The sequence below is a fragment of the Plantactinospora mayteni genome (genome assembly GCF_016862935.1).
In the GTDB taxonomy this organism is placed as follows: domain Bacteria; phylum Actinomycetota; class Actinomycetes; order Mycobacteriales; family Micromonosporaceae; genus Plantactinospora; species Plantactinospora mayteni.
The window spans coordinates 1-56,380 of the sequence record NZ_BONX01000069.1; the positions used below are offsets into that span (position 1 = coordinate 1).

The window sequence follows — 56,380 nt, forward strand, 5'->3', positions numbered from 1 at the left end:
AAGTCCGGGCCATAGGCGGAACCGGGAGCTCGTTGAGCTGCCGTCGCGGTGAGTAGAGCTTTCGGTGGTTCGCTTGCCGGACGACATACGCGAACTCGGCGAGAGGATCGACCGACTCCGCCAGGAGAAGGCACGTGCCATCGACGCTCAGGACTTCGACGCAGCCACCGAGACTCGCAGCGCGGAGAAGGACCTCCTTCGTCGACGGCTCGACCGGATCCGTGAGTGGTCGAGCCAGGTCGACGCCGTGACCCTGGCCCAGGAGTTCGTCACGCTGCACGATCGGATCCGCCGGAGTCGTTGACGGCGATCACCGCCGAAACGCGGTGGGATAGAACGACCCCTCGGGAAGACCCACTGGGCGGCACTGGCCTGGCCAGGGTGTGCGGTGAGCACGCAGGGTGGCCTCTTCCTGGGAGTACTGGGACCAGGCTGTCGGCGGACGGGATACCTACCGTGGTCGACATGGCGAATTCGAGACCAGGGGCTCTGTTCAGCGCGGCGTGCGGCGTCCTGTTGCTCGCGGGTTGTTCCGCCGAGGCAGGCAGCGGTGGTGCCGCTTCCGACGACGCGGCGCCGCATGGCGGTCCGGCGTCCACGCCTTCGGCCACTGCCGCACAGACTGCGACGCCACCGGCGGGGGCCGGTGACGTGTCGCCGCACCCGTACGTCGGGATGTGGGTGACGGCCGACGGCCACATCCGGCAGATGCTGCTGGCGAACGGCCGGTACGACGAGGCCCGTGGCGAGCGGGAGAGCGCCTACACGGGTTCCTACCAGGTCGTCGGGACCCGGATCGAGTACGTCGACGACACCGGATTCAGCGCGGACGGCACCTTCGACGGGGACGTGCTGCACCACGCGGGATACGTCTTCTACCGCGAGAGCAGCGACGCGCATCGGCAAGCTAGGGAGGAACGATGATGAAGGACAGTGCCACGCAGCACAGCCGGCGGGTGCTCCTGACCGCAGGAGTCGCCGGTGGACTGACGGCCCTGGCCGGGGCTGGCGCGGCCTCGGCGGCCCCTGCCGAGCGGGCCGGCGGGCGCGGCCCCGGGAAGCCGGGCGAGGAGGGCCGCAACCGGGCGGCGGTGTTGCATGCCTTCGCGCGACAGAACGCGGGTGGCGACATCTACGAGATCCTCCACGACGACGTCCGATGGACGATCGTCAACGGTCGCACCTACACCTCCAAGGCCGAGTTCCTGGCGGAGGGGTCGGCACCGATCCTGGACCGGCTGGCGTCGATCCTCAGGATGACGATCAAGGACATGTGGACCGACGGTGACACCGTGATCACCCGGTTCGAGGGTGACGCGACGGCCACCGACGGCGTCGACTACCACAACGAGTACTGCTGGATCTGGCAGATGCGAGGCGGCAAGGTGGTGCGTTGCCACGCCTTCCTGGACATGATCGCGGTGCGGGAACTCATCGAGCGCGTCGAGCTGACCTGAATCGGCGGTACGAGCCCGGGGTCAGCGGAGCCAGCGACTGACGGCCAGGGTGCCCAGCAGCCGCAGTGCCTCGGCGCTGCGGCTGTGCGGCTCCGCCCGGTACACGATCAACTGCTGGCCGGGCACGTCCCGTACGTCGAACGCGTGGTATGACAGCGTCAGTTCGCCCACCGCGCCGTGCCGGAACGTCTTCGCTTCGTGCGTCTTGCCCTGCACGTCGTGCCGCCCCCACAGCCTGCGGAACTCCGCGCTCGCGGCGCCCATCTCCTCGACCAGTTCCCGCGCCCGCCGGTCGTGCGGGTCATGGCCGAGGGCCAGGCGCAGGTTCGCCACGCACGCCTCGGCGGCGCGACGCCAGTCGGCGAAGAACGTCGTACCGGCCGGGTCGAGGAAGGTCATCCGGACGAGGTTGTCCGCTTCGGTGAAGTCCGCGTAGAACGCGTCGGCCAGCGCGTTGCCGGCCAGCAGGTCGAGTCGCCGGTCGATGACCACGGCCGGGGTGTCCGGCCAGGCGTCGAGCAGTTCGCGCAGGCTCTGCCCGACCTGTGGTCGAGCGGGGGTCGGCGCGCTGCCGGGCGAGAGCCCGGCCAGCCGGAAGAGGTGGTCGTGGGCGTCCGGCCCGAGGTCGAGCGCCCGGGCCACGGCGGCCAGCACCGACGACGACGGGTTGCGCTCGCGGCCCTGTTCGAGCCGGGTGTAGTAGTCGACGCTCACCCCGGCCAGCACCGCGACCTCTTCGCGCCGCAGCCCGGCGACGCGCCGGGTGCCACTGGAGACGAGGCCGACGTCGCCCGGGGTCAACCGGGCGCGTCGGGCGGTGAGGAACGCCCCGAGCGCGGTCGTCGGCATGCCACCAACGGTAACCGCGCGGGTTCCGGCCAGGCAGGGTGCCTCACACCCTGGTTCGGTCCGGCCTGGCTGCCGACTCCGCCGCCGGTGACGGTGGGAGCACGAACCCCAACCCCAGGAGGTACGCCATGAGCAGCCCGATGCTCGACGAGGCGGTACTGGCGGAGATCGCCGGGAACACCGCCGACCGGCACCGGCCACTGATGTTCGTCAACGCCGCCATCCACACGCTCGACCCGGTGATCGGTGACTTCCCCGCCGCCGACCTGTTGATCGGCACGAACGAGATCGTCGCGGTCGGTACCGGCCTGCACACCGCGGCCGAGGACGACGGCGCGATCGTGGTCGACTGCACCGGTCTGGCCATCGTGCCTGCGGTCATCGACGGTGTCGCCGTCGCCGGCCTGCGTGTTCGTCCGGCCGACCGGGTCGGCGCGCTCACTCCCGGAAACCCGGCCACCTTCGCCCTGGTCGCCGGCCCGACCTCCGGCAGATCCGTGCTGGAGATGATCGTCTGGCGTCCGGAGCAGGCCGCCGCGATCGTCGTCGACGGCGAGATCGCGCTGGTCAACGGCCGCCGACTCACGCCCGCTCCGATCGAGCCCCAGCCGGGACCGAGGTCGATCGAGAGCCCCTATCTGGGCATGTGGATCGACGAGACCGGTTTCCTGCACCAGGAACTCACCGCCGACGGCCGGTACGACGAGACGCGGGGCGGTCGGCCGCACGCGTACCAGGGGGCGTTCTGGATCGACGGCGACCGGATCGTCTACCGCGACGACCTGGGTTTCTGGGCGTACGGCCGGTTCGTCGACGGGGTGCTTTACCACGCCGGTTACGTCCTGCGCCGTCGGTGAGCGCAGACAGCGAAGGGGGAGCCCGATGATGTTGTTCAGCGGCGGCACGGTCGTCACCATGGACCCGGCCATCGGCGACCTGGAACGGGGTGACGTGCTGGTCCGTGAGGACCGGATCGTCGCGGTTGGCCCGGACCTGCGGTCGCATCCGGAGGCGGCGGGCGCGACCGTGATCGACACGACCGGCCGGATCGTCAGCCCCGGATTCGTCGACACGCATCGGCACGCCTGGCAGGCGCAGATGCGCCGCAGCATCCCGGACGTGACCGACCTGGGGGCGTACGTGATGTCGACGCTGGCCGGGATCGCGCCCGCGTACACGCCGCACGACATGTACGTCGGCACCCGGCTCGCCGCGCTCACCGCCCTCGACGCCGGCATCACCACGATGCTCGACTTCTCGCACAACTCCCGTACGGCAGCGCACTCGGACGCGGCGATCCGGGCGCTGGTCGACACCGGCATCCGGGGCGTACACGCGTCGATGAGACCGCACTTCGGTGAGTGGGACCGCCAGTGGCCCGGCGACCTGGCCCGGTTGTGCGGGGCGTACCAGGGGACGAACGGCGGGCTGGTGACCCTGCGCCTGGCGGCGTTGGCCACCGACGAGATCGCCGGCCCGGCCCTGGCCTACGGGCCGGAGTTGGCGGCCGTCGCGCGCGATCTCGACCTCGGTGTCAGCGTGGACGCGGTGTTCGGTATGCCGTCGTCGGCGGCGATCCTGCGCTGGGCCGCCGACGGGCTGCTCGGCCCGGACCTGACCCTGATCCACGCCACGGGCCTCACCTCGCAGGCGTGGCAGGCGATGGGCGACGCGGGGGTCACCGTGTCGCTGGCACCGACCTCCGAGGCGCAGATCGGCCTGGAGACGGCGGTACCCGCGATCGACGAGGCGCTGGCCGTCGGTATCCGGCCCGGACTCAGCATCGACGTGGAGGTGGCGCTGGCCAGCGACATGTTCACGCAGATGCGTACCCTGCACGCGATCCAGCGGATGCGTGCGGTGAACGCCGCGTACGGCACGGACACCACGCCGGACCGGATCACCTCACGCGACGTGCTGGACTTCGCCACGGCGCAGGGCGCCCGGACCAATGGACTCGGTGACGTCACCGGTTCCCTCACCCCCCGCAAGCAGGCGGACCTGCTGGTCGTCGCCGCCGACGACATCAACACGATGCCGCTCAACGACGCGGTCGGCACGCTGGTGCTCGGGGCCGACGCCCGCAACATCGAGACCGTCGTGGTGGCCGGCCAGGTGCGCAAGCGGAACGGGCAGCTCGTCGGCGTGGACATGGACGAGCTGCGCCGGCAGGTGACCGAATCCCGCGACGCGATCCGCAAGGCCGTCGCCAAGGATTGATCTCGGCAGTACGACGGATTCGCGCCCTCGGCGGGCATGGCCTTGGCCGACGCGATCAGGACAGGCGTGACGCAGCCCCCTCGCGGGCAGCGTCACACCTGCCGTCGTGCAGTCGAGCTGCGTATCCCCGCTGAGCTGCGTCGCCGTTCCGACTGACGCACCGGTCACCCCGGGCGACCTCGACCGGCCCGTCCACATGCACACCCTCGGGTGCCAGAGCACCGGGGACGCCGAGTCGCTGCGTTACGACTTGTCGGCGACGTACGTGCCGCGCCCGGTGAACCGGCTCCGCGAGCAGGTCTGCGAGCTGAACGTAGAACGCCACCCGGGACATCTCGTCAACCATGAGAGGCAACGTCCAGCCGCCGTCTCAGCCTATCGAGCAGCCACACCGCTCCGATCGAGCGGGAGTCGACGACCTCCAGCGCAGCCGTCTCTATAGCCAGGCCCGCCCTCCACGCCTGCCTCGTCGCCGTCGTCGCCGAAGTGCTTGTTGATCGACGCGGCGAGCCGGCGCAACCCGTCGATGTCGACCTGGTCGACGCGGCCCAGGCTCATCAGCACATCGGGTTTGACCCTGCCGTCCACCCGACGGTTGTGCGCCAGGGCGACTTAGCGCTCGACGCTGCCATCGGCGTTGGTCCGCGACGTGGATCGCAAGTACATGACCACGAAGGAACCACATCACCACCACTGGCAGCACAAGACGTGAATCTCCAGTCGTGTTACTACACATTCCATCCCGCAGGCCCAACCACAGCCATCCGCGAGCTCTTGACCCGCACCGGGACAGAACCAATCAAGCTCGTGTCTCTACGAACTGCGGAACTCGGGTACCAGGCACTTTCCGTCGAACCACCAGCCCGGGTCACCACCTTCGACCCCCACCAGCCAGGATCACACTCCAGCAAGAGGGCGTAGACACACAACCCTCCCGCGACGCGCATCAATCTTCGCTGCTCGGCACCCAGATTCCGATGATCGTTTAACTACAAGCTGCGGAACCCGGGCTAGACATCGGTCTGACCCACCTGTTGGTCCGGCGGTTCGAGGAGGCGCTGCAGCAGCAACAAGCCGCCCTTGAGGTCGGCGCTCTGGTCGAGCAGCCACTGGGTGCTGAGGCCGTCGGCCGCCGCGAGGACGAGCGAGGCCGCCTCCTCCAGGGGGATGTCCGACCGGACGGTTCCCGCCGCCCGGCCTTCCTCCAGAAGGGTCACGATCTTTCCCCTCAGGTCGGCGTACCGCTCAGAGAAGTGCGCCCGGGAGCGGTCGTTGCCGGCCTCCAGCGCGTGGGCCACCATGCTGTTCAGCAGGGCCATCAGCCCCGGTACCCGCATGCTGTGCTCGGTCGATCGATGGATCAGGTCGACGAAGGTGCCATCGCCGTCGTACGGGGCGTCGAGGAAGCGGCGGTCGTACTCCCGCAGCACCTCGATGAAGAGCTGCTCGCGGGTACCGAAGTGGTGCTTGAGCACCGGATGCGTCACGCCGATCGCCTCACCGATGGCTCGCAGCGAGGTGCCCTCGAACCCCAGCCTGTCGTAGACCGCCAGCACCTCGTCGATGATCTGCTGCCGCCGGGCAAGCCCCTTGGCGTACGGTCCCCGCTTCGGTGACCTCCCCTGCCTACTGGGCGGGATGCCCCGTGGATCCCGGTCGGTCATGGCATACCTCCAAGGCGATCGGCCGGCCGGTGGAACGCGGCCAGCTCGATCCTATGACTACAGCCACAAAAATATCCATCCGGATATTTTCAGGCTACCGTCTCCTTCAAATGATCGACCGATCGCCGGGTGCTCCGCCGGCTCGCGCCGCGAGCACCCACAGCGAGACCTGGTCACAGGCACGCAGGAGGAGACGGCATGGCATGGCAGTTGTTCAGGCTCGGACGCTGGTCGTTCCGACGCCGATGGACCGTGACGGGAATCTGGGCTCTGCTGCTCCTCACCGTCGCTCTCGGGGCGGCGACCCTGTCGGGCAAGACCAACGACAGCTTCGAGTTGTCTGGCATCGAGTCGACGCAGGCGTTCGACCTGATCAGGGAGCGCGATCCCGGAGCCGCGCCGGACGGCGCGACGGCGCGGGTGGTATTCCAGGCCCCGAACGGCGAGTCACTGGCAGACCCGACCAACAAACAGGTCGTGTCCGACGCGCTCGCGGCGCTGAGGACGAGCCACGTCGTGTCGATCGTCGACCCGTTCACCGCAGGGACGATCTCCGAGGACGGACGTACCGGCTTCGCCTCGGTCAGCTACGCCCGAAGCGCGGTCGATCTGTCCCAGACGGACCGAGAGGCCCTCGAAGCTGCCCGTAATGTCGCCGAAGAGGCAGGGCTGACGGCCACCATCGGCGGCGACGTGCTCGGCGTGGAGATCGGCGGGGCCATCGCCGAACTGATCGGCATCGCCATCGCCTTCGTGGTGCTGGCCCTCACCCTCGGGTCGCTCGTCGCGGCCGGGATGCCGCTGCTGACCGCGCTGGTGGGCGTCGGCATCGGTATGACCGCCATCGCCGCCCTGACCGGGTTCCTCGAGCTCAGCACCACAACGCCCGCGCTCGGCACGATGCTCGGGCTGGCCGTCGGCATCGACTACGCGCTGTTCATCCTGTCCCGCTATCAGGCCGAGGTACGCCAAGGCCGCCCGCTGGAGGAAGCGGCGGGCCGCGCCGTGGGCACCGCAGGATCAGCGGTGGTGTTCGCCGGGCTCACCGTCGTCATCGCACTCGTCGGCCTCGCCGTGTGCGGCATCGGATTCCTCACCGAGATGGGCCTGGGCGCAGCGTTCACCGTCGCCCTCGCCGTACTCATCGCGCTCACCCTGCTGCCCGCACTACTCGGTTTCGCCGGCACCCGTGTCACGAGGCGACGTCCTCGCTTCTTGCAGAAGCACACCGCCACCAACGCCACGGACGCCGACGCCGACCGGAACCCCGGGGAGCCACGCACTCTCGGGCGCCGTTGGGTCGAGAGCCTTGCCCGCTTTCGCTGGCCCGCACTCGTTGTTGGGATCGCGGCCGCCGCCCTGGCTTCCATCCCCGTAGCCTCTCTGCAACTCGCGCTGCCCGACGACAGCACCAAGCCCGCAGGCAGCGACGTACGCATTGCCTACGACCTCATCGACGAGCACTTCGGCGCCGGAGCCAACGGGCCGCTGCTCGTCGTCATCGACACCAAACAAGCCCCCGACCCGATCGCCGCGGTCACGACCGCGACCGAGCGGCTTCAGACGCTCGCGGCCCAGGACGACTCCAACATCGCCGCCGTCGTCCCGGCCATCACCAGCGACAGCCCGCAGGCGCAGCAGGACTACCTGCGGCAGCTCGACACGGCGCAGTACGCGACGCTCACGGTGATCCCTCGCTCCGGACCGTCAGACCAGTCCACCAAGGGCCTCGTCGCGGACATCCGAGACACGCTGTCGGACCTGCCGGAGCAGAGCGGGGCCCGGGCACTGGTCACCGGCGTCACTGCGGTCGGCGTCGACATCTCCAACGAGCTGACCGAGGTGTTCCCGCTCTACCTCGCCGTCGTCGTGGGACTGGCTCTGATCCTTCTCGTCGCGGTGTTCCGCTCGATCTGGGTGCCCGTCAAGGCCGCGCTCGGTTTCCTGTTGTCCGTCGGCGTCTCCCTGGGGGCAACGGTCGCGGTCTTCCAATGGGGCTGGCTCAACGAACTCGTCGGTCTCGACGCCACCGGCCCGGTGCTGTTCCTGCTCCCGATCCTGCTCACCGGAATCCTGTTCGGCCTGGCGATGGACTACGAGGTCTTCCTCGTCACCCGCATGCGAGAGGCCTACGTCCACGGCACACCGGCGCGCCAGGCGGTCATCGACGGGTTCACCCACAGCGCCCGCGTCGTGGCCGCCGCGGCCCTCATCATGGTCGGCGTCTTCGCAGGCTTCACCATCACCGACGACATCATCCTCAAGACCATCGGCTTCGCCCTCGCCATCGGCGTCCTCGTCGACGCGTTCCTGGTCCGCATGCTCATCGTTCCCGCGACCATGTTCATCTTCGGCCAGCGAATCTGGTGGATGCCCCGCTGGATGAACAAGCTCGTGCCGACCCTGGACGTCGAAGGCGAGGCACTCACACAACACCTGGCAGCACGCTAGCCACCCGACCGCTGATTGCCTTGACGAAGACACCTCATCGCCCTGGCCGAGTCGTTCGACACCTCGGCCAGGGCGTGGGCTCGATGTCGGTGAGGTGGTGGCCGAGGTCTTCCTGGCGGCGCGGCGACGGCACCACGGCGACGAGGATCGCATCGACGTAAGGGTCCTTGACGTGACTGACGGGGGATCCGTGCACAGCGAACGCCCGTCGTTCACCGGGTAACGGGTGTCCCTATGGGTTTCGTCAAGGGGCCAGGGGCCAGGGGCATCGTTCGACGTGACCGACGGGAACCCACCGGCGACCCCCCGCGTACCGACGACGAGACCGGTCAGGGCCTGGTCACCGACGCGGCGATCAAGCGGAAGATCCGCGACACCATGTCCCTCCGACAAGATCGTCGGCCGCGCTACCCCTCGCACCGATGATCCTCAACCAACGCGCAGGCCGGCGCCCATGGCCGTCCGCTCCCCACCCAGCATCCACAGGTACTTGTTGACGTCCCGGATGGAGAATTCCTCCAGTCCGTAGAACATGCGAAACCCGCTGATCGACGGGTACCAGATCGCATAGTCGGTCTTCCACTGCTCGCCGGGTCTGAAGCTGTCAAATGCTTCGCCCTGTTTGAGTAGTTCATTGAGGACGCCGGCCACACGGGAGTCTATATGGGGTAGACGTCGGGTGCGTGGAAGCTGCAGTACTTCGTGGCAAAAGAGTAACTGCGCCGCCTCTTGCCGCCGTGGCGTGCACCTGTCCGCCACCGGGCTGAGGTAGGGGGTTGGGCGCGTACATCCATCGGGTGGTTGATTCTCGGCAGTGGACCGGTCGATGAGCGTGCCGCCGGGTGCGGGTGATGCTCGGCTCATGGCGGTCATCGAAGTAACCGATCTGGGAATGCGGTACGGCTCGACGGTTGCCCTCGACGGTGTCTCGCTGCGGGTGGAGCCGGGTGAGATCTTCGGGGTGGTCGGGTCCAATGGTGCTGGCAAGACGACGCTGGTCGAGTGCGTGGCCGGCTTGCGTACGCCGGATGCCGGAGTCGTGCGCGTGTTGGGGCTCGATCCGTGTCGTGGTGGCCGGGCGGTCAAGGAGCGGATCGGGGTGCAGTTGCAGGAGAGTCGGCTCCCCGATGCGCTGCGGGTCGGTGAGGCGCTGCAGTTGTACGCGTCCTTCTATGATCAGCCGGCCGACTGGCGGGTCCTGCTCGACCAGTGGGGTCTTACGGCCAAGCGCGGGACCGGCTTCGGCAACCTCTCTGGCGGGCAGAAGCAACGGCTGCTCATCGCACTCGCCCTCGTCGGCAACCCGGAGCTGGCATTGCTCGACGAGGTGAGCACCGGCCTGGACCTCCAGGCGCGCCGGTCGACCTGGGACCTGGTCCGGTCGATGCGTGACCGGGGCGTCACGGTGGTGTTGGTGACCCACCACATGGATGAGGTGGAGCGGCTGTGTGACCGGGTCGCCGTCATGCGGGCGGGGCGCGTCGTCGGCGTCGCCGAACCGCACGAGTTCGTGGCTCGGACCGGGGCGTCGACGTTGGACGAGGCCGTGCTCACGCTGGGCGGTGACCGATGAGGCTTACTCTGGTCGAGCTGAAGCTGTTACTCCGTGACCCCGGGGCGGCGTTCTTCACGCTGGCGTTCCCGCTCATCCTGTTGGTCATGAACGGTGCGGGCGAGGCACGGAAACCGATTCCGGAACTGGGTGGGCAGCGGACCATCGACGTGGCCGCGCCGATGTTGACCACGATGGTGGTGGCGATCCTCGGGCTGACCAGCCTGCCGGTGCTGCTGGCGCACTACCGCGAGATCGGCGTGTTGAAGCGGATGGCGACCACCCCGGTGTCCCCGCAGCGGGTGCTTGTCGCCCAGTTCGCCGCGCATCTGCTCATCGCCGTGGCATCGCTGGCGCTCGTACTCGGGGTCGGCGTGGCGCTGTTCGACATGGCGCCGCCGAAGGCGCCGGTGTCGTTCGCCGTGGGGTTCGCGCTGGGCGCGACAGCGCTGTTCGCGCTGGGGTTCGTGCTTGCCGCGCTGGCACCGACGGCTCGCTCCGCGTCGGCCGTCGGCCTGGGGATCTTCTTCCCGATGCTGTACCTGTCCGGCACCATGATGCCCGCCGAGATCATGCCGGACGCGCTGCGGCGGATCGGGTACTGGACCCCATTGTCGCCGGTGGTGCGGACGCTGCGCGAGACGTGGGCCGGTGAGCCGCTGGATCTTGTACGGGCTGCGGTCCTCGTCGCCGTCATCGTGGTGGCGGGAGGGACGGCGGCGCGTATCTTCAGGTGGTGACGACAGGCTCACGGACCGGGGCGTAACGCGGACTGAAGCATGGTGACGATCGAGGCGCGTGTCGAGGCACGCTGGGACGCGTTCTGGCGCGTGGTGCCGTACGCGTTCCTCGTCCTCGCCGCTGTTCTCGTCCTGGCCGACCCCGCCGAGCCGTGGTCGGGCCGGCTCCTGGTGCTCGGGGGTGCCGTGTTCGCCGCCGGGTGGATGTGGTTCATGGTGTCGGCGCATCCGCACTGGACGGAGCGGCTGGGTCCGATGCTGCTCCACGTCGCGGTGCTGCTCGGGTTGAGTTCGCTGCTGATCACGGTGAACAGCCGATTCGCCGTGTTCGTGTTCGCGGTGTTCGTACAGGTGCTCGCGTACCTGCCCGGCGCCTGGGCGTACGCCGGGGTGGCGGTCACCGCGGTGCTGCTCACCGGGCCGCCCGCCTGGGAGGACACGGTCACCGCCCGGCTGCCCGACCTGATCATCAACGTGGTCCTCGTCAGCGCCATCGGCCTGTTCATCCGCTCCACCGCGATCCAGAGCGAGCGGCGCCGGCAGGCTCTCGCGGAGTTGGCGGAAGCGCACGCCCGGCTGTCCGAGTACGCCGAGGAGAACGCGAGCCTCCAGGCGAGGCTCGTCGCGCAGGCCCGGGAAGCGGGGGTACACGACGAGCGGGCGCGGCTGGCCGGGGAGATCCACGACACCCTCGCGCAGGGCCTGGCCGGCATCGTCACCCAACTGGAGGCGGCCGCGTACAAGGCGGACGACGTCGGCGAGGTGCGCCGCCGGCTGAGTACCGCGCACGTGCTGGCCCGGGACAGCCTGGCCGAGGCGCGGCGGTCGGTGCACGCGTTGCGCCCCGAGCCGCTGGAGAACGCCCGGCTACCCGACGCCCTGTCCGAGGTGGCGGGACGATGGTCATCGGTACACCGGATTCCGGTGACGTTCGGGGTGACCGGGGAAACGATCACACTGCACCCGGAGGTCGAGGTGACCCTACTGCGGGCGGCTCAGGAGGCACTCGCCAACATAGCCCGGCACGCCCACGCCACCAAGGTCGGCCTCACACTGTCCTATATGGAGGACGTCGTGGCGTTGGACGTCCGCGACGACGGGGTGGGTATGAGCCAAGATGCCAGCGAGACGGGCGGCTTCGGCCTAGGCGCGATGCGCGCTCGGGTCACCCGGCTAGGCGGCACGTTGGCCATCGAGAGCACCCCCGGCCACGGTACGGCGATCAGTGCAAGCGTGCCAGCGATCCTGCTGGAGGGCAGATGAGCCATGACGACGCCGCCACGATCCGGCTGCTGATCGTCGACGACCACCCCGTGGTGCGGGACGGCCTGCGCGGCCTCTTCGCCGACGAGCCCGGGCTGGAAGTGGTCGGCGAGGCGGCCGACGGCACCGAAGCGCTCGCCGTCGCCGCGGCAACCCACCCGGACGTGGTGCTGATGGACCTACGCATGCCCCGCCGTGACGGCGCGGACACCATCCGCTGCCTGCGCGCCACCCACCCGGCGGTCCGGGTGCTGGTGCTCACCACGTTCGACACCGACCGGGACGTGCTGCCAGCCATCGAGGCCGGCGCCACCGGCTATCTACTCAAGGACGTGGCCCGCGCCGACCTTCTGCGTGCGGTACGGGCCGCGGCACGCGGTGAGTCCGTACTCTCGCCCACGGTCGCCACCCGCCTGGTGAAGCAGGTTCGCACCCCGGCCGCCGCAGCACTGAGCCAACGCGAGGTGGAGGTGCTGACACTCGTCGCCCGCGGACTCACCAACCGGGAGGTGGCCACCCAGCTGTTCCTCAGCGAGGCGACCGTCAAGACCCACCTGCTGCACATCTACACGAAACTCGGCGTCGGCGACCGCACGGCCGCCACCACCGCCGCCCTCGAACGCGGTCTGCTACACCTACGACCAGAACAATGAAATAGTGTGCGCTGCCCAACCAGCCACGAAACGCGGGACTCGGCCCACGACAGGGCGGCCGACCTCCTCGTCGCCTACATCGAACGCTGCGACCTGGTCCTCGCCAGCAGGGGCGCGGCCGTCCGTGACGACGGTGCCGTGCAGGAGATGCAGTCCGACCCGGTCCGCCCGGACGCCTGGACCGTCAAAACGGCCGATCTTCGCCGCACCCAATGACAACCTGAAACCCCTATGCCAACGCCCCCCGCTTACCCGTCGCCGTCCGAATTCCCAGCGAGGCGATGGCCGACGGCACGGCACGAGAAGTCGCCATACGGCTCGCACCCCAACTCGGCGTCACCGAACACGCAGGACGGCGGCTCGTCGTCGCTGCCCGGCGCATCCGGGCCGCAGGCGACTCAGGCAAGATCCGAGCCACCGGTATCCGCTACGTCGCCACCAAGCCGCGACAGGCAATGACTCCAATCGGAGCGGTTCACAATAGGCGGTCGCACCAAGAGACTTCGACCGCTGGGAAGCATGGACCAAACACGGCAAAATCGCCGCGAAATTGATCTTGGATTAGTTCTGGTCGCGTCGAGTCCGCCAAACCAAACCTGGACACCTCAGCCGTCGAGCGTCCGGAACTACATGGCGGAGGCCAGCCCAACGAATACCCCACTCGTCACCATCGCCTGGACGAGACAGGTCGGACTCGATCGTTTGGCAGTGAGTCTGAGCACCGCGCCGGGTGAGCGTCGTGGCCGCCGTCAACGACCCCGGCCAGATCAGCACCCACATCACGCACAAGCGGTCCATGCCTCTGTCCGGGGATCTATATTCATCGACTTCCATCTATAAGATCTGTTGCGATAGGGATCGCGGCGAAGAGCACGGTCGCCGACACCGTGGTGCCCTCCGTTGCGTCGGCGGAGACGCATGCGCCGAAGACGATCGCGGGCGGGACCAGTACCCCGTTTTCGCCCTGCGAGGGCGTTAGCGTCGGTGCGGATAACCTCGGGTGGGCGAAGCTGCTCAAACCCGCCGACCGGCGCGGGCTGACCCCGCTGTTCTGGCAGCATGTCCAGCCCTACCAGGGGCCAGCATCTGGACGGGAGAAGACCGTCCAGCGCAACCTCCTTGCCCATGGCAGGTGGACGAAAGCCTCATGAAAGGGCGTGTTGGCAAACTACGGGAGTAACCTGGAAACGACGCTCGAATTTCAGGAGGAAATTACAGTGTTTGCTCCCAAATCCGTCGCGAAGCAGGTAGGGATCGCACTAAGCCATAGCGGTCTGGCGCTCGTCACAATGTTCGCCGCAGTCGCCGGCGTATCGCTGACAGCGGTCCCGGCCTCCGCCTCCTCCGCTCCCGCCGCCTCGAACGCTGCGGCCTTCTGGTGTCCGGTCTACATCACTGACGATGGCAACGGAGCCTGGGCGGCATGCAGCGGGGCGGTCGCCGGCAACACCAGGTACCGCGTCATCGTGTTTTGCACCGACCTTAGGACATATACTGGCCCCTGGGTCCGGGCTCCTTGGCCCAGCGTAGCGGGATGTGGTTCCGCTCGGGCCACCGGCGGGAATTTCGAGCATGAGTGCCAAGGGGTTTGCTTTTCCAATCCTGACGCTGCGATCGCAGCTAGGTACCCAGAAGTCAAATAGCGAATGCACATCCTGGTCCGCGCCCTGCGAATCAAGATGCAGCAGCATCGTGTATCGGGTGGCGCGCTCGACCAGCGTGCTGATCGCGGACCTGCCCAGGCCAAGGTATTCTTGAGCTGGCTGACTGAAGTTGACGGATCCCGTCTGATCATCGTGATTGGGCGGGATCTTGTCGCTGCAGGGAGCTTCCGCATCGGGTTCTCCCCGCACAGGCCACGGAGCGTGGAGCGCCGCGACGAGGATGCGGCAATGAAGTGATAGGGCCGGCAGGGTGCTGGGTGTGGTGGTCCGGCGCGCCGCGAACCGGCACGCCGGACCGCGCCGTCCTACCGGTTAAGCAGGTCTGCATCTGGCTGATCTCCGCTGTCTGGTCTGCCTTGATCTTCTCCGCGAGGCTCTTCGCCGTCGGGTTCTGAGCCTGCTCCATCTCGGTGCGGGCCATCTGCACCGCGCCCTGGGACGGCACCACCTTGGACGTGCCGGACAGCGACGCCAACACCGCCGCGTTCATCCAGTCGAGCAACACTGGCGGTGTCGGGGCGTTCCCAAAGGTCCGACTGGTCACGCTGATCGAGTGCGGCGCCCACGCGGTCATCGGCGCGGTCTCGGCCACGAGGGCCGGGGTGGCGATACCGCCGGTGTCCGTTCACCCGGTGGTGATCACGGAGCCCGCTCGGCAGAATGGTGACCCGGCGATGGATGTGGGGGCGTGCCGTGGAGTTCGGTGTCCTGGGCCCGCTGGAGATCCGCGATCAGGGACAGGCACTGGTGTTGGGTGTGCCGCGGGTCCGGGCGATCGGCGGCATCCTGCTGGTCCGTCCCGGCAGCCTGGTCGGGATCGAGCAGTTCGTCGACGAACTGTGGCCCGATAGTCCGCCGGCCGATGCGCGGGCGCTGGTCCGCGGCTATGTATACCGGCTCCGTCGCGCATTGCGGGCCGGGCCCTCCGGACCGGTTGCCGCCGCCCGGCTGGTCGCCCGTAAGCCGGGCTACCTGCTTGACGCCGGTGAGTCCGAAGTAGACCTGTGCAGGTTCGCGCAACTGGTCGCCGAGGCCCGTGCCGCCGCACGCGACGGCCACCACCGGCGGGGTGTCGACCTGCTCCGGCATGCCCACGGTCTCTGGCGGGGTGACCCGTTCGCCGACGTGCCGCGCACTCCGGCGATTGCTGCCGCCGTGACGTGGCTGACCGAGCAACGGCTCTCCGCTCTGGAGGATTTGTTCGACGCCGCGCTGGCCGCCGCGGACCACACCGGTGTCGTCACCGAGCTGACCGCACACGTGACCACACATCCGCTGCGGGAGCGGCCGGTCGCCCAGCTCATGCTCGCCCTCTACCGTGCCGGCCGGCGGGCCGACGCCCTGACGCGCTACCAGGACACCCGCCGGATCCTGGCCGACGAACTCGGCACCGATCCCGGCCCCGACCTGCAAGCCCTGCACCGGCAGGTCCTCGCCGCGGACCCGGCGCTGGCCACTCCCGCACCGGATCGGCCGGCCGCGCACCTCGCACCGGCACGGAGCGCACCGGTCCCGCGCCAGTTGCCGGCCCGGCCGGCTCTGTTCAGCGGGCGGGAGCGCGAACTCGCCCGCCTCACCGAGGCCCTGGACCTGCCCGGCGCGGTGGTGATCTCGGCCATCGCGGGTACCGGCGGGGTCGGCAAGACCTGGCTGGCGTTGCGGTGGGCGCACGACAACCTCGACCGGTTCCCGGATGGGCAACTGCACATCAACCTGCGCGGGTTCGACCCGTCCGGGCGGCCGGTGGCCCCGGAGGAGGCGATCCGCACCTTCCTGGACGCGCTCGGCCTGCCGCCCGCCGCGATACCCGCCGGCCTGGACGCCCAGATCGGGCTCTACCGCAGCCTCCTTCACGGCAAGCGTGTCCTGGTGGTGTTGGACAACGCCAGCGACGCCGCCCAGGTCCGTCCTCTGCTCCCGGGGGCGGACACCTGCGCGACCATCGTCACCAGCCGGCACCAGCTCACCGGTCTCGCGGCCACTGATAGCGCGTATCCGCTCACCCTCGGCCTGCTGAGCGATTCCGACGCCCGTCGGCTCCTCGCCGCTCGTCTCGGCGAGCAGCGCCTGGCCCTGGAATCCGACGCCGTCTCCGGAATCGTCGCCCGGTGCGCGCGGTTGCCGTTGGCCCTGGCGCTGGTCGGGGCGTACGCCGCCGCCCGCCCTGACCTGCCGCTGGCTGCGCTCGTCGCCCAGCTCGACGACCACCACGCCGTCCTTGACGCGCTTGCCGGCGACGATCCGGCCACCGACCTGCGTGCGGTGTTCTCCTGGTCGTTCCGTGCCCTCACCCCCGGCGCGGCCAGGCTGTTCCGGCTGCTCGGCCTGCATCCGGGACCAGACATCAGCCGGGCCGCCGCGGCCAGCCTAGGCGGTGTTCCGGGCAGCGGTGCGCGACGGCTACTGGCCGAGCTCGTCGAGCGCCATCTCGTCGTCGAGCACCCTCCCGGCCGGTACACGCTGCACGATCTGTTGCGTGCCTACGCCACCGAGCAGGCGCACACCCACGAACCCGACGAGCAGCGGCGCGCCGCGCTACACCGCGTCCTGGACCACTATCTGTACACCGCGCACGCGGCCATCGTCCTGCTCGCCCCCCGACGGAATCCCGTCGCCGCCAGCCCGCTGCCACCGCCGGCCGCGCCGGAACACATCACCGACCACAAGCAGGCGCTGGACTGGCTCAGCCGCGAGCACCGGGTGCTGGTCGCCACCGTCCAGGCAGCCGCAGCCGGCTTCGAAACCCATGCGTGGCGCCTGGCATACGCCCTCGTTGGATTCTTCAACCTTCGGGGGCACTGGCACGACTGGCACATCACTGCCCACGCCGCCCTGGACGCGGCCCGGCAGCTGCACGATCCGCGCCTGCAGGCCCTGGCCCACTCCTGGCTCGCCGAACTCTACGCCTGGATCGGCCGCCACCAGGATACCCACATCCACCTGGAGCACGCCGATCGGCTCTACGACCAAGTCGCCGACACCGCCGGAGTGGCCTACGTCCATCTCTGCCGTGGCTGGGTCTACGAACCGCAACGCCGCTACCAGGAAGCCTTACACCACTCCGAACAGGCGTTGCGGATCTACCGGGCCATCGCCAATCCGCGTGGAGAGGCTGACGCCCTCAACAATGTCGGTTGGTACCACGCAAAGCTCGGCAACTTCGAACAAGCGGTCCTCTACTGTGGACAGGCACTCGCCCGACAGCAGCGACTGGGCAACCGGGCCTGGGAAGCGCGCTCCTGGGACAGTCTCGGCTACGCCCACCACCACCTCGATGACTACCAGCGGGCGGCCAACTGCTACCAGCACGCCCTCGATCTGTTCCGGGACACCGGCAACCTCTACTACCAGGCCAAAGTCCTCACCCGGCTCGGCGAGGCTCAGGACGCCGTCGGCCAATCCGACATCGCCCGGCGCACCTGGCAACAAGCTCTGGACATCCTCCAAGAACTCGGCCATCCGAGCGCGCAGGATCTCCGCACCAGGCTCGACCAGCGTAGCCGGGAGGTGAGTCCCTCCCGGCTGCCGCGAGCCGTTGACGCTAGGTGAGCGAGGCGGTCGCCCGCCCGCTCGTCGTGTAGGCACCGTTGCGGCATTCGGCCTTCTGGTACCCCCACCGCCGCCCTCCGTTGATCGGCGACCCGGATGAGCAGGTGACACTCACCGTCACCCAGTAGCCCGGGCAACTGACGTGCCACCGCTCCGCACCGCCGCTTCCGGCGTTGTCGAACCACGTCGTACATGGTGACGGCGCTGTCCAAGCCGCCATCGCCGGGCTACCCGTGACGGCGACCACACCGCCAGCGAGCACAAGCCCCGCAACGATCGTCGTTGCTCTTCGTGCCATTGTGGACATGACAAGCTCCCTCTCATCGAACTGCCATGATCTTGCTCGGGTCACGACCATCCTCGGCCGGCGGCGTCGACGGAACGTGGAAACCACATGGATGGCCGGGCGCGGTCGACCGTCGAGCGACCGCAACAGCCCCGACCGCTCAGCCGGTGCGGGTTTGGCGGGGCCGAGGAGCCGGTTGATCAAACACGGCTCGCCCGCGACGACGAGCCCGACTTCGCCGACGTTCGTCCAGGCAACAGACAGTCAGGTGGCCACGCACGGCCGATCAACCGGTACACGTCGGCCAGCGATCCCGGAACACTGCGCCAGTGCGCTGGCCGCCCGCAGCATCGAGACCCAGAGCCCCAACATCCCCGCCGTCTCGCCATCGCGATAACGGCAGACGCACCGTCGCCGCGCTCGCCGTCGATGCCGGTGTCTCACGGCAGCGGCTCTACGAACACCACGCCGATCTCGTCGCCGGGTTCAAGACCACCGTGGGCCGTGGGTCACCTCGCCCAACGTCCAAGCCCTACAGAAGCAGCTGGCCGACAGCCACGAACGGGTCCGCCAGCTCGAAGGCCATGTGATCTTGCTCCAGAATCGTATCCGCACCCTCGGCGCCGTGATCACCGAACTGACTCTCGAAGCCCAGGCCAGCGACGTTGTTGTCCTGCCACCGAGACGTCGGCGCGCGACATGAGCCGCCTAAGGACCGCACCTCGGCGATGCGTTCGCTCCATACCGCGCAAAGTCAATCTTGTCCCCGTAACTCGGATGAGCATCACTGAGAGCGATTAGCAACTCGGGTTGACTAGTGATCGATTAGTCAACTAGAGTTGCTTACATGTCGGATGTTGTCGTGCCTCAAGACCCCGGTGACGCGCTGGCCGCAGTGGCCGCTCTGCGGCGGCTGGCCGACCAGTTGGAGGATGCCGCGGTTGAGCAGGCGATGCGGGCTGGGTGGGGCTGGCCGAAGGTGGCCGAGGCGCTGGGCGTGACGCGTCAGGCGGTCCACAAGAAGCACTTCAAGCGGCTGGTCGCCGCTGGTGTCACGTTGAGGAGGCGGTAACCGTGCCTGGATTCGACAGGTATCTCAAGGACGTTCTCGATCGGGCGGGCCAGGAGGCGCGACTGGACGGCTCGACGACCGTGGAGGCGCATCACCTGTTGCTGGCGATCGCCGCCGACCCGGCATCATCGGCTGGGGGCGCGCTGGCGTCGGCGGGTCTGGGTCGTGCCGCGATCCGGGAGGCACTGGACCGCGAGTACGCGCACAGCCTCAGCATGGTCGGGGTTTCGGCGTCGGCGTTCGATGCCGCCGCGGCCACGCCTGATCCGGACCGTCGGCCGCACCCTGGCGCTTCGGTTCGTCTGACTTTGGAACGTGCGCTCCAGGCCACGGCCGGCACGCAACCACAACCACTGCATCTCCTCGTGGCGATCCTGCAGGCCGATGTCGGGACCGTGCCGCGGGCGCTGGCCTTGGCGGGTGTCGACCGCACCGATCTGGTGGCCCGCATCCAGACCATGACCGGACCAGCGAAACACTGACAAGGAAGCCGAGATGAATAGTGAGCTTGTGACCGGCGGGGACGTCGTGTTGGACGTCGATGGTTTGCGCATGCGGTACGGCACCAGAGACGTCCTGCACGATGTCACTTTCCAGGCGCGCCGAGGCGAGGTGTTGGCGTTGCTCGGCCCGAACGGCGCTGGCAAGACCACAACGATCGAGATACTGGAGGGCTTCCGGAGCCGTTCGGCCGGAAGGGTCTCGGTGCTGGGCACCGATCCAGCCCGCAGTGACGAACGGTGGCGGGCACGGGTGGGTATCGTGCTGCAATCATGGCGGGACCACGGCAAGTGGCGAGTCCGTGAGCTGCTGGCCCACTTCGGCGGCTACTTCACCCGATACTCCACAGCGACGATCCGCCGTCCTATGGACCCGGATCAGCTCGTCGCCGCGGTCGGGCTTACCGGACAAGCCGACCAACAGATTCGAACGCTGTCGGGCGGCCAGCGACGCCGGTTGGACGTGGCCGTCGGTATCGTCGGCCGGCCTGAGCTGTTGTTCCTCGACGAGCCCACCGTCGGCTTCGACCCAGCCGCCCGCTACGAGTTCCACGATCTCGTCCGCCGGCTGGCCACCGACTACCAGACCACGATCCTGCTGACCACCCACGACCTCGAGGAAGCCGACCGGCTCGCCCATCGCATCGTCATCCTCAACGGTGGACGCATCGTCGCCGACGGCACCGCCGGTGAACTCGCCCACCGAATCGCGGGACGGGACGAGGTGCGCTGGACCTTCGACGGCCAACGGTTCACCCAGTCGACCGAACAGTCACAGTCCACGGGGTTCGTCTTTGAACTGTTCCGCAAACACGGCCATGCCATCACCGACTTGGAAGTCCGCCGCCCCTCCCTGGAAGACGCCTACCTGGCGCTGGTGCGCCAGACCGAACTGACTAGAGCCACCCAGTGATCCCCGCAACCGCTGCCCTTCGCCAAGGCGCCACGCAAGGCCTGATCGAACTACGGCAGTCTTGGACTGGCGGCGACTTGATCGCCAACCTGTTCTGGCCGACCACGACACTCGTGGCCATCTTCTTCCTGCGCCACCGCCAGATCGACGGCACCCAACTGCCACTGGGCGCCCTGGTCCTACCCGGGGTATTGGGGATGTTCGTCGCCCTGGGCATCCTCCTGATCGTCCAACAACTCACCGCCGACCGAGAGGACGGCACCCTTCTTCGCGCCAAGGCAATCCCCGACGGCATCCGCGGATACTTGATCGGCAAGCTTGTCACGGTGTCCGCTACAGTGCTGGCCTACCTCGCGATCCTGCTCGCCGGCGGCGCGCCGATCATCAGCAGCTTCCATCTCGGCGACATCAGCTGGCCTACCCTGACCTGGGTCCTGCTCCTCGGCTTGGTGGCCACCCAATCGGTCGGCGCGATGCTCGGCTCACTCATCACCAGTTCCCGAGGCGCGGGCATACTCTCCGTGCCGATCCTGGCACTGATCGCAATCTCCGGAATCTTCTACCCGATCACGGCCCTGCCCACCTGGCTCCAATGGCTCGGCCAGACGTTCCCCATCTACTGGCTCGGCCTAGGCATGCGCTCAGCACTGCTGCCCGACGCCGTTTCCGCGGTCGAGATCGACGGGTCATGGCGACACCTCGAGACCGTCGCGATGCTTGGCGCCTGGGCCACAATCGGTCTGATCGTGGCCCCGCTACTGCTGCGCCGGATGAGCCGCCGCGAATCAGGCTCCCGTGTCGCCGAACGACGCGACCGGACCCTGCAGCGTGTCGGCTAACGAGCCAGCCACGGATCCACCCCGCCGCGATCAGTAGATACCGCCGCGGCGACGCTTGGCCTCCATGATGCGCTCGACCTCCTGGAGATCCTCGCCGCGCAGGTCGAACGTGGACCGGTCGGTCCGGCCCATCCGCCGCATTCGGATGCGGCGGATGGGCCGGTGCACGCTCATGCCGCGAAGCGCTCGTCACGGACGGTAGCCCGGATGGCGCGGGGGCCTGCATCCGGACTGTCGAAAGTAGTGCGTTCGATCATGGCGCTTGAAACGACTACGTGAGCTTCTAGAGGGTGCCGTCCGCCCTGTGCAACCGGTCGGGATGCGTCAGCTCCAGCGTCGCGCGAATTGCCCGCAGTGCCCCCACCGCCTCGGCGTAGCTGCCGGCGTCTTCCCACAGGTCTCGCCACTCCGAGTCGTCACCGACGACTCGGACCAACGCACGCAATGCCAGAGGAGGGATGTCGCCGGGAATGTCGAGCGTGCCGCCCTCCAGCAGGAAGTCCGGCGCGTATGGCGTGACCAGCGGTTCCCCGCCCGGCAGTTGGGAGGCAACCACGGCGACCGCAGCGATCGCTCGGTCCGCAAGCCCGTTGGAGAGGTATTTATCCGTGTTGTCCACAACGGCGCTCAACGTGGCCCGTACGAGCGGCAGCCGCTGATGCTCGGCGGCATCGTGTAGATCGCCGCACCAGTCGGCTGCGGTGTCGTTGTCGAACGGCCCGACGTCCCACGTGCCCATACATACCCTCCGGCATCTCGCGGTGATGACCTGACGATGATCGCATCAGCGCCGGACACCGCGACCCCTCAGCCAGTCGCGCCGGACACGGCTACCCTGGCCGAACCGGCGCCGGCTTGATCGCGGGTATCAACGGCATCGCAGGCCCGCGCCAATCAAGATCAGGTGCGCTGTCATGCCGTAGAGCGGGCGTAACGGTGTGTAAATCTGGACAGGGTTCGGGGCGGTCGGGGTCGCGCCGATTGAGGAACGCGTGGACCGTTCGCGAGCGCGTCTACCATCACGTGGTTGCGCCTGTGCGCACACTCGTCTGCTGTGGGCGGTTCCTGGGAGGAGTGCGGTGGGCGACAACGGTTCGCGACCGAACGTGCTGCGTGATGCGGGCGAGGATGACGGTGAGGTCTACGTGGTCGGCGTCCGCGAGACCACGGATCCCGAGTCCTGGTCGTTGTTCTTCATGGAGTGCTACGGCGCCGACGACGATCAAGAGATCGAGCTCGGCATGGATACGTACTGCTTGGTGGTCGACCCAGGCCAGGCCACGCACTACGGCGGAGTGCGCGAATGCGAAATCAGAGACCGCGAGCTGCGGCTCGTGCTCGACCAGGACGCAGCCGCCATATTGGGCCTGCCGGTCGAACAGCGTTTCGTCCTCGACATGCCCGCGCATCAATTGGATCTTCTTGGTCGGGGCCTACGCAGGGTACTGACCTCCGGCCGACGTGACGCCGTCCCGGGCCGGCTCGACGTTTGATGCCGGACCAGGCTCCGGCCGGTAGTGGACTGGCTGTCGCCACGAGCGGAACTACCGACAGCGTCCGGATCTGCGGCGATGCGCCCAGCGCCCGACGGCGCGGCTGTCAGCGCCTGTACGACGAGTCGGGCAGGCACAGCTCGAAGGCCGGCCCCGGGCGGGAGGGCTGCCAACCGGCAACCAGTGCCTGGCGGACGCCTACAGCCACCGTGCCGGGCAACACCGGCTGGCTCGGTATTCCAAGCCAGTTGCCGGGATGAGCGCAAGGCAGCGATGCCACCATTACAGCGCCTGGCCGCTCCGCACGCTCGACAACGAAGGTCAGCGGTGACCAGCCGAGGGCTTGACAGTAGGTCGGTCTGCGCCGAATTGACCAGCGGTAGGTCACGCCGTCCACCGTGATCCTCCGAGAACCCTTGATTACCAGCGTCATTCGCACCCCCGTCTCGGCCATCCCGTGGCGAGCAACGTAGCGAGAACCCTGGCGCCGCTATCGACATGGCGTAGCTCGGTGCTCAAAGTATCCGGATCTGCCGCTGACCGGGCGCGGAAAGCGGCGCAAGCGTCCTGTGGCTGGTCCGCCGCTCGGTCACGCGCTGGCGACAGGGTCGGTAGGCTGTTGGCCCTTTGCCGGTCAGCGGTGGCCGACGACGTTGACCACCTTGCCGTCTGGGTCGCGGACGAAGAAGCGCCGGACGCCCCACTGCTCGTCGGTAATCGGGTGCACGATCTCTGCGCCCGTCGCGCGTACCGCCTCGTAGGCGGCGTCGACGTCATCGACCTCCACGCTGAGGTCCGGGTTTACGGAGGCCGCCGCATCTTTGGTGATGAGGATGACCTGGGCGGTGGGGTTGGCCGGTGAGACCAGGTTGACCGCCCAGCCCAGGTTCATCTCCTCCCGGAAGCCCAAAAGCTGGTAGAAGCCGCTGCTCGCGACCGGGTCGACGGTGGTGATATCGGGTACCGCACGGCGAATCTTCATACCGGATTTTGGCATGCGAGGTGTCGCTCGTACGGGTAGTGGACACCACTCACCAGGCGCCTGGACGGAGGCTGCGGAGCGGTCAAACCATGATGTGTCGCGTTATCGGGGCTGCCGCCGACCGGGCCCGCCCTCCCGGTCGGAGCCGTCACGCTTCGTGGGTGGCCTCCTGCGCGGCCAACGCTCCAATCTGCCGATGAGAGGGCGTCGCGCTCGCTGTCGTACCGATGTGGGTTCGCCGAGAAGTGGCCGTTGGGCGCCGGCCTGGTCGCGCAAGTCTTGCATGGCGACCGTACTTCTCGGCGATGTGCGGGCCTGCTGGCAGACGCTGATTGTAGGCGGGCTACAGGTTGTTGATTCGGGCCAGCAGCTCTGCCTCGGTCAGGTTTTCCAGGACCGCGTCCTGCTTGCGGCCCAGGACTGCCAGCAGCTTTTCCTTCTCCAGTTTCTTGGCTGCCGCTGCCTTCGCCGCCTGGTCCTCCGCGAGGCGGATGGCGATGACGTGCTTGACGACCTCCAACTTGGTCTCCAAGGTCGCCTTGGCCGGATTGGTCTCGGTGGCCACGAACGACTCGGTGTCGATGGCCTTGAGTTCGGCGTTGACCGCCTTGGCCACGTCATCGAGACTGAAGCCGGACTTGGCGGTCAGCGGAAGCTCCCACAACTGTTCCGTGGTCAGCAGTCCCTTGGCCGACGGGTAGCGGAATTTCTCCCGCGTGGCCTTTTCAAAAATGGTCACGATGGCCTCTCTCCGATTTTCTGGGTAGGAAATCAGAACTGGATACTGATGAGGTGGCGCCGGCCGCCGGTCATGGTCACCTTGGCGACCACAGAGCCGCGGACCGTGGAGCTGAAGCCGAGGCCGGACAGCTGATCCGGGGACGGCTCGCACTTGGTGCGATCGCCGAGAACCTCGAACACCTTGCGGTGCGGTTGCAGGTCGCCGCGGAGGAACTCGTTGTAGATTCCCCGGGTCGGCTGGTCGTTCACGCACCCTTTCAGGATGAAGAAGTAGTGGCGGTTGCCGACCTCGCCGTCGTCGAAGTAGTTCGGCGAGTACATGATGGTGGACACCGGCACGAACTGTTCGGTGGTGATTCCCCACAGGTCCTTGCCTGCGCTGCCCGGCTGCATGCCCTTACCCGGCCGCAAAGCGGTGATCACCTCGTCGGCGACCGTCATCCGGCCCACCTCGACAGTCTCCTTGTGGCCGACCGCCCCCTCGTGGCTGTAATGCTCGATCTTCCCGTTGCTCTCGGTCTCGATCACAAAGCCGACCCCGGCGCTTTCCCGCTTGTTGAACTGGTTCACCTCGATCCGGTACTCGCCGTCGGGGACGTTGTCGGTCCAGGTGACGTTCTCCACCGGCTCGCGCGAGAACGTCCCGCCCGCGTTCATGTCGACGTCCAGCTTGTTGCGCTTGTCCTTGTACCAGATGTGGTCGCCGTTGGGTTCGAACACGTGCAGGTCAAGGTCGTCGTGGTTGAACCAGGACAGGCTCACCCGCAGCTTGCCGGTGACGTTTCCGCCGGCCCGCTTGACCTTCTCCTTGATCGAGTCGGTGACGTTGCCGTTGTAGGACCAGCCGAAATCGTTGTCCCAGGTGAACAGCCGCGGGGCGGCCGGGTGCCGGCCGGTGGTGAGACTGACGAAGTGCGGTTCGTGGCTGTTGGCCACCCACAGGTCGATGGTCGCGGCGCCGGGCAGGATGTCTTTCATGAAGGTGACCACGGGAATCTCCTCCGGCTTCGCGTCACGAACGCGCGCACCCGCCGACCTCATGGTGGCCGCCTGCATGAGCAGCCCTTCGATGCCGTCCTTCATCCGCGACTGTGTGTCGTTGTCGACCCATAGCACGTTGGTGACCGACACATCGGACAGCCGGGCGAACCGTCGCTGCAACGACTCCTCGATGCCCAACTCGTCGATGGTCTTCATGGCAGCCTTGACCATGGCCGGGGTGATCAACGCCGTGGGGCGCTGGTAATTCTGCGGTGCCACCTTCGTCTCGAACGACCGGACCGCCTGCTCCAGGTCAACGCCCGCGGAGAGATCCTGGACGAGGGTGCCGATCACCGTGTTGCGGAACCGGGCCGCCGGGTTCATGGCGTTGGCGAAAACGAAGGCCTGTCCGTCGGTCGCCTTCGTCCACCGGTTCTGCAGTGACTGGAACTCGGTCACCGTCCGACGATGCTCCGTGCCGCGGTAGAGGGCGTTGTCATCGATGAGGTCGACGACGGTGTCCAGAGCGTGCTGGGTCAGCTCGGCCAGGCCACGCTGGAACACCTGCACCGCGGCGTCGAAGGCGCCCCGTGCCGCGCCGACGTCTTTGATGCGATGCCGCTTCTCCACCCGGCCGTGCAGGTGGTGCCACACCTCGACCTGGCCGTCGCGCAGCGTCCGAGTCGTCCTCGTCCCGTACTGCTCCTCGGTGGACCGGAAAATGGTGGACAACGGCAGCGTGCCGACGAATTCGTCCATTGCGGCGGCGACGACGGAGAAGACCGGGTCGGATGCAGACACCCCGGACCAGACGGAGCGGACCTGTCCGTTGTGGATCTCGACGATGTTACCGAAGTTCCTGATGAACCCACGGCAGGTCGAGCAGTCGTACTCGGACCGCTCGCGGAACCGGAGATTGGTGCCGGCGGGAAAGGAATCGAGAAAGGTGAGCCAGAGTGAGTCCCGGTCGAGACCGTCGCCGACGACGTACAACTCGCCCTTGGACATCGCGGACAGACGTATAGTCACATCCGTCACGAACTGCCGGAAATCGCCCACTGCGTCATCCCCCTTGATCACCGGAGATCCTACGAAACGCCTGCAATCGGAGAAACGCATTTCCGGCTGTCCGCACGGTCACGGACGGGCGCCGGTGGCCGGCGGTCAGTCGACCGGATTCGCGTACAGCGGTGGGGTGCCGAGCCGGCGGTCAGCAGTTCCGCCAGTTGCCGGTGGCGCCGTGAGCAGATCCCGGCTCACGCCGTGGTTGCCTTCCCGGGCACCGGCAGGCCTGGGTGGTCGGGGCATGCTCCGCATGATGATCTCCTCGTCACCAACAACTCCGCCGACTCTGCGAGGAGACCGGTGTCCTCGCGCTCGAACTACGTGCCGAGATCGAGAGGGTCGCCTGAGACCCAGGGTCATTGCGTTCTGCGGTAACTGCTGGTCACGGCGGTGATGCGGTCGTGTGAGCGGCGGTTGGCCTGGCGGGTGGCACGGGCGATGTTGATCGCGCCGGTGGTGCGGTGGTAGCCGATAGCGGTATTGCGCAGCGCGGCGATGACGGCGGGTCCGTTGCCGGTACTGGCTTGGTGGAGATCTTCACGGAACGTCACATCGCGGACGTGGTGGATCATGTTCTCGATGTGCCAGTGTCGGCGGATCCATCTCTGTAGGTCGTGGGGCAGTGCCTGGCTGGCGGGCAGTGACAGGGTCAGGTAGGCGGTTTCACGGCTGGTCTTACCACCGACTATGCGGGTGCGGGTGATCCGGACGGCCTGGGCGGCGTGCGGGAATCCGATGCCGCCGGGTGCGCCGACGGTGACGGCTTTGACGGTGCGGGTCTCGCGGCGGCCGTGACCGCAGTCGCGGGTCCGGTCACCGACGGGGATCTGTGCCCAGGGTAGGCGTTTGAGCTGCGTGAACAGGGTCGGCTGGTTGGCTTTGACCTGGACCATCAGGTGCGCGCCCCGGCGGGTGACCTCGTCGGCGTGCTTGGTCTGGGTGTGCAGGGCATCGGCGATGAACAGCACCCCGGCGAGGGTGCCGAGCACCGTCTCGACGGCGTCGAGCAGTGGTGCGAACGCCGGGATCTCATTGCTCTTGGCGTCCACGGTGACCTGGGCCAGCACGACGCCGGTGTCGGTGTCCAGCGCGGACAGCAGATGAACGTGACGGCCGTGGTCCAGGCGGGCAGCGCGTAGGGTGTCCCGTCGATGGCGATCACGGTGCGATACCGGCTCGGTCGCGGTGCCACGGCGGGTGTACGCATGCGTAGCCAGCCGGCGAGGACGATGCTGAGCAGGCCGTCGTCGAGGCGGGTCAGCAGCCGCCAGACGGTGCTGCCGACCGGCACGCCTTGGGTGAACCCGAGCCGCTGCTGGGCGTCTTCGTCCAGGTCATGCAGCCAATCCGTGATCGCGGCGAAGGACGACGCCCCGGCCAGAACGACGCAGACCGCCACGGCCAGCAACGCGGTCAGCGGGTACCGCACGCCACGCGGATCGCGGGGATCAGGAACACCAGCGAGGGCGCGCAACAGCCCACCGTGTTCACCGTCGGTGACTGGTGTGGCCTGGGTGATGGAGGCGGGCGCTACTACGGCCAGTGCAGGGATGAGAGATGATGCCATCGGCGGAAGATCCGCTCAGCCATGGCCGATACGGTCGCCGCCTCGGTGTCCGTGAAGAACCGCAGCGGCGGCAGCGGAGCGTCCGATCGACCACGGCGGGGGCTGTCGCCCCCCGCTGCCGCCGGTGTGGCTGCGGCAACCCCGGCGACCAATCCGCCGGCTCCGGCCAGCAGGTTTCGGCGAGTCGGCCCGGGCCGCCTGTCGGTGAGCCCTTCCTCATCCATGTTGACCTCCGATCCACGCTCGTTGTCCTGAGTACGTCTCTCGGTCCCGGATCGCCGGGCGGGCTGCTACACGGGTACCGCAACCGGTGCGCGGTCCTGCTGGCCTGGTTGGTCGAGCTTGGCGCCTTCGATGTCAAGGTTGGGCAGGATCCGATCGAGTGGCCGAGGGATCCACCAGGCGTGGTGGCCGACCAGCGCGAGTACCGCCGGAACCAGGGTCATCCGGATCAGGAAGGCGTCGACGAGGATGCCGACGGCGAGGCCGAGCGCGATGGGTTTGAGGGTGAGGTCCTCCGCGGTGGTGAAGCTCGCGAACACGGAGAACATGATCAGGGCGGCCGCGGTGACGACTCTGGAGGCGTGCCGCGATCCGGCGACCACGGCCTCGACCGGCATGCCGGTCCGTACGTAGTCCTCGCGCATCCGCGATACGAGGAAGACCTCGTAGTCCATGGCCAGTCCGAACAGGACGGCGATGAGGACGATCGGCGTGAAGCTGAACACCGGTCCGGTGGTGGCCACACCGAGCAGGTTGGCCAGCCAACCCCATTGGAATACGGCGACGACCGCGCCGAACGCCGCTCCGACGGACAGCAGGAACCCCACCGCAGCCTTGAGCGGTACGACGATCGAGCGGAAGACCAGCAGCAGAAGAATCAGCGCGAGTCCGACCACGATGGCGGCGAACGGCAGTAGCGATGCGCGAAGCCGTTCGGACAGGTCCATCGCTGCGGCGGTCGAACCGGTGACCAGGATCTCGGCGTTCACCGCCGCCCCGAGGGCGGGGATGGCGGCACGGATGTCGCGGACCAGTTGCTCGGTCTGCTTGTCCCGTGGCCCGGCCTGCGGCACGACTGTCAGGACCGCAGTCTGCCCGTCCGTGCCGAGCTGTGGCGTGCTGACCGACACGACGCCGGGCAGTTTGAGCCCGGCCGCGACGGTGGCGGCGGCTTGGGCAGGGTCGCCGGTGCGGGGTTGCACCAGAACGATCAGCCGGCCGTTTCGGCCGGGGCCGAACGCGTCGGAGATCAGGTCGTATGCCTTGCGCTGGGTCGATTCGGGTGCTGCGGTGCCGTTGTCGGGCATCGCCAGCCGCAGGCCGAGCGCTGGGATCGCGACCACGGTCACCAGGAGGACGACGGCTACGACTGTGGCCAGTGGCCGGCGGGTGACCAGGCGGGCCCACCGGTGGCCGCCGTTGCCGGGGCCGTCCGCCAGGGCCTGCTCTCGCCGGTCGGCCCGGGAGCCGGGCTTGGGTCGGATGCGCTGCCCGGCGAAGCCGAGCAGGGCCGGCAGCAAGGTGATCGCCGCCGCGACGGCCATCAGCACGGTGAACGCGGCCGCCAGTCCCATGACGGACAGGAAAGGGATACCGACGACGGTCAGCCCGGCCAGCGCGATGATCACGGTCAGGCCGGCAAAGACCACGGCGCTGCCGGCGGTGGCCGTCGCCCTGGCCACGGACTGTTCGACATCCATCCCCCCGGCCAGTTGCGTGCGATGCCGAGACAGAATGAACAGCACGTAGTCGATGCCAACCGCGAGGCCGATCATGAGGGCCAAGCTCGGTGCGGTGGACGACACGGTCGCCACGTTCGAGGCCAGCATGATGCCGAGGAGCCCGACGATCAACCCGATCAGAGCGGTCAGCAACGTGAGCCCGGCCGCGAGCATCGAGCCGAAGGTGAGCACGAGGACGACAACGGCGACACCGACACCGATCACTTCCCCGATGCCGACGGGTACGCCGGCGGTGCTGTAGATCGTGCCGCCGACCTCAGCCTGCAGACCACTGGCGCGGGCCGTGTCGGCGATGTCCTCCAGCACGGAGACGCTGTCGTCGCGCAGCGCCTCGCGTTTGATCGGGTAGAGCACCTGGGCCATCGCCGTGCGCTCGTCAGCGGAGATGGCCCGGGCCTGGAACGGGTCAACCGCGTTGGCGACCTGCGGCGCCTTCGCGGCCTGCCGGACCGTCTGCTCGATGACGGCGCGGTAGGGCGCATCGTTGACCGTGGCGCCCGGTGGGGCGACGAAGACGAGCTGCGCGGTAACCCCGGTCGCGGACGGCAGGGACTTCTCCAGCAGATCGATTCCCTTCTGCGACTCAGTGCCGGGAATGGTGGCCTCGCTGTCCAGGTGCGAGCCGTACGTCGCGAAGCCGGCGCCCACGAGGGCGATCAACACCAGCCAGCCGGCGAGGAAACGACCGCGGTGCCGAAACGCCGCCCGGCCGAGCGAGTAGAGCAGGGTAGCCATAAGGATCCTTCAGTCGTTGGGCGTCAGGGCCATCAGCGCGGCTAGGACGGCGGACAGAGCCTGCTGGACGATCTCGGCGCTGACCTCTTCCGGATCGACGAGGTGCTCCATCGACAGGCCGTTGGTCAGGCAATGCACGATCAACCCGGCCAGGTCGGAGTCGACGGTCAACCGCGTACCGGTCTGTTCGGCAACCGCCGCGATCGACTGGGCCGCCACCGCTCGCTGTCCGCGGCGCAACGGCGCGAGGACCGCCCTGGTCTGCTCGTCACGGGCGGCCAGAGCCGCGAACTCAAGCCCGAGTTGCCCCCGCTCGGTGTCCTCGACGATTCGCCGTGCCACCAGGGAGGCGGCCCGCCCCGCCGCCACGCCGGGATCGACGGCGTCGCGCACGTCGGCCATCACGGTGTCGTGCTCGGCATCGGCACGCGCACCGAGCACGGCCGCGAACAGACCCTGCTTGCTGCCGAAGTTGGAGTAAACGGCGCCCTTGGTGAACCCGGCGGCGAAGGCGATGTCCTCCACCCGGCTGTCGGCGTAGCCGCGCTCGGTGAACACCCGCGCGGCCGCCGCCAGCAGCCGACGCCGCACCTCTTCCCGCGGTGTGCGCGGGACCGGCCCGCTCGAATCGTTCTCGATCACCCGGCCAACGTAGCATACTTTTGGTATCGGATACCGTGGGTATCGAGCTGTCCGAGGCTCGACACCCACAGACCCCGGAGGCATCCCATGACCACGGCCCACCACCGGACCCGCAACCTTCTCTCGGTTGTGGGTGCGCTGCTGGCACTCGCCGCCCTCGCCGGATGCGGTAGGTCGACTGACGACGCCGAGCCAGATAGGCATGCCTTTGCGCTGACCGGGGACCGACTCACGATCAGCAAGAACAACGGCGATCTCGACGTCCGGCCCGCTGACATCGACCAGGTCGAGGTGACCCGCTGGTTCTCCGGACGGTCCGGGATCGGCGGCACCCCCAAGGCGACGTGGAATCTCGCGGGCGAAGAACTCATCCTGACCACCAGGTGCGGAGCCATCGGCGGAGCGTGCGACGTCCGTTACCAGGTGCGCGTACCGAAGGACGTGGCGCTGACCATCGACGGGGACAATGGGAAGATCTCCGCCTCCGGATTCGACACCGCACTGCGGATCCGCTCCGACAACGGTGCGGTCTCCGTCGGTGACGTCTCCGGCGACCTCACTCTGCACACCGACGGTGGACAGCTGCGCGCCACCGGCATCACCTCTGGTCGGGTCGACGCAGGATCCCAGAACGGAGAGATCCACCTCTCCTTCACCGCAGTCCCCGACCAGGTGGAAGTGAGGACGGAGAACGGCGCGGTGACGGTCGACGTGCCGCATGCCACGTACAAGGTCACGACCACGACGGAAAGCGGCGATGTACGCGTCGACGTGCCCAAGGACGCGGACAGCTCCCACGCGCTCACGGCCCGGACCGACAACGGACCGATCACGCTTCGCACCACCGACCGATAGCCCCTCAGGGCGCGCAGGGCCGCCAGAGCTCGGCCGGCGGGTAGCGCGGTCCGCTCACTGCGCCATTGGTGCGCGCCGGGCAAGGCCGTTTGTCATGCCCGCCGGGGATTCGAACCCACACCGGGGAGTGGATCGGGTGAGCGGTGACCGAGACGCCCGGTCACGCGGATTAGTGCAGATCCATCGCAACGAGGCCGCACTGCTCGAACGCGGACGGTAGCCCGTTACGCACAGGCAGACGCCTGCCCGAGTCAAGGAGTCCAACAGCGGCGCGCTAGACCAGGCATTCATGCCGAGCTATGAAAAGAGGGCTCCCGCAATTCTCTGACCTGCGGAAACCCTCTCGCTGTCGGGACGGCCGGATTCGAACCGACGACCCCTTGTTACAAACAGTGACCGTCTGATGCTCATCATCAGTTGTCGATAACGTGCACCGACCTGCAAAGACGTCCCCTTGAGGTGATCGCTGGTTGCCACTGATTGTCGCTTGGAAGCAGGGGTGTTCGGGGGTAAACGAGGGGCGGGTTGATCATGTGAGCCGACGGGACGACCGTAACGTTGTTCGCATCGTGTCAGGTTGACCTGGTAGCAGCAGCCGACTTCGGCTGCCCCGTCCAGTATGCGGGGATGGACGATTCGATCGCTCGGCGTGGTGCGGATCAAGCCAGAGTCTCCGACGGAGAGAAGGGTTCGGCAGAACCCCGATTGAAGGGCGCCAGCCAGACTTCTGGCGACTACTTTCCGTTACGAACATGCTCATCGGTCGCCGTCGTCAACTGCCGGAGCTGCCGAGATGAGCATGCGCGGAGTTGCCACCGGATATTGAACCGAACGGTTCAGCATCGTAAGGTGAACCGCATGGTTCACCAAGACACTCTGGATCGGGTGTTCGCCTCGCTGGCCGACTCGACCCGCCGGAGCATTCTCGTTCGGCTCGGCGGGGGTCCTGCCACCATCGGCGAACTCGCCGAGCCCACCGGCATGAGCCTGACCGGCATGAAAAAGCATGTTCAGGTACTCGAAGACGCAGGACTCGTCGTCACGCAAAAGGTCGGCCGCGCACGGCAGTGCCGCCTCGGTGACGCGCCGCTGGACGAGGCCATGGCGTGGATCAGCTTCTACCAACGGCTGTGGGCACGCCGCCTCGACGGCCTCGACGCCTACCTCACCCTCCAGCGTGGCGCGAAAGGACAGGATTCATGACGTTTGACCTGCGAATGACGCGGCAACTGCCGGCACCGCCGGAGGAGGTCTTCGACGCGTACACGGACGCGGAGAAGCAGAAGATCTGGTTCACCATCCTCGACGAGCAACCCGGCATCGTCGAGATCGAGGTCGACCTACGCGTCGGCGGACAGCAGACAGCCGTCTGGGGACCCAGCCCCGACATGCTGTTCCGGGAGGCGCAGACGTTCGTCGAGATCGACCGCCCACATCGACTCGTCACCGAGTCCATCGGTTCCGGTCCGGACGGCGTGACGATGACGACCCGCATCGAGATCACCTTCGAGGAGAACGACGGCGGCACAATGATGACAGTCGCGCAGAGCGGCTTCCCGGCTCCCGAGATCCGCGACTTCTTTGTCGGCGAGGTGTGGGCTGGAGCGTTCGCCCGTATCGAGGCGTTCCTGGCCCGTGAGTCCGGACCGGAGCCCGCACATGCCTGAACGTTCCCGTACGGCGGTGGTCGCGCTCAGCGGCGCCACCGCCGTGGCCGTCAACCTCGTCATCTACGGCATCGGCCGGGCAGCCGGTGGCAGCTTCCGATTCACCTCCGCAACCGGACCGGCCGAGGTTTACGCGATCACCGTCGCCGGGTTCAGCCTGATACCGCTGCTGGTTGGCCTCACCGCTGTAGCCCTGCTGGCACCGTTTGCAGCCTGGGTGGTCCGGGCCGCATTCATCATCGGCCCTACGCTCGCGCTCGGCACCATCCTCGTGATGACCGCGCCTGCCAACCTCGACACCACGAGCAAGGTGGCGCTGGCCCTCTGCCACCTGACGCTCGTCCCCATCAGCATCGTCGCTGTGCGCGCAATCGCCCGCCGCGCACAAACCATCCGCACCACAAGAGCCACAACGCCTTGAAGACATCCCGGAAGGAATGGAGAAAGTAATGAAGGTGCTCAGAAGGGCCGTGTTGGCGAGCATGGCTGTGGTCGCACTGGTGCTAGCCGCTCCGGGGGGTGTTGCCCTGGCCGCTCCCGACTCGGCCCCTCGCGCGGTCCACACCAGGGGCTGCACGAGCAGCGGACTCGTCATCTCAAAGGCCGCCAACCTGCCGATCCGTTACGCACCGAACATCGGCTCGACCGTCTTCTTCGTCGTTCAGAAGAACGACGTGCTGCCATGCTGGGACAGTCCGCCCGTCACCGTCGACGGCCGGTACACCGCCTGCGGAGTCAGCCAGGCCAACGGCTGGATCGAGGTCTACACGGGCAACGACTGGGGGTTCACCTACCAGACCTGTCTCCTCGACTACTTCGGGTAACAGACGCAACGGCCCGAACAGCGGTCCGTCGACAATGCTGGCATCGCCCTGGTGCTCATCACCGAGCAGCAGGGCGACTGCCCCCGATTCCACAAGGCTCACCCGTTCGGGGAGCGAGTCGTTCCGGTCGCCCCCCGACCAGAACGGCACGGATCAGAACGGCGGGTCGTCGACCGGGCCGCGATCCGCCCGGTGGTCCCCGCCCCACAGATCGTCGTCGGGGACCGTGGTGGCCACCTCGCCCCGCCACACCGCGAGGGTCCTCGCCGCCAGCGTCCGCTGCCACTCCTCCGGCCCGCCGCCGAGCTCCGCCTCCACCGCCGGCGCCAGCATCTCCCTGTGGGCGGCCAAGGCGGGATCGTCGAGCAGGTGCAGCGCCGCGAGCAGCGCCGCCCGGCGTACCGCAGGGTCGGTGTCGTTTCGCTGGGCCTCGGCGGCGCGGTACAGCTCCGGGCGGATCTCCCGGACCTCGCGGAAGTGCGGGACGCGCTCCGGCGCCGAATATCCGAACCAGACCTGGATCTTCTCCTCGGCCGCGCCGCCGACCGCCTCGGCCACCCCGGCCGGCCAGCCCAGCAGCCGTATCCGGACCCGTGGCGGCAGCGCCGCAGCGCTCGGCGGGTCGGCCAGCAGCGCGGCCACGTAGCGGGCCGCCGGGACCGTCGCGGGGTACAGCGATCCCTGGTGGAGCACGTCGTCGGCGAGGTGGGCGAGGGCCGCGTCCACGGCGGCGCGGTCGCCAGATGTCAGGGCGGTCAGGCTCGCCTGCGTCACCGGGTCCGCCGCTCCGCCGCCGTGCGTCAGGGCGGACCAGTCGATGTCCTCGATGATCCGGGGCGGTTTGATCACGCATCGATGATGTCACGCGCCGGGGCAGGCGCGGCCTCCTGCCCGCCCCGGTCTCCGCGAACGGCCGCAAACGGTTCATCATCACCAACACCCTCGGCCTCTACCCCACCAGTACGGTTCGTCCTCGCCGACGCCGTCTTCGCCGGCCGCCTCGTCGACTTGACCACCCGAATATCGTGGCCACGGCCACCGCCTTGGTCTTCGTATCCTGCCAGGGATCAGAAGATCATCAGGCGGTGGCCGTCTTCCGTCGCGACGACGCACCGATTCCACACAGGATCATCGACGCCTGCACGGCCGCCGAGGTTAAAGATCAAATTAAGAGGAGGTCATGGCGCTTGGATCCCCCGCTTCGGCGACCGTCCTCTTCGTCCGCGATTGGCGCACCGGACTGGTACCTTGCAAACTCACCGGCTGCTCGCGTGTGGCTCTGGGGAGACGGTCGCGCCCGCAGCAGTAAACCGCTCAGCGGGCGGACGGCAACCGGTTCGACTCGCAGTCGGACCAAGCCAGCACGTCTGCGCCCCGCACGCAGCGCAGGGCTCGATCAGCTCGCACTCCGATCAACGTCGCCTCGACCATCCCGATGAAGCCCGGGAGCAGCTCCCCGACGGCCTCGGCGCTGATGGCTATTCCACTCGCCCTCCTGCCCTGGGAATCCTCTGCGTTGACGGCCGTGATGCCAGTGGTCGTAACGGTCCACGAGACCGGGGATGCAGCGCTGGCGGCAACCGTTGTGGCCTGGTCGGCGACCAGGCCACAACGGCTTTACCGGAACCGTCAGCTGTTGTATCCGGTGCGGAGCCGCTGGTCGCCGTCCGGGATGCTGCATGGCGCTCCACCCGCGTTGGTCAGGCCGGCGGGGTTCAACGACCAGGTCGGAAGCGTGCCGGTGCCCGCGTAGTTGCTGCCGAGCGTGTTGTTGAAAAACCGGTTGTGGTACGACGCACACTGTCGACTGATGTCGTTGGCCCGGGCGCATGCCAGGTCGCAGTACTCGCCGCGATAGTGCGACGTGCGACCGGTACGAGTGAAGGTGTTGTACTCAACCGTGTTGTAGTTGCTCATGTTCCGGACCTTCACCGGATCGCCACTGATGTAGCTGAACGCGTTCCGGTTCATCTGGTTCGACGAGCTGAAATGCGTCACGTACAGTCCGTGGATGTAGCCGCCGTACGGGCTGACGTTCTCGACGTTGATGAAGTGGTTGTTCTCGATACGGTTGCCGGACGAGTTGGTCAACACGATCGCGCCGTAGCCGTACGAGCCACCGGTCCATCTGTTGCCCAGGTGCGTGAACACCATGCCGAACACGGTGTTGCCGTTCAGGCCGTTGCTGCCCCGTACCCGCAGCGGCGGGTCGTACGTCTCATCGCTGGTGTCCCGCCCCGAATCGCCATAGATCGACAACCCACCCGCCGAGTAGTACTCGATCTGGAGGTAGGAGAAGCGCAGCCCCGACGTACCACCGCCGTAGAGCGGGTCCGCGGGATCGCTCGGCAGGCGGGGCTGCATCCAGTAGCCGCCCGGGTAGCTGCCGTCGGCGTTTCGTTTGTTCTTGAACACCGGGCGACCCGCGATCCCGCTCAGCCCGTCGCCGTCCTGGTAGTCGACGGGCATGAACCAGATCGTGTGCCCTGGGACGTAGAACCGCCAGTCGTGCATCGGCGGGGCGGAGTAGGTGCCCTGCTTGATCCGTACCTCGACGTCGGTGGTCGGCTTCGCGGCGACCAGAACCTGCTGTACTCGTACCAGGGACACCACCGGGGTGGTCGGGCTGAGTCCGTTGTTGGCGTCGGAGCCGGTGGGCGACATGTAGACGGTGAAGACCTCGGCTGCCTCGGCTCGGGTGGTGGGCAGCAGGGACGCCGCCGGGATAGTGAGGGCAGTGGCGACGGCCGTCAGGATGCGAAGAGTGGTCCGCACGATCTCTTGTCCCCCTTTTGATGTCGGTCAGCGGAATGGTGGGATGACTGTCGTCCTCAGCGGCCGGCGGTCGACGCGGGCGCCGGCCAGGTTGACCGCCGCTGTGGCGGGTCCGGCGCACCGGGTTGCTGGCCGGCGTCACCATCCGGTGGGGGACCCAGGCGCCGTCGTCCGGCCCGGGGTCCCCACCGACCGGGTCAGGTCACGTTGGGCAGTGCGACGGGTGGCACGACGCCACCGGCGATCGGCGCGCCGGGTCCGTAGGCGGAAATGTTCCCCAGAACCGCCCGAGTCAGCTTGGTGCTCCCGGTCAGCGCGACACTGCTGCTGGTCCTGGCGAGTCCGAGCACGAACATGGTGCCGTTCTCGTACGCCCAGTCTTCGTGCGGTGCGGTGACCAGCAGTTCCGGCTTGCCGTCGTTGCTGACGTCCAGGAACCGTACGGCGGCGCCGAACTGCTCGTCGAACTGGCCATTGGCGGCGATCAGCGCGTGGTTCTCGGTGAAGAAGAGATCCAGCGCCGAGTCCAGGCCGGAGGGACCGCCCAGGAAGACGTGTACCGCACCCTGCCCGATGCCGCCGCCGGCATCCTCTCCCGGTACGCCGACCGCCAGGTCGTCGGCGCCATCGCCGTCGACGTCGCCGACGCTGAGCGCCGCGCCGAACTTGTCCCCGGCCTCCGCCCCGTCCGAAACGTTCGGCGAGTTCTGGTTGATCAGCGTGACATTCGTCGCGCTGATGCCGCCGCTACCGCCGCGCAGTACAACCAGCGCACCGGCGTCGGTGGCGCCGTTCTTGACCCGGTCCGCGTAGACGACGACATCGGCGTTGCTGCCGCCGTGGAACCGGCCGACGGCGACCGTGTTGAGGTGCCCGCTGACGTTGATCGTGTCGACGCCGACGACCGTGCTCCCGGTCGCGGTTACCCCGGTCGCCGAACCCTTGAGTACGTAGACCGAGCCCTCCGCGCCGGTGGTACCGGTGATGTTCTCGCCCTCGACGTTGATGACGAGGTCGTCACGACCGTCGCCGGTGATGTCGCCGGCCGCCAGGGACGAGCCGAAGTGGTCGTTCTTCTCCGGGTTGCCGGAGATGTCGGTGCTGGCCTGGCTGAAGAGCACCGAGTTGTCAATGCGGACGCCGGCCGCTCCGCCATAGAGCACCCACACCGCGCCGGCCGCCCCGAAGGTGCTACCGGAGACGGTCACCCCCTCGCCGGGGGCACCGGCCGCGACGTCGGCGTAGCCATCGCCGTTGAAGTCGCCGGTGGTCAGGCTCGCGCCGAAGAAGTCGCCGGCCTCCACGGTCCCGGGGATGGTGCCGCTGTTCTGCGTGATGAAGTTGGCCCCGTTCGGGATCAGGCCCAGATACGGCGCCGTCGATTGACCATAGAGGACGGTAAGCGCGCCGGCCTTGGCCACACCATCGACCGACTCGGTCGGGTTGCCGATGACGACATCGGCCCGCCGGTCGCCGTTGAAATCACCGGTCACGACCTGCGCGGCGAACTCGTCCTCCACCTCCGGCTGGTCGAGCACGTTCGGGCTGTTCTGGTGTAGGAGCCCCGGGGGCTTCGACGGCAACGTAGCGCCGCCGGGGATAACGTAGACCGAGCCGCGGTACTCGTCGGGGGCGGCCGGATTCTGGCCGAAGAAGTTGCGGGCTGTGGTTGCCACGATGATGTCCGGAATCCCGTCCCCGGTCACATCGGTTCGCTCAGCCGGCCCCGCCGCGGCGATCCCGATGTCCGGCCCGCCCGCAAGCGTCGATTCTGCCCCCTGCGCCGGGGCTGACGGGAATATCGCAGCGATCAAGAAACCGGCCACTAACAGCCGTCCACGTCGATTCACGAAACTCTCCTTCGAGTAATGTTTATTGTCTTCCCGCTGGCGTTTTGCGTCAATTCAGTAAACCTCACCAGTGCACCCATCGCCGGCGCCCGGAGGGCATGGGCAATCGACGTCAGTCGGCGCAGAAAAGACCGTTATTGGTTGAGTAGTAGACCGAGGGGACTTGTTTGCCCCACGTGATCTTGAAGCATTTATTTTGCGCCTTGGCCCTGTTTATGTTTGCGCTCATGACGGCCCAATTCAGGCCGACCACAAAGGCACATCCCCCCTTAATAGCCTGATGAGGTACTGGTAGCATTGAGCACCCATAGGCCGCCCCGAGGCTTGCGCCGTTGAGCCACTCCGGGTGATCAGCCAGCCAGCGTGTGTTGTTGCGAGAGATGTACGCGCTGCAGGTGAATATTCCGCAGTTTGTAGTGAAGCCGACGCGCTTCAATTCCTCTTTCGGTAAAACAATGAGTGGTTTTCTATCCCGCTTTGGCAACCGGCCACAGCCCTTGCGGGTGCTCCAGCAGACCGTCATGCGGTCGGACCTCTGGTAGTTCCTCCGGTAGATCCGCGCCTCACGGCGTTCGTACTTCCTGGCGAGACCGAGATAGAAGTTTCTCTTCTTCTTGTTCTTGGTGCTGTACGCCTGCCGGGCGAGCCCGGCGTCGCGGGTGGGGCAGTCTCCCGGTCGGCAACTGGCCAGACCGCTGGGGTCGGTCAGGGTCGCAGGATTGTTGTTGCCGTACGCGTAGGCGTTCTGGCTGGTCGGATCGTCGGGGAGTAGCAGCGGGTCAGGGCTGGTGAGTTTGCCGATCGACGGGTCGTGTTCGCGGTTGTCGAGGGCGACCAGTTTGGTGACGGGGTCCTCCACCTTGCCGAGGTAGCCGCGGTCGGTGGCGGTGATGTCGTCGCCGCCGCGCTGGGCCCCGTACGGCAGGTAGCGCTGCCGGGCCACGGGACCGACCACCGCCACGTCCGTTGGTGCGGCGGCCGGGGTGCCGGTGCCGGCGTCGATGGCGAGTTGGACGCTGTCCTGTGGGTCGGTCAGCAACCATTTGACTCCACCGGACGTACGCATCGCGGCGAGTTCCCCGCCCAGCCGGTAGAAGCGGGTGGCCGACACACTGGTGGTGAACGCCAGCTCCATGCCGTCCAGATAGACAGTGACTCCACCAGGGGCACGACGGATCAACCGCGCCCCGTCGGCATCGTTGACGTACGACGTGGTCGATCCGGCCGTGGTCGACGAGGCGAGCTTGCCGAATTCGTCGTACGTCGAGGTGGTGGTCGCCCCGCCGACGCTGCGCAGGGTTTGTGCGCCGTTGGCGTTGTAGGCATACGTGTCGGCGCCGACCGAGGTGACCGCCTGTGGCCGGACCGAGTTGGCACCCGAGGCGGGATAGGTGTACGCCTTCGTGGCGCTGCCGTCGGCGACCGAGGTGATGTTGCCGGTCGCGTCGTGGCGGTACTCCAGCTTGAAAGGATCAGGTCCGAGGCCGTCAGCACCGGCGACACCGCCGGAACAGTTGGCAGCGGTGGTGGTCCACGCGGCGGTCAGCCGCACGAGGGGGTCGTAGGTGTAACACTCCGACTGGCCGGTGATGCTGTCGGCGACCCGTAGCACGTTTCCGGCGGCGTCATACGTGTAGGCGTCGTCCTGCACGGTGCTCCGGGTCGCGGCGTCCGCACCGGCGGTGGTGGCCAGGCCGGTAAGTCGCCGGTCGCCGGTCTCCTCATAGCTGTGGGTACGGCGGACCTCGCCGGTCGTCCCGTAGTCCCGGTTGGCCAACTGCCCGGATCCGTTGTATTCGCTGGCCTTGACGTAGGTGCCCAGGTTGCTGGTGAGCGCGCTGGGCGCCCCGGTCGCGGTGTAGGTCTGGTGCACGGTCTCGGCGGGCAGGCCGCCGACTTCCGGATAGGTGGTGTCGGTGAGGTGGTCGGCACGGTCGTAGCCGTAACTGAAGTCGTACGTGGCGACCGGCCCGCCTTCGTTCGCCGGTACCTTCCAGCGCCGGCCGGTGACCCGGTACCGCGGGTCGTAGTCGGTCACCTCGGTCTTGTACTCGGCTCCGTTCAGATAGCGGGTCGTGCTGGCGAGTTGGCCCTTCGCGCCAGCGACCGTGTCGTAGGTCCACTCGGCGAGCTTCGTGCCGCTCTGCTCCTCCCCGGACCAGACGACCCGGCGGCGGCCCAGCGGGTCATAGCTGTACGTGATCTTCTGACCCCGGGCGTCCACCGTGGATCTGATCCGACCGGCGGCGTCGTACGTGGTGGTCGACGCGCCGGCGTTCGGGTCCTTGGCGGTCTTCCGGCGGCCCTGCCAGTCGTACGTGTAGCTGATGACGTTGCCGGCCGGGTCGGTGAGCGAGGCCAGCTCACCTCCGGGGGTGTGGCTGTACGTCGTCGTCGGTAGTCCCGGTCGCGGCATCGACACCCCGGCCGGCACGTTCTGCTGGATCTGCACCGTCCGGTCGAAGGCGTCCTGCCAGGTGGCGGTCCGGCCACCGACCGGTGGGGTGACGATGGTGCCGTTTCCGTAGTTCTCCGTCGTCGTCCGCGCCTTGACCGAGCCAAGGCCGTAGAGGGTGGATGTGACCTCCCGTTCCAGCGCGTCGTACTCCTTCTCGGTCCAGGACGGAATCGCCGAGGTCGCCGGGTTGAGCAGCAGACCGGCGTTGTCACCGGGAGCGGTGCTGTTCCACATCGGTGCGGAGCTGCCCCTGGTGAGGCCGCGGTCGTCGTAGGTGGTGACGGCAACGGTCCGGCCGGACCCGCTCGGCGCGGCGGACTGCACCTCCCGGGCACGCCCCAGCCCGTCGTGGTAGGTGTGGCTGGTCAGCCAGGTGGCGCTGCTTCCGGCGAGGGCTTGCAACTGCTTGGCCGTCACCACTGTCGGTTTGGTCGGCTGGCCGGTGCCGGTGAAGGTGATCCGGTAGCTGAACTCATACGAGGGGGTGCCGGTGTCGGGTTGCTCGGTGGGCAGCCACACCTTTCGCAGCCGGCCGAGCCCATCGTGGGCATAGCTGGTGGTCAGCTCGTTGGCGTCGACCGTCTTTTCGTCCACGTCGTCGAAGGCCGGGGACGGGACGGTGGTGGTGCCGAATCCCGCCGGGTCGGTGACCGTGATCCCGCCGGTCGGGAAGCCGGTCGCCGGGCTGTAGGCGGTCTTCGTGACGCCGTCGGAGTCGGTCTCGGTGAGTTCGCGGCCGTAGCCGTCGTAACTGTTGCGCACGACGGTGAATGCGGCCTCTTCGGTGTAGGACCGGACCTCGGTCGGGTTGCCGTCGGTCGGCTCGTTGACGCCGTTGCCGGGTCCGGCCGCGTTGTCGTACAGGGTCACGGTCCGGTCGATGACCGGGCCCGTGCACCGCATGCTCGCCCCGTCCGGGTCGCCGGCGTGCGCCTCCTCCCGCTCGACGAGGTCGAGCAGCCATTGGCCGTCCGCGGTGTTCTGGGCATACTCGATCTCGGTACAGACCGAGTCGGCGACGCCGGTCTCCCCGAAGTCGGTCTTCCGGGTCGGTAGCCCGCCGTTGGCGACCGTGTAGCCGTCGGACAGTTCCGACGTCTCCCGCCAGCTACCGTCGCCGCGCCGGTCCCGCGCGTACGTGTACGCCTCGCGGACCATCCGTACGTCGTGTGGCCCGGGCCCGTCGGCGATGATCCCGGAGTCCCAGTAGGTGTGCCGCTCGGACGCCAACTCGGTCTCGGTGCCGTCGGTGTTGCGCCGGAACCGCTGCTCCTGCACCATCAGGCCGGCGAACTGCGGGTCGTCCGGCCATGCCGTCTGGCCGGAGTAGTCCTTGACCGTCTCCGTCCGCTTGGCGCCGGAGCCGAGCAGGTCACCGTTCATGCCGCGGAAGTAGCGGCTCTCGGTGACGGTCTGCCGGTCCGCGCCGCCGCCGCCCTCGGTGACCCGTACCGTCTGGTAGCCCCGCCAGTCGGTCCAGTCCATGTCGGCCGGAGCGGTCAGCAACTCGTCGTCGCGGTGCCAGGCCGGATACTGTACGAGGTCGTCGACGCCGTACTCGTAGCTCGTGGTCATCGTCGGCGAGCCACCGACCAGGTCCACCTCCTCGATCTTCGTGACCACGTACTTGTGGAAGACGCCCTTGGTCAGGCTGGTCGCGCCCTCGGGTTTGAACCGGACCCGGAAACACTCGTACCGGTTCTGGTCCCAGGTCATGCCGGCCTCCCAGCCGGCGTTCTCACCACCCGCCGGGCAGGTGGCGGCCGTCGAGCCATGTTCGTAGCGGACCTTGGTCTCAGCGCCGAGCCCGTTGCGGACCACCGACACCCGCCGCATCTGCAGCCGCTGTGCCGCCGTCGTGTAGTCCTGCCGGTTGTCCAGGAAGACCCCGTCGAACTCGACCGGCGGCAGCGTCACCGGCTCGGTGCCCCACACGCCGGTCTGCTGGATGCTGTTGAGCCACAGGGAGCGACTGCTGCTGTCCGGCGTGGGAGGGAACGCGTACCGCGGCTGCCACCGGGTGACCTCCTGCCAGGCCCGCGTCCCGGCGTCCCAGACCTTCGCCGAGATCGAGTCCAGCCGGCTGGTGAGGAAGAACGACGGTGCCACCTTGCCGCACGAGGCACCGTCCGCGCAGATCAGGTCCACCGGCACATCCGGGTAGTAGGCCGACGCGGAGGCGGTGACCGGAGGGCAGGTCGCGGCCGGATCGGTCACCCGCTGGGTGCAGCGCAGCGCCGGGGTGAAGTCCACCTGGGCCGCCGCCTGCTGCCCCTCCTGCATCCCGTACTCGACCCGGTCGAGGTAGCCGCCCCGGTCGTACCGGTACGTGGCCCCACCATTGGCCTGCTTGTAGTTGTTGGTCTCCTTCGTCCAGTAGACCGCGGTCACGTTTTCGTTCGCGTCGACGACCTTGTCCAGGTTCCACCGCCAACTCTGCCGGCACGGCACCGGCGCGGTCCCGTGGCACGGCTCCCCCGCATCGTCGCCGACCACCGGCACTGTCCAGTTCGAGTCCGCGCGATAGCCGAAGGTGTGCTGCTCACCGTCGGGCGTCGACACCACCCAGTACTCGCCGGTGTTGTCGGCGTTCGTCCCGCCGTACCTGTGCTCCACCCGCCAACCCCGGTCGTCACGCATCCGGTAACTGTCTTTCCCAGTCCTGATCAACTCGGTCGTCACCCCGTCGAGCGACATCACGAACGCGGCGCCATCCTCGTCGTTCGAGTACGGCGACGACCAGCACATATCCGCGTGATACGGATCGCCGTCCTCGACACAGGACTTGTACTGCCGCTCGATGAACCCGAGCCCCAAACCCCAGCCCAGCCCGACCCAGGACGCCTGGTTGTTCGTCGCCGAGGTACGCCCGTCCACCGACGACGAGTCGTACCCGAACGCCAGCTCGGGAGCGTCGCCCGAGATCGACGGCGGCACGGTCAGCGGGTACGACTGGGTGAAACTGCCCGACTGCGGCCCGACCACCCACTTCCCGGACGGCAGCAGGCTGGTCGCCCGGTAGTCGCCCGTACCCATACCCGACGCCGCCGTGCCCAACAGGTAGACGCCCGTCAAGGTGCTGTCCACCTCGGCCGACACGCGCCCCGCCGCCAGGTCGTTGTGGGCGGCTTCCACCGGTGTCGCCGCGCCGGCACAGCCCCGCGTCGTACAGGCGACCCGCATCAGGCGCAGCCGATCGGCGAAGTTCCCGCCGTACGCGTACCGGAAGCCCGAATAGTCGATGTCGACGCGGACCCTTCCGGCACCACCCTCGGTCCGGGCGAGCCGGAACGCCAACCCGACCCCGCCCAGCGCTCCGGTCGCGGCCTGGTCCAGCGTCTCCACCCGAACCCTGGCCGGCGCGTCACCACTCCGCCCCGCCGACACCTCGATCGGCGCCGTCCCGACCCGCACCGGCCGTCCAGGAACGAGCGCGACCTCCGCCGCACCGGCCTCCGGCCAGCGGACGGCCGGCAGTACCTCGGCCGAACCACTCTCCGGATCCGGCACCCTCTCCGGCGCCGGCAACGGCCGACCCGGCACCGAACGCTCCCCCACCCGGTCGGCTGGTGCAGCGGTCGCGGGCACACCCGCCACCACCAAGCCAGCGACGACGAGCGCAGACACGGCTAGCCCGGCTAGCCACCGACGGGCTACCCACAACGATGTACGCATGGTCCTTACCCCCTCACACCTCGGCCCGCGACATCCGGGACGCTGCCATGGCTCATGCACAGCTGCCGGATGCCCGCCGCAGCAATCTCGGTGGCTGCTTCGTCGTCCTAATTGCCGAGCAGGTCAGAACGCGTATAGCGGCGTATCAGGACCACTGTCGCGGGCCGCTCTGCACCATCGCTTACGTATCGATGACGCCGAACGTCAGCGACGGTTCGCGAGAAGCACCAGGTTCCAGGCTCCCTGCGTCGCCGATTGCAGAGCCAAAGCCAAAGTCGGCAGGTGCGGCCATGCGCCATCACCATCCCTGGTCACCACCAAACGTCGGGCGGGCGGGGATCGACGGGCAGCAGCCAGGCCGGGAAGGCAACCGCCAGAAGCCGTCGGGCTCGCGGGTCATGTCCGCCACGCCCACGCCGTACCTGGCCCAGTCCGGGGTCGGCGACAGGTCGATCTTCTGCCGGGCCCCGGTATGTTCACCGGCCAGCATGTCGAGGCGAACCATCCCGCGTGTCTGCTTCAGACGCCCGGTCGCATCGTGCCCGTGGAACGTCAGAAGGTACCCGCTCCCGTCCTTTTCGATGGTCGCTGTGGCAACAACTCCAGCGTCAACTCCATGTCGCCATTCTCGGAACGGCCTGCTCCTGCTGTCCGAGCTGGGTCAGGGGGCGATCGGCTTCGTGCAGTACTTCACCGGGCTGCTGGTGCTCGCGGTGGGCGCGCACGTGCCCGGCGCCTGCCTGGTCTGGCTCGCCGCCCTCGCCGTGCTCTGGTCCACCCGGCAGCGGTCGCGGCGCCGACGCCCGAGGCCGTCACCGCAGGGCGGTGACGGCCTCGGGCCGGATCGTGCTCGGGTCAGTGGCTCAGAGCCACGGCGCGGCCTGGATGCGGTGCGGCTCCAGCTTGATGTTCAGCCAGATGCCACCGATGACGGTCGAGGCGTCGGCGTCCACGTTCTTCCCGGCCCATTCGCTGGCCTGCTTGCGCAGCTCGGGCCGGTCGGCGAGGAGCACGTCGGCGAAGTTGGCGAAGAAGGTCTTGCAGTAGTTGGAACCGGGCCCGAAGTCGCAGCCCGCGTCGACCGTCCGGACGTGGCTCTCGTCGTCATGCTCGATCGTGACCCTCAGGTTGAGATCATCCTTGCTCGGCTCGCATTCCGTCACCAGCTTGCCGCCGCTGGACGGCTTGGCCTCCGGGTTCGGGGCGCACTTCCACGAGTTCGCCTTCACCAGCCAACCGTCGGCGACCACGGAAACCTTCACCCCGGGCAGGTGCCGCTTGGCCCCGCTGGGAAAGCCATCGGGTACCGGGGGCGGGGCGGCGACGCCGGTGGGCTCGGTGCTCGCCCTGCCGGCGACGGAGCCGCTGATCGCACCCACGAGGAGACCCCCGACGAGCGCCGCGGCGGTCACCAGCACGGCCACGCTCCTTGCCGCGCCGCTGAGCTTCGGTCGCGGGACGAACGGAGCCCGGCCTCCGGGGTACGGCGACCCGGGCTGGCCAGAGGCCCCAGCCGGTTCAGGCTGACCATAGGCCCTGGCCGACCCAGGCTGCCCAAAGGCCCTGGCCGACCCGGGCGGGCCGCTTGGCGGCTGCGGCCCGCCCGGCTGGTACGCCGGCTGCGTTCGGTATGGCGCGGTGGGTTGTGACGCTGGTGCATGCTGTGACGCCGGTGCATACGGCGAGGCCGGTGCGGGTGGCTGCGGGGTGGGCGCCTCGACTGGTTGCCAGGCCGTGCCGTCCCACCAGTACCTGCCGTCCGGGGAGTACTGCGGAGTTGGTGGCTGCGGGTTCATCGCCAGTCCCCCCTGTAGTTGAGTTCGACGAAGGTGCCCCGGTCGGCCTTCACCTGGTAGACGAAGTCGCCGATCGTGGCTTCGGTCGCCTTACCGCCCTCGACCTGCTCGGTGAGCCACTGGCTGATCTCTGCCGTCAGCGTGGGGTCCTCGGAGTACGGCAGCGAGGCGAACCAGCTCAGATAGGGCAGGAGTGTGTCGCTCTGGCGGTCGGTGTCGTGCCAACTCGCGGTGACGTACACCTCGGAGACAAGGTCTTCCGCGACCCCCACGCTCGCCTTGAAGGCGAGCGGCCCGACCCGTAACTCACAGTTCGTGGTGCGCTCGTCGTCCGCGCACGCGTAACCCTGGGCCTTGAGTGTCTCGATGACACTGCTGTGCTTCATCTCGGGAATGCACTCTGACGAGCCGCAGTCCACCGTTCCCCGCGCCCTCTCGTTCCGGCTCGTCGTCACGTACGTGCCGACACCGGCCGCCAGCAGGCCGACCACGGCCGCCGCGGCCGCGACCAGCAGGACCCGTGTCCAGCGATAGCGACCGGGACTCGCTCCGGCCGGCGGATCGCCAGCGGACGGCCGATCGGCGGGGGACGCCGGCGGACCACCGGCGGCGGGGAATCCGGGTGGAATGGTGGTCATCTCAAGCCCCCCTGCGGACGAAACCTGCCCAGCGCTCCATGAAGGCGCCGCCCGACATGCCCAGCACCCGCTGGCAGATGCCGTCGAACGCCGGGGTGGCGGTGAACCCCGAGCCCTCGATGTGCTCGATGATTCTGGCGTAGAACTCCACCGCCGCGTCCCGGCCCTTGGTCTGCTCGGCGTATCGGAAGACCGTCGAACCCAGGGCGTAGTTGAAGGAGATGTCCTTGCCGTAGAACTCCGTCTGATCCGGGGTCCGACCCTTGAACTTGCCGGCGGCCACACCCCTGGCCACCTCACTACGGACGCTGGCCCTGTTGCCCGCGTTGTCGACTCCCTCGGTCCAGGACGCGAAGCCTTCGACCGCCCAGGTCGGAGCGCCGAACAGGGCACCGATGCTGGTCACCACGGTCGCCCGGCTGGTCACCGCGTGGGCCAACTCGTGCCGCACGGTCCGCGCGGGATCCTCCTTGCTCCGCAGGATGTTTCCCAGGTTGACGGCGATCCGGGCCCCGGCGTACTGGCCCTTGTAGACGCTGCCGTCCTTGCGCACGCCGTCCGTGCGGTGCTGGAAGCCGAGGATGGTCTCGATGAAGTCCTCGCCCTTGTCGCTGGCACCGACACTGAACCACTTCTTCAGGTTCTCGGCGTCCTTGGTGAAGAACAGGACATGACCGGGGAAGCGTGTCCGGTCGCCCCAGAGCGCCTCGACCCAGCGCGCCTCGCGCTCGGCCACTGCGGCGTACCGGTCCAGGTCGGAAACGGTGCGATCGGCGGCCAGCCAGACGTTCCCGGCCTGGATCACCTTCAGCGGCCCGAAGTGCCACGGCGAGTCAGCCAGTGGTCCGCTCATGGCGCCATCCGAAGCGTTGCTCAGGTTGGCCCCGGTAATCCCGCCTACCACCAGCTTGCCGTCCTTGCGGACGAGCCGGTACTTGTACGTCTCGCCCGGGGCCACTCCTCCGGGGCCATCGTCCACATCGAGCTGGGCGATCTGGATGATCGGACCGAACTCGGACCCGCCCTCCACGATGTCGGGGAGCATCGCCTTGTTGCTGAGGTAGCGGAACTGCTTGAACTTGAACTGGCGCAGGTTGGCGAAGAGCGCCTTCTCCTGCTCGATCAGCTTGTCGTTGGACTGGTCCAGGTCGGCGAGGAAGGCCGCCTCGTCCTTTGCCTGCAGGGCCTTGGCCCGGCCGTCGAGGATCTCCACCAGACGCTTCTTCTGCGCGTCCTCCTCGGAGGTGTTGTCCGCGCTGGAGATGGTGGGGCGCTCCGGGCCGCCACAGCCGGCGACCAGCAATCCGGCGCCCAGTAACACCGATCGCCTCGACCATCGAGAGCCTGCCGCCACCCCACTCGCGAGGACTTGATCCGACACCGTCCGTACCTCCCCATACCTGCACCCCCGGTCGGATACCACCGCCGCCGAGACGCGCAGAAGCTATCGGCGTGGGCTCAACTTCCGCTTCCGCCGTACTGACGCCGGACGTCAGTGAAGCGGCAGGCTACGGCACCTGGCCGTCGAATGAGTTGCGCCCGAGTATTGTGACCGAGCGCGATAGATGGCCAAGCTGAGCGCGAAAGACGGCCGCGGAGGAAGGGGGCCGCGAGGTGATCGGCCATCCTGATCTGGCTCCCCTTGGCTTCTAGGCCCGGGCTGTATTGGGCGTGGTGCAGTCATTGGGTATTAGACGACGCTGCGGCCGAGGGTTCAACCCGATCGTCAGGGTCGAGTACATCCACCGGCGCCGGTTCTGTTTTTGGGTTGATGGCTGAGGATGAGGATCATGAGGCGGCCCCGAGCACCTCGCCGCAGAACTCAACGGCCGCCCATGCACAACGCTCGGCTGGAACGCCCAGCCGAGCGTTGTGCTAAGCCCATAGCCGTCGCCAGCTGGACCACGTGTTGCAACGATCCCTCGAAACTGTCCACCGTTCCTCTGCTGAGGCCCTGCTTCGTTCGGGCTATGGACAGCCGATGTAACCGATCGACGACGCCTGGTCATTCCAGGCACCTGGTCATTCCAGGCACTCGACCACTTCGAAGGCCGCTCCTGGATCGGCTGGCACCGCCACGTCACCCTCACCACAGCCGCCCAACTGTTCCTCACCCAACTACGGACGGCACACCCAAAGCAGCAGGGACCATTCCGCAGCTCAGTACTGCGAGGCGAGCTTCTTCCGCAGCGGTTCGGCATCGTGGTGGTCGAGTTCGTGCAGGATCTCCAGCGCTGCTCGCCAGACGTCCTGTGCGGCGTCGAGCTGTTCTGCTGCCTGGTGGTTGTCGCCCATCTGGCCGAGTAATTGGGCCAGGTAGTAACGGTCGCCGAGGTCCCGGTACAGGTCGAGGGCCTGCCGGTAGCATCGGTCGGCCTGGTCGTGCTGGCCGAGGTGGTGGTGGGCGCTGGCGAGGTTTGCCCAGGTGCTGGCCTGGCCGCGCCGGTCACCGAGTTCCTGCTGGATGGCGAGCGCCGCCCGGCACTCGCTGATCGCCTCGGTATGGTCTCCGAGCCGCATCTGGTACCAGCCGATCGCGCTGCGGGCGCTGGCCTGCTCCACCAGGTTGTCGCCGCGCCGGACCAGTTCCAGGACCTGTCGGGCGTGGTCCAGGGCCTCCCGGGTCCGGTCCTGCCGGTCCAGGACCGCACCCAGACTGTGCCGCGTGTACGCCTGATACGTCCGGTCGCCGATCCGCTCGAAAAGTTCCAGTGCCCGGCCCAGCCGCCGTTCGGCATCGGTCAGCCGCCCCAGTTGGGCGTACGCCCGGCCCAGCTCGCGGTGGGCGCGGGCCTGCCCGACCGGGTCGGACAGTTCGCGCGCCGCTTCCACGGCGGTGTGCTGGGTGGCGGCCCAGTCGTGCCAGTGCCCCTGCCGGTCGAAGTACTCGGTGAGGGTCCAGGCCAGTTGCCAGGCGTGGCCGGGGAACCCGCTCCTGGCGGCCAGGTCGACTGCGGCGACCAGCGCGGCGTGTTCCCGGGTGAACCAGGTCAGCGCCTGCCGGTGGTCGGTGATCGGTTCCGGATCGACACCCGGGGTCAGGGGCGGCAGTGGCAACGCCTTCTGGTGCGGTCGGAGCAGCCGATCGGCGGCGGCAGCGGTGTGCAGGTAGTGGTCGAGCAGCCGGTGCACCGCCGTACGGCGTACGGTCGGTGGGTCGACGGCCTCGGCCAACTCCGCCGCGTACGCCCGGAGCAGGTCGTGGAAGGTGTACCGACCGGGGACATGCTCGGTGACCAGATGCGCCCGGGTCAGCTCGGCCAGCAGCGGCCGTATCCGGGAAGCCGGCAGATCGGCGAGGCTCGCCGCGGCGGGCAGGGTCAGGTCCGGACCAGGATGCAGCCCCAACAGCCGGAACAGCCGGGCCGCTGACGCGCCGAGGGCCTGGTACGACCAGGAGAAGACCGCCCGTACGTCGGTGCTGTCGGTCCCGTCGCCGATCGCGTCCAGCGTTGCGGGCGCGTGACGGAGTTCGTCGGCCAGCACACCCAACGGGAACCCCGGCTGAGCGGCGGCCCGGGCGGCCACCACGCTCAGCGCGAGTGGCAGTCCGGCGCAGGCCGCGACGATGTCGTCCACGGCATCGGGCTCGGCGGTCACCCGATCCGGGTTGACGCGGCTGGTGAACAGGTCCCGCGCCGCCGCGTCGGGGAGCAGGTCCACCGGCAGCGGGTGGGCGCCAACCGAAGCGGCCAGCCCGGGCAGCCAGTTCCGGCTGGTCACCAGTACCAGGCAGCCCGGCGCGCCCGGGAGCGCTGGACGGACCTGCTGGGTGTCGCGGGCGTTGTCCAGCAGCACCAGTACCCGCCGCCCGTTCAGCACGCTGCGGTACATCGCGGCCTGGTCGTCCAGTCCGGCCGGGATCCGCAGCGGCGGTACGCCGAGCGCGCCGAGGAACCCGCGCAGCGCGTCGGACGGGTCGGTACCGGCCCGGGCGTCGAAGCCGCGGAGATTCGCGTAGAGCTGCCCGTCCGGAAAGCGGTCGGCGATTCGGCGCGCCCAGTGCACGGCGAGCGTGGTCTTGCCGACGCCGGCCGTACCGGACAGCACGACGACCGCGACGGCGCTGGGCTGCCGGTCCGCCGCTGCCAGGATCGCGTCGAGCCGGGCGAGTTCGTCCGTGCGGCCGGCGAAGCCGTACACGTCCAGCGGAAGCTGGGCCGGCACCTCGGCTCGGAGCCGGATCGGGGTCACGGGTCCGGTCGGCGCGGTCGCGGACCCGGCCCCGCCGGTCCCGAATGCAGCCGGCCTGGGCGTCGGTTCGGAAGCACGCGGCTCCGGAGGGTCGAGTTCGCCGCGCAGGATCGTTTGGTGCAGTTCTTGCAGTTCGGCCCCGGGCTCGACGCCCAACTCCCGGACCAGCCGATCCCGGACCCGGGCGAAGACGGCCAGTGCGTCGGCGTGTCGGTCCGCCCGACTCAGCGCGAGCATCAGCTTGCCCGTCAGCCCTTCCCGGTACGGCTGCGTGTCGACCAGCGTCTCCAGTTCCGGCAACACCGCCGAGTGCCGGCCGAGGGCGAGTTCTGCGGCGAGGCACCGCTCCAGCACCTCCCAGCGCTCCTCGTCCAGCCCTCGCGCCTCCGCCCGGACCGCCGACGTGCCGACGTCTGCCAGGGCTCGCCCGCGCCAGACCGCCAACGCCGACCGGAACCGGGTCACCGCCAGATTGCGGTCGCCTTCGGCCAGCGCGGCCCGCCCCTCGCCCACCAGCCGCTGCCACCGGTGCCGGTCAAGGTTGTCCGGGGCTACCCGGAGCAGGTATCCGGTCGGCCTCGTGGCGAGCACCACCGCACCGGACCGGTCCGTCCGACGTAGTACCTGACGGAGGCGGTGTACGTGTGCGTGCAGGGTGGCGCGGGGCTGCGACGGCAGTCGTCCGCCCCACAGCTCGTCGACGAGGTCGTCCACGGCGACGACCCGGCCCACGTTGAGCAGCAACAACGCCAGCAGCGTCCGCTGCTTCGCCGCAGTGACCGCAACCAGGCTCTCACCGTCCCAGACCTCCAGCGGCCCGAGGATCCGAAACTCCATGCTCCTCCTGAAGCAGCTGCTGACGTCCGACCCGATCGATATGTGAGCGGAAGTGCAGGCTAACCCGCAACAGCGACATCCACCCGTTGCAGCCGCCCCTTCCCTTATCTCATCATCAACAGCGACTTGTCAGTCAGGAAGCGGCAGGTCATACCCCTCGATCCGACCACCGACGATCCCCCGCTCGCCGAGGCATTTCCCGCCCCCCGGCTGGACACGACCGTCGCACGCACGCCGACAGTGACCGAGGGCATGGGTGGCTCCGGCTGCAAAGACGACATCGCGATCCACGGCGCCAAAGACGTCTGCCACACCCTCGGCGCCGGCGTCTCCGCCGAGGACACCGAATGCCCGCGCGCCAAACCGGAAGCTGACCGAGCAGCAGGTGACGGGTGTTCGGTGGGGTCGGCCTCTGAACTGGCCGACCCCGGCGGTGCCGGTCAGCGGACGACGTCGTAGAGCATCTTCTGGACTCCGTTGGCGTAGGACTCGCTCTCGATCAGTTTGAGGTTCTGCTTGTCCTTGTCGGCGTCGCTGAACAGCCGCTTGCCCGCGCCGAGCAGGACCGGGTACACCAGCAGGTGGTAGCGGTCGATCAGGTGAGCGTCGGACAGGTCGCGGTTCAGGGTGGCGCTGCCGTGGATGATGATCGGCCCGCCCTCGGTCTCCTTGAGTGCGGCGACGTCGTCCAGTGAACGGAGGATGCTGATCTCGCCCCAGTTGGACACGAGGTCCTTCTCCTGCAGCGTGGTCGACACGACGTACTTCGGCATCGCGTTGTAGGTGGGAAACTCCGTGGTCATACCCGGCCACACCGGTGCGAACAGCTGGTAGCTGAGCCGGCCCAGCATCATGGCCGCGGCCTCGTCCTGCTCGCTTCCCTTGATCTCGTAGACGGCCTCGTCGAACTCGATGTCCTTGAAGGTCCAGCCCGAGTTGCGGTAGCCCGGTTCTCCGCCGGCCGCCTCCACGACGCCGTCGAGCGAGACGAACGCGGTGGCGATCAGGGTACGCATTGGTTGCTCCTTGGTCGGTCTGAGGTGCTGTCGTCAGTACGACGAACGGGGAGCCGCCGAATTCGACACCTCGCGCCGAGAAAGTTCTGCTGCGCCGATCCGTCCGCGTTCTACCCACCCACCCGCGCTGATAATCACCGGATGGGGTCAGGTGCCGGCAACGTCATCCTTACTCCCCGGGCAGGTGAACAGAGCGTCATCCGGGCGTACGCACTCCCGGGCTGATCCCGGCCGCACCGCGCCGCGCGGTTCTCCACCACACGGCCCGGTGCCCGGGTGCCCAATCCACCCGTCACAGCGGTCGCCACGACCACGCCGGTGCTCAGCCGCCGGCGACAACCCGACCGGTCGTACCGGTCGAGGCGTTGCCGGGCAGCCGGCCGCCCCGGGCCAGCGCGTACCCGTCGCACCATAGCGCGTAGCCGCGCCAGATCGGCGGCCTCGGTGTCATCTTCGGGCAGATACCCGTCAAGCAGCCCGTCCAGGGTCCGCAAACTCCCACCCACGTCCGCGACCGAGCGCTCCTGAGTTGGCGCGTCAGGGCGCCGAGGCCGCAGCCCGCGATGTCCCAGCAGCGCCCCCCCGACCGCCGGATATCAAGGCTCTCACCGATTGCCCGGACTGCAAGAACTGATTCGTGCCTGACGCTTACGACGCCGCCAGCGTGGGCCAGTGGCCGCCGGGGTACCGCTCGTACTCCGTGAAAGCCGGGATCTTTTCGATCTGCGCCTTGAGAGTCCGCATCGTCTCCTGTATGTCGATCATGGCCGGAAGGATGATCGACAGGGCGGCCCCGAGCGCCACCACGCCGACGCCGGCGGCCGCGCCCGGTCCGGCGGTGGCGATTGCGACCCCGATCCCGATGATCGCGCCGGCGAGTCCGGCCACCACTTTGATGAACAGGTTGTTGATCGCCCCCCGGGCCTCCTCCAGCACCTCTCGCATGATGCCGGCGGCTTCCCGGAGACCGACCAGCGCAGCTTGGCGGTCCGGCAGGATCGCCTGGTATGCCTTTGCGGCGTCGCCCTTCCAGAAGTCGTCGACCTTGAGCCCGTTCTTACCCGCCGCCTGCGGGCTGGCCGTGATCTCTCCAACCAACAACTCCGCCTGCTTCTTCATGGTCTCCCAGGCGACTCCGACGGCCAACAGCCCGATCGGGCTTCCGGGGTTGGAGACGAGCGGCGTCAACTCGTTGGTAAGTTGCGTCTTCTTCGCGTCGAACTCGGCCATCCTGTTCCTGGCCGAATCCTTCATCGGCCCCGGCCAGGGCAGCTTCATCTTCAGCTCGAACGCCGAGTGGAACCTGTCGCTCCGCGACTCGACCTTGTCCCAGGATTTCCGTGCCGATTCGCCATCCGTACTCATCGTGATATCTCTCTTTCAGTCATGCGGATCGACGCCCTGGGAATACCGAGGTTCACCAGGTGAACTTGTGCCGGGCGGCGGCCCGCTCGTCGCTGTCCTCGTAGTTTCTGGCCGCTTTCAGCAGCTTCTCGCCGACCTCGTCGAAGTCTGCGGAGCCCTCCGTGATCAGCTTGGCGAGCTGCCCCAGCGCCGTATTGTAGGCGGCGGTCAGCCCGGTCACATGGCCGAAGAACGACAACCCCTGGCCGTCGATCCGAATGCTTCCGACGAGACCTGCCATCTCGTTCAGTACATCGGACATGGCGAACCACTTCGTGGCGTCCGCGTTGATCGCCGCGAGATGCGCGGCCGTCGCGTCCTCTCCGCCGCCCGAGTTTCCGGACATCGCTCATCATCCTTTCGGCCCGGTGGGCGCCACCGGCCCCCTCGTGTCGGTCAGCTCGCTGGCGACGCGACGCCCATCAATCGAGTGAGCTGCTCCAGGAAGCCCGCGAGAGCGGGGAGGTCCCGCATCGGGCCCAGCAGCTCGAATGCCTCCCGGACGGCCCGGTCGAGTTGGTCCTGGGCGGCCCGGCAGGCATCCTGGATGCTCGCCGCCACCCGGTCGGCGGAGGCGGTGCCGAGCCAGTACGGATCGGCGTCCAGTCCGGTGATACCTTCGTTGAGGCCGAGTCGCACGACGATCTGGTGGTCCGGGCTGCGCCCCTCGGCGCTGGTGGTCATGATTTCGACCAGCGCTTCCTCCGTCCGGGCAGCGTTCGCCAGCATCTCGTCGATGTCCGTCACGGCGGCGAGTGCCGCCACCGT

Annotated in this window: 50 protein-coding genes and 2 pseudogenes; 24 read left to right on the forward strand and 28 right to left on the reverse strand. The window is 68.1% G+C overall.

Annotated elements, in window-relative coordinates; genetic code table 11:
- Positions 1-73 precede the first annotated feature (73 nt).
- From Pma05_RS39215 to Pma05_RS39225, 3 genes are all read left to right on the forward strand, one after another.
- Positions 74-304: a hypothetical protein gene (locus Pma05_RS39215; protein WP_203862610.1), complete on the forward strand. Its 231-nt coding sequence runs from the start codon at positions 74-76 to the stop codon at positions 302-304.
- Between the two features lie 161 nt (positions 305-465).
- Positions 466-924 carry an Atu4866 domain-containing protein gene (locus Pma05_RS43665; RefSeq protein WP_203862611.1) on the forward strand — a complete coding sequence of 153 codons (459 nt, stop codon included), beginning with the start codon at positions 466-468 and terminating at the stop codon, positions 922-924.
- Positions 921-1,457 (forward strand): nuclear transport factor 2 family protein, encoded by a 537-nt coding sequence (locus Pma05_RS39225; protein WP_203862612.1) that lies wholly within the window; start codon positions 921-923, stop codon positions 1,455-1,457. The genes Pma05_RS43665 and Pma05_RS39225 overlap by 4 nt, the downstream gene beginning before the upstream one ends.
- Positions 1,458-1,478: 21 nt before the next feature.
- Here Pma05_RS39225 and Pma05_RS39230 read toward each other — a convergent pair whose 3' ends face one another.
- Positions 1,479-2,306, reverse strand: a complete 828-nt coding sequence (locus Pma05_RS39230) for a helix-turn-helix domain-containing protein (RefSeq protein WP_203862613.1) — start codon at positions 2,304-2,306, stop codon at positions 1,479-1,481.
- A 128-nt stretch (positions 2,307-2,434) separates the two neighbouring features.
- On the opposite strand from Pma05_RS39230, the gene Pma05_RS39235 reads away from it, so the two are divergent.
- Together Pma05_RS39235 and Pma05_RS39240 are read left to right on the forward strand one after the other, a co-directional pair.
- Entirely contained in the window at positions 2,435-3,163 is a 729-nt protein-coding gene (locus tag Pma05_RS39235; protein WP_239314081.1) for an Atu4866 domain-containing protein, read from the forward strand.
- A 25-nt stretch (positions 3,164-3,188) separates the two neighbouring features.
- Positions 3,189-4,526, forward strand: coding sequence for an amidohydrolase family protein (locus tag Pma05_RS39240; protein ID WP_203862614.1), 1,338 nt, complete (start codon positions 3,189-3,191; stop codon positions 4,524-4,526).
- 347 nt (positions 4,527-4,873) lie between these two features.
- Here the strand turns inward: Pma05_RS39240 and Pma05_RS39245 are convergent.
- Both Pma05_RS39245 and Pma05_RS39250 read right to left on the reverse strand, forming a co-directional pair.
- Positions 4,874-5,132, reverse strand: a pseudogene (locus Pma05_RS39245) (IS1634 family transposase N-terminal domain-related protein); the annotation flags it as partial.
- Between the two features lie 404 nt (positions 5,133-5,536).
- A complete protein-coding gene (locus Pma05_RS39250) occupies positions 5,537-6,190 on the reverse strand; it encodes a TetR/AcrR family transcriptional regulator (protein ID WP_203862616.1) in 654 nt (217 codons plus the stop codon).
- A gap of 198 nt (positions 6,191-6,388) precedes the next feature.
- Between Pma05_RS39250 and Pma05_RS39255 the strand changes: the two genes are divergently transcribed.
- Positions 6,389-8,641, forward strand: a complete 2,253-nt coding sequence (locus Pma05_RS39255) for an MMPL family transporter (RefSeq protein ID WP_203862617.1) — start codon at positions 6,389-6,391, stop codon at positions 8,639-8,641.
- Between the two features lie 234 nt (positions 8,642-8,875).
- Entirely contained in the window at positions 8,876-9,067 is a 192-nt protein-coding gene (locus Pma05_RS39260) for a type I CRISPR-associated protein Cas7 (RefSeq protein ID WP_239314082.1), read from the forward strand.
- A 3-nt stretch (positions 9,068-9,070) separates the two neighbouring features.
- Here Pma05_RS39260 and Pma05_RS39265 read toward each other — a convergent pair whose 3' ends face one another.
- Entirely contained in the window at positions 9,071-9,292 is a 222-nt protein-coding gene (locus Pma05_RS39265) for a hypothetical protein (RefSeq protein ID WP_203862618.1), read from the reverse strand.
- Between the two features lie 211 nt (positions 9,293-9,503).
- Between Pma05_RS39265 and Pma05_RS39270 the strand changes: the two genes are divergently transcribed.
- Genes Pma05_RS39270 through Pma05_RS39290 form a run of 5 tightly spaced genes read left to right on the forward strand, consistent with a single transcriptional unit; the run spans position 9,504 to position 13,065 of the window.
- Entirely contained in the window at positions 9,504-10,214 is a 711-nt protein-coding gene (locus Pma05_RS39270) for an ABC transporter ATP-binding protein (protein ID WP_203862619.1), read from the forward strand.
- Positions 10,211-10,933 carry an ABC transporter permease gene (locus tag Pma05_RS39275; RefSeq protein WP_203862620.1) on the forward strand — a complete coding sequence of 241 codons (723 nt, stop codon included), beginning with the start codon at positions 10,211-10,213 and terminating at the stop codon, positions 10,931-10,933. The genes Pma05_RS39270 and Pma05_RS39275 overlap by 4 nt, the downstream gene beginning before the upstream one ends.
- Before the next feature lie 39 nt (positions 10,934-10,972).
- Positions 10,973-12,196: a sensor histidine kinase gene (locus Pma05_RS39280; protein ID WP_203862621.1), complete on the forward strand. Its 1,224-nt coding sequence runs from the start codon at positions 10,973-10,975 to the stop codon at positions 12,194-12,196.
- Positions 12,193-12,849, forward strand: coding sequence for a response regulator (locus Pma05_RS39285; RefSeq protein WP_203862622.1), 657 nt, complete (start codon positions 12,193-12,195; stop codon positions 12,847-12,849). The genes Pma05_RS39280 and Pma05_RS39285 overlap by 4 nt, the downstream gene beginning before the upstream one ends.
- 6 nt (positions 12,850-12,855) lie before the next feature.
- A complete protein-coding gene (locus Pma05_RS39290; RefSeq protein ID WP_203862623.1) occupies positions 12,856-13,065 on the forward strand; it encodes a hypothetical protein in 210 nt (69 codons plus the stop codon).
- 1,575 nt (positions 13,066-14,640) lie between these two features.
- Here the strand turns inward: Pma05_RS39290 and Pma05_RS39295 are convergent.
- Entirely contained in the window at positions 14,641-15,105 is a 465-nt protein-coding gene (locus Pma05_RS39295) for a DUF305 domain-containing protein (protein ID WP_203862624.1), read from the reverse strand.
- Positions 15,106-15,206: 101 nt separating this feature from the next.
- Here Pma05_RS39295 and Pma05_RS39300 point away from each other — a divergent pair, with 101 nt between their 5' ends.
- The 5 genes from Pma05_RS39300 (at position 15,207) to Pma05_RS39320 (ending at position 21,672) form a co-directional block, all read left to right on the forward strand.
- Positions 15,207-18,062: an AfsR/SARP family transcriptional regulator gene (locus Pma05_RS39300; protein ID WP_203862625.1), complete on the forward strand. Its 2,856-nt coding sequence runs from the start codon at positions 15,207-15,209 to the stop codon at positions 18,060-18,062.
- Positions 18,063-19,195: 1,133 nt separating this feature from the next.
- Positions 19,196-19,420 carry a helix-turn-helix domain-containing protein gene (locus tag Pma05_RS39305; RefSeq protein WP_203862626.1) on the forward strand — a complete coding sequence of 75 codons (225 nt, stop codon included), beginning with the start codon at positions 19,196-19,198 and terminating at the stop codon, positions 19,418-19,420.
- A gap of 2 nt (positions 19,421-19,422) precedes the next feature.
- Positions 19,423-19,902, forward strand: coding sequence for a Clp protease N-terminal domain-containing protein (locus Pma05_RS39310; RefSeq protein WP_203862627.1), 480 nt, complete (start codon positions 19,423-19,425; stop codon positions 19,900-19,902).
- Between the two features lie 70 nt (positions 19,903-19,972).
- Positions 19,973-20,833, forward strand: coding sequence for an ABC transporter ATP-binding protein (locus tag Pma05_RS39315; protein ID WP_203862654.1), 861 nt, complete (start codon positions 19,973-19,975; stop codon positions 20,831-20,833).
- Positions 20,830-21,672: an ABC transporter permease gene (locus Pma05_RS39320; RefSeq protein ID WP_203862628.1), complete on the forward strand. Its 843-nt coding sequence runs from the start codon at positions 20,830-20,832 to the stop codon at positions 21,670-21,672. Before Pma05_RS39315 ends, Pma05_RS39320 begins: the two co-directional genes overlap by 4 nt.
- A 30-nt stretch (positions 21,673-21,702) precedes the next feature.
- On the opposite strand, the gene Pma05_RS39325 is transcribed toward Pma05_RS39320, so the two are convergent.
- Positions 21,703-21,846 (reverse strand): hypothetical protein, encoded by a 144-nt coding sequence (locus Pma05_RS39325; protein ID WP_203862629.1) that lies wholly within the window; start codon positions 21,844-21,846, stop codon positions 21,703-21,705.
- A gap of 109 nt (positions 21,847-21,955) precedes the next feature.
- Positions 21,956-22,411, reverse strand: coding sequence for a DUF4259 domain-containing protein (locus tag Pma05_RS39330; RefSeq protein WP_203862630.1), 456 nt, complete (start codon positions 22,409-22,411; stop codon positions 21,956-21,958).
- Between the two features lie 340 nt (positions 22,412-22,751).
- On the opposite strand from Pma05_RS39330, the gene Pma05_RS39335 reads away from it, so the two are divergent.
- Entirely contained in the window at positions 22,752-23,165 is a 414-nt protein-coding gene (locus Pma05_RS39335; RefSeq protein WP_203862631.1) for an Imm10 family immunity protein, read from the forward strand.
- A 634-nt stretch (positions 23,166-23,799) separates the two neighbouring features.
- On the opposite strand, the gene Pma05_RS39340 is transcribed toward Pma05_RS39335, so the two are convergent.
- The 7 genes and pseudogenes from Pma05_RS39340 to Pma05_RS39365 all read right to left on the reverse strand — a co-directional run bounded on the left by Pma05_RS39340 (position 23,800) and on the right by Pma05_RS39365 (position 31,623).
- Positions 23,800-24,147, reverse strand: coding sequence for a VOC family protein (locus tag Pma05_RS39340; RefSeq protein WP_203862632.1), 348 nt, complete (start codon positions 24,145-24,147; stop codon positions 23,800-23,802).
- 343 nt (positions 24,148-24,490) lie between these two features.
- Positions 24,491-24,886, reverse strand: a complete 396-nt coding sequence (locus Pma05_RS39345) for a hypothetical protein (RefSeq protein ID WP_173033881.1) — start codon at positions 24,884-24,886, stop codon at positions 24,491-24,493.
- 32 nt (positions 24,887-24,918) lie between these two features.
- Positions 24,919-26,928, reverse strand: coding sequence for a DUF8224 domain-containing phage-derived protein (locus tag Pma05_RS39350; RefSeq protein ID WP_203862655.1), 2,010 nt, complete (start codon positions 26,926-26,928; stop codon positions 24,919-24,921).
- A gap of 362 nt (positions 26,929-27,290) precedes the next feature.
- A complete protein-coding gene (locus tag Pma05_RS39355) occupies positions 27,291-28,205 on the reverse strand; it encodes an ISAs1 family transposase (protein WP_307837030.1) in 915 nt (304 codons plus the stop codon).
- Between the two features lie 2 nt (positions 28,206-28,207).
- A pseudogene (locus Pma05_RS43180) lies at positions 28,208-28,501 on the reverse strand (transposase family protein); the annotation flags it as partial.
- Positions 28,502-28,791: 290 nt separating this feature from the next.
- Positions 28,792-30,981: an MMPL family transporter gene (locus Pma05_RS39360; RefSeq protein ID WP_203862633.1), complete on the reverse strand. Its 2,190-nt coding sequence runs from the start codon at positions 30,979-30,981 to the stop codon at positions 28,792-28,794.
- 9 nt (positions 30,982-30,990) lie between these two features.
- Positions 30,991-31,623, reverse strand: coding sequence for a TetR/AcrR family transcriptional regulator (locus Pma05_RS39365; RefSeq protein WP_239314084.1), 633 nt, complete (start codon positions 31,621-31,623; stop codon positions 30,991-30,993).
- Positions 31,624-31,710: 87 nt separating this feature from the next.
- Here Pma05_RS39365 and Pma05_RS39370 point away from each other — a divergent pair, with 87 nt between their 5' ends.
- The 5 genes from Pma05_RS39370 to Pma05_RS39390 all read left to right on the forward strand — a co-directional run bounded on the left by Pma05_RS39370 (position 31,711) and on the right by Pma05_RS39390 (position 34,969).
- Positions 31,711-32,478, forward strand: a complete 768-nt coding sequence (locus Pma05_RS39370) for a DUF4097 family beta strand repeat-containing protein (RefSeq protein WP_203862635.1) — start codon at positions 31,711-31,713, stop codon at positions 32,476-32,478.
- Between the two features lie 858 nt (positions 32,479-33,336).
- Positions 33,337-33,681: an ArsR/SmtB family transcription factor gene (locus Pma05_RS39375; RefSeq protein WP_203862656.1), complete on the forward strand. Its 345-nt coding sequence runs from the start codon at positions 33,337-33,339 to the stop codon at positions 33,679-33,681.
- On the forward strand, positions 33,678-34,145 hold the full coding sequence (locus Pma05_RS39380; protein ID WP_203862636.1) for an SRPBCC family protein: 468 nt from the start codon (positions 33,678-33,680) through the stop codon (positions 34,143-34,145). Before Pma05_RS39375 ends, Pma05_RS39380 begins: the two co-directional genes overlap by 4 nt.
- Positions 34,138-34,566 carry a DUF6069 family protein gene (locus Pma05_RS39385; protein ID WP_203862637.1) on the forward strand — a complete coding sequence of 143 codons (429 nt, stop codon included), beginning with the start codon at positions 34,138-34,140 and terminating at the stop codon, positions 34,564-34,566. The genes Pma05_RS39380 and Pma05_RS39385 overlap by 8 nt, the downstream gene beginning before the upstream one ends.
- Before the next feature lie 28 nt (positions 34,567-34,594).
- Entirely contained in the window at positions 34,595-34,969 is a 375-nt protein-coding gene (locus Pma05_RS39390; protein WP_203862638.1) for a hypothetical protein, read from the forward strand.
- A 153-nt stretch (positions 34,970-35,122) separates the two neighbouring features.
- Here the strand turns inward: Pma05_RS39390 and Pma05_RS39395 are convergent, their stop codons facing one another.
- From Pma05_RS39395 to Pma05_RS39435, 9 genes are all read right to left on the reverse strand, one after another.
- Entirely contained in the window at positions 35,123-35,818 is a 696-nt protein-coding gene (locus Pma05_RS39395) for a hypothetical protein (RefSeq protein ID WP_203862639.1), read from the reverse strand.
- 780 nt (positions 35,819-36,598) lie between these two features.
- On the reverse strand, positions 36,599-37,744 hold the full coding sequence (locus Pma05_RS39400) for a right-handed parallel beta-helix repeat-containing protein (RefSeq protein ID WP_203862640.1): 1,146 nt from the start codon (positions 37,742-37,744) through the stop codon (positions 36,599-36,601).
- Positions 37,745-37,941: 197 nt separating this feature from the next.
- Positions 37,942-39,420: an FG-GAP repeat protein gene (locus Pma05_RS39405; RefSeq protein ID WP_203862641.1), complete on the reverse strand. Its 1,479-nt coding sequence runs from the start codon at positions 39,418-39,420 to the stop codon at positions 37,942-37,944.
- A 286-nt stretch (positions 39,421-39,706) separates the two neighbouring features.
- The gene (locus Pma05_RS39410; protein ID WP_203862642.1) at positions 39,707-45,595 is read right to left on the reverse strand and encodes an RHS repeat domain-containing protein; all 5,889 of its coding nucleotides are present in this window, start codon (positions 45,593-45,595) and stop codon (positions 39,707-39,709) included.
- Positions 45,596-46,025: 430 nt separating this feature from the next.
- A complete protein-coding gene (locus tag Pma05_RS39415; protein WP_203862643.1) occupies positions 46,026-46,232 on the reverse strand; it encodes a hypothetical protein in 207 nt (68 codons plus the stop codon).
- Positions 46,233-46,590: 358 nt separating this feature from the next.
- Entirely contained in the window at positions 46,591-47,145 is a 555-nt protein-coding gene (locus Pma05_RS39420) for a hypothetical protein (protein WP_203862644.1), read from the reverse strand.
- Between the two features lie 374 nt (positions 47,146-47,519).
- Positions 47,520-47,909 carry a hypothetical protein gene (locus Pma05_RS39425; protein ID WP_203862645.1) on the reverse strand — a complete coding sequence of 130 codons (390 nt, stop codon included), beginning with the start codon at positions 47,907-47,909 and terminating at the stop codon, positions 47,520-47,522.
- A gap of 253 nt (positions 47,910-48,162) precedes the next feature.
- Positions 48,163-49,482, reverse strand: a complete 1,320-nt coding sequence (locus tag Pma05_RS39430; RefSeq protein ID WP_203862646.1) for a hypothetical protein — start codon at positions 49,480-49,482, stop codon at positions 48,163-48,165.
- Between the two features lie 839 nt (positions 49,483-50,321).
- On the reverse strand, positions 50,322-53,192 hold the full coding sequence (locus tag Pma05_RS39435; RefSeq protein ID WP_203862647.1) for an AfsR/SARP family transcriptional regulator: 2,871 nt from the start codon (positions 53,190-53,192) through the stop codon (positions 50,322-50,324).
- Between the two features lie 126 nt (positions 53,193-53,318).
- Here Pma05_RS39435 and Pma05_RS39440 point away from each other — a divergent pair, with 126 nt between their 5' ends.
- On the forward strand, positions 53,319-53,651 hold the full coding sequence (locus Pma05_RS39440) for a hypothetical protein (RefSeq protein WP_203862648.1): 333 nt from the start codon (positions 53,319-53,321) through the stop codon (positions 53,649-53,651).
- Here the strand turns inward: Pma05_RS39440 and Pma05_RS39445 are convergent.
- From Pma05_RS39445 to Pma05_RS39460, 5 genes are all read right to left on the reverse strand, one after another.
- The gene (locus Pma05_RS39445) at positions 53,633-54,208 is read right to left on the reverse strand and encodes a dihydrofolate reductase family protein (protein ID WP_203862649.1); all 576 of its coding nucleotides are present in this window, start codon (positions 54,206-54,208) and stop codon (positions 53,633-53,635) included. The two genes, Pma05_RS39440 and Pma05_RS39445, sit on opposite strands and share 19 nt — an antisense overlap.
- A 322-nt stretch (positions 54,209-54,530) precedes the next feature.
- Entirely contained in the window at positions 54,531-54,659 is a 129-nt protein-coding gene (locus Pma05_RS43670; RefSeq protein ID WP_275414819.1) for a hypothetical protein, read from the reverse strand.
- Positions 54,660-54,856: 197 nt separating this feature from the next.
- Positions 54,857-55,573 carry a hypothetical protein gene (locus Pma05_RS39450; protein WP_203862650.1) on the reverse strand — a complete coding sequence of 239 codons (717 nt, stop codon included), beginning with the start codon at positions 55,571-55,573 and terminating at the stop codon, positions 54,857-54,859.
- Between the two features lie 52 nt (positions 55,574-55,625).
- Positions 55,626-55,958 (reverse strand): hypothetical protein, encoded by a 333-nt coding sequence (locus Pma05_RS39455; RefSeq protein WP_203862651.1) that lies wholly within the window; start codon positions 55,956-55,958, stop codon positions 55,626-55,628.
- A gap of 50 nt (positions 55,959-56,008) precedes the next feature.
- On the reverse strand, positions 56,009-56,380 hold a 372-nt coding region (locus Pma05_RS39460; protein WP_203862652.1), incomplete at its 5' end, for a hypothetical protein.

Excerpts from the sequence above, each read along its gene's own strand:
- Pma05_RS39270 (WP_203862619.1), top strand. The coding sequence starts at position 9,504 with ATGGCGGTCATCGAAGTAACCGATCTGGGAATGCGGTACGGCTCGACG.
- Pma05_RS39445 (WP_203862649.1), bottom strand. The coding sequence starts at position 54,208 with ATGCGTACCCTGATCGCCACCGCGTTCGTCTCGCTCGACGGCGTCGTG.
- Pma05_RS39225 (WP_203862612.1), top strand. The coding sequence starts at position 921 with ATGATGAAGGACAGTGCCACGCAGCACAGCCGGCGGGTGCTCCTGACC.
- Pma05_RS39275 (WP_203862620.1), top strand. The coding sequence starts at position 10,211 with ATGAGGCTTACTCTGGTCGAGCTGAAGCTGTTACTCCGTGACCCCGGG.
- Pma05_RS39315 (WP_203862654.1), top strand. The coding sequence starts at position 19,973 with ATGCGGTACGGCACCAGAGACGTCCTGCACGATGTCACTTTCCAGGCG.
- Pma05_RS39285 (WP_203862622.1), top strand. The coding sequence starts at position 12,193 with ATGAGCCATGACGACGCCGCCACGATCCGGCTGCTGATCGTCGACGAC.
- Pma05_RS39340 (WP_203862632.1), bottom strand. The coding sequence starts at position 24,147 with ATGAAGATTCGCCGTGCGGTACCCGATATCACCACCGTCGACCCGGTC.
- Pma05_RS39425 (WP_203862645.1), bottom strand. The coding sequence starts at position 47,909 with ATGAAGCACAGCAGTGTCATCGAGACACTCAAGGCCCAGGGTTACGCG.
- Pma05_RS39380 (WP_203862636.1), top strand. The coding sequence starts at position 33,678 with ATGACGTTTGACCTGCGAATGACGCGGCAACTGCCGGCACCGCCGGAG.
- Pma05_RS39455 (WP_203862651.1), bottom strand. The coding sequence starts at position 55,958 with ATGTCCGGAAACTCGGGCGGCGGAGAGGACGCGACGGCCGCGCATCTC.
- Pma05_RS39260 (WP_239314082.1), top strand. The coding sequence starts at position 8,876 with ATGGGTTTCGTCAAGGGGCCAGGGGCCAGGGGCATCGTTCGACGTGAC.
- Pma05_RS39415 (WP_203862643.1), bottom strand. The coding sequence starts at position 46,232 with ATGGTTCGCCTCGACATGCTGGCCGGTGAACATACCGGGGCCCGGCAG.
- Pma05_RS39370 (WP_203862635.1), top strand. The coding sequence starts at position 31,711 with ATGACCACGGCCCACCACCGGACCCGCAACCTTCTCTCGGTTGTGGGT.
- Pma05_RS39235 (WP_239314081.1), top strand. The coding sequence starts at position 2,435 with ATGAGCAGCCCGATGCTCGACGAGGCGGTACTGGCGGAGATCGCCGGG.
- Pma05_RS39450 (WP_203862650.1), bottom strand. The coding sequence starts at position 55,573 with ATGAGTACGGATGGCGAATCGGCACGGAAATCCTGGGACAAGGTCGAG.
- Pma05_RS39375 (WP_203862656.1), top strand. The coding sequence starts at position 33,337 with ATGGTTCACCAAGACACTCTGGATCGGGTGTTCGCCTCGCTGGCCGAC.
- Pma05_RS39390 (WP_203862638.1), top strand. The coding sequence starts at position 34,595 with ATGAAGGTGCTCAGAAGGGCCGTGTTGGCGAGCATGGCTGTGGTCGCA.
- Pma05_RS39250 (WP_203862616.1), bottom strand. The coding sequence starts at position 6,190 with ATGACCGACCGGGATCCACGGGGCATCCCGCCCAGTAGGCAGGGGAGG.
- Pma05_RS39330 (WP_203862630.1), bottom strand. The coding sequence starts at position 22,411 with ATGGGCACGTGGGACGTCGGGCCGTTCGACAACGACACCGCAGCCGAC.
- Pma05_RS39280 (WP_203862621.1), top strand. The coding sequence starts at position 10,973 with ATGGTGACGATCGAGGCGCGTGTCGAGGCACGCTGGGACGCGTTCTGG.
- Pma05_RS39305 (WP_203862626.1), top strand. The coding sequence starts at position 19,196 with ATGTCGGATGTTGTCGTGCCTCAAGACCCCGGTGACGCGCTGGCCGCA.
- Pma05_RS39360 (WP_203862633.1), bottom strand. The coding sequence starts at position 30,981 with ATGGCTACCCTGCTCTACTCGCTCGGCCGGGCGGCGTTTCGGCACCGC.
- Pma05_RS39325 (WP_203862629.1), bottom strand. The coding sequence starts at position 21,846 with ATGAGCGTGCACCGGCCCATCCGCCGCATCCGAATGCGGCGGATGGGC.
- Pma05_RS43665 (WP_203862611.1), top strand. The coding sequence starts at position 466 with ATGGCGAATTCGAGACCAGGGGCTCTGTTCAGCGCGGCGTGCGGCGTC.
- Pma05_RS39435 (WP_203862647.1), bottom strand. The coding sequence starts at position 53,192 with ATGGAGTTTCGGATCCTCGGGCCGCTGGAGGTCTGGGACGGTGAGAGC.
- Pma05_RS39230 (WP_203862613.1), bottom strand. The coding sequence starts at position 2,306 with ATGCCGACGACCGCGCTCGGGGCGTTCCTCACCGCCCGACGCGCCCGG.
- Pma05_RS39255 (WP_203862617.1), top strand. The coding sequence starts at position 6,389 with ATGGCATGGCAGTTGTTCAGGCTCGGACGCTGGTCGTTCCGACGCCGA.
- Pma05_RS43670 (WP_275414819.1), bottom strand. The coding sequence starts at position 54,659 with ATGACACCGAGGCCGCCGATCTGGCGCGGCTACGCGCTATGGTGCGAC.
- Pma05_RS39385 (WP_203862637.1), top strand. The coding sequence starts at position 34,138 with ATGCCTGAACGTTCCCGTACGGCGGTGGTCGCGCTCAGCGGCGCCACC.
- Pma05_RS39240 (WP_203862614.1), top strand. The coding sequence starts at position 3,189 with ATGATGTTGTTCAGCGGCGGCACGGTCGTCACCATGGACCCGGCCATC.